This is a genomic window from Maricaulis sp., from assembly GCF_048269565.1.
Lineage (GTDB): Bacteria > Pseudomonadota > Alphaproteobacteria > Caulobacterales > Maricaulaceae > Maricaulis.
In genome coordinates, this window is the sequence record NZ_JBLXIK010000012.1 from 1 (window position 1) to 44,223 (window position 44,223).

Consider the following 44,223-nt stretch of genomic DNA (forward strand, 5'->3'; position numbering starts at 1 on the left):
ATCGCCAAGCTGCACGACCCGCCATCGAACCCGCAGGGTTCGCAAGCGCGACCGCGCGCCGGCCGGTCAGGCCGCCCCATCGGAGGCGCGAGCGCAGCGAGCTGCCGTGAGATCAGGGAAATGGTAGGCCCGGAGGGACTCGAACCCCCAACCAAGCGGTTATGAGCCGCCGGCTCTAACCAGTTGAGCTACAGGCCCGCTCGACAAGCGAGGACGCCATCGATACTGCGTCTTGAAGCGCAGGCCAAGGCATTGCGGCAGGCTTTATCAGCCCGCCCGGGCGCGGCGGTGTTTCGGGCCGAGACTGAACACCACCAAATGGGCCAGCAGGACCAGCGCCAGGATGATGAGTTCGATCTGGTCGCGCAGCCAGAAAGCCGGGCTGCCGACCTCGGTCCAATAGGCCCGCGATGCGCGGGTCGTCTCGGAAGACCCGCCCAGCGGCGATCGCGCCGGGATGACCGCGGCGGCCACCTGCGGCGAGACAAACTCATAGCCCATCGCCTGCAGCGAACGCGTCAGTTCGGTCAGCCGCGCCGGGTCGAGATACCAGTGGAAGAAGAAGCTGGCATAGCTGTCGCGCAGCACCAGATTGCGCCGGGCCGTCTCGAGCATGGCCTCCATCGAGCGGCCATGGACACTGCCCTCCGGCGCCCAGTTGCCGAGCGTTTCGGGCAGGATGATATCGCCGCGGATATCGCGCACCGGATAGGGAAAGAATTGCTCGCTGAACAGGGTTGGATCGGCATCGCGGTCACCCGATGCTTCGCCACCGAAATACAGCACCCGCTCCAGCCGCGCCGGGAAGCGCTCGCCCATCGAGCGATAGGCCGATGGCGATGCCGCATAATGCGGTGAGGTGAAGAGCCAGGGCCGGGGCAGGCCCGCCATGTCCCAGTTGGCAAAGGCGAGGTCGAGACGCTCATCCCACATCGCGCCATCATCATCCGCCAGCGGGCCGAGCAGGTCGAAGCCACCGGTGGCATCCAGGCCAACGCGGAAGAATTCGTAATCACTGCCGCTGACACCGAAATTCGGATTGGGAATATCGCCATGCTGGTGCGTCTGACCATGCATGACCAGGGTGCCGCCGGCGCGGGCCATGTCGCGCAGGGCGCTGGCGAGATAGGGACGTTCATTGAGACTGAAGCGGCGCTCGCGGCCATTGGAATAGTGCCCGGCCGGATCGGCGAATGTATCATAGACGGTTGCGGCAAAGGGCACATCCAGCGCCTCGATGGCCGCCAGCAGTGTCCGGATCTGTTCCGGGTCGGCATTGGGGCCGATATCCTCGATCCGCATCAGGGCCTGGTGGACCTCCGGTGCGTCCGGCGCCAGGGTGCGCGACAGGATGTCGGCAAACACCAGATAGCGGTCATCCTCGCTGGCATAGGCCATCGGGCTTTCGCTGATCCAGGTCAGGGCGCCGGAGCGCAGCGCCCAGGGCGCCGTTTCGCCATCGGCGGCCTGCATCTGCGCCAGGACCTCGACGCGGTCCGGATCGGTAATGCGCACTTCGGCAACACGGTCGGTACTCAGCGGATTGCGCGTGAAATGTTCGCCGCGATAGACGACATCGTCAAAGACCTTGGTGGTCGCCGCCTCGGCGAGCCAGCCGACCTGCGCGGCGAGGCCCGGCGCTGCCGCCTGCAGGCTCGCCGGATCCGGCTGGATCCACATCGTGGTGCCTTCACCATTGATGGCATCGTCGATCAGGGCTGCGGGCAGGCTCTGGCCATAGGTCGAATTGACCACGATCAGGGCATCATGGCCGTCACGGTCATTGGGTTGATAGTCGGAGATCGCCGCCAGCGCCGCCTCGGCATGACGCCCGGCGAGATTGGCAATATTGACCGCATGCAACTCGCCCAGCGCGCGATCCTCGCCCTCATCGGGATAGAGCACCAGGACGCTGGAGCGCTGTGGCGCCGCAAGGGTTTCTGATTCGGCATTGATCTCCCCGTGCAGCGGGTAAACCAGTGCGCCCCAGAGCGCGGTCAGCAATATGGTCAGGCGAATAAGCATTCTCGGGCGTGCTCCCCAGCATCAGAAGCCCCCTTTCTCGCGGGCCGGTGCGTCGAAAGCTGGGTCCAATTACGCCGAGAATGCGGCAGGCAGCGGTCATTCCGCGGCGGGTTCGTTCAGGTTTCAGACAGCTTGGCTATGCCCCACTCGACTCGAAATGCTTACGGCCCGTGCGATATCGGCGTAACCTGCTGATGCTGCATGCCCACCCATCAACCAGGAGCCTGCCCATGATCCGCGCCCTTCTCGCCTCAACCGCGTTGCTCGCCATCGCCGCACCGGCCATGGCAGAGGATATCAATCCGACCCTGACGCTGTCGGCCTCCGCCGATGTCCAGATCGCCCCCGACCATGCCACCGTCCAGTCCGGCGTCGTCACCCGGGCCGCCACTGCGCAGCAGGCCGTGCAGGACAATGCCCGCGCCATGACCGCCGTGTTCGACGCGCTGCGCCGGGCCGGGGTTGGCGGCAATGATGTCCAGACCTCGCAATTGAGCGTCACCCCGGTCTATGCCGATCGCACCCAGGCCAATCAGAACCAGTATGAGATCATCGCCTATGAGACCCGCAATACGGTCTCGGCGAAGGTGCGCGACACCACCCGTGTCGGCAATGTGATCGACGCGATGGTCTCGGCCGGAGCCAATAATATCCAGAGTGTCAGTTTCGGCGCCGAGGACACATCCGCCGCCATGGACGAGGCGCGCCGCGAGGCGATTGCCAGCCTGCTGGCGCGCGCCGAGCTGTTCGCCGATGCGGCCGGGTTTGAATTGTGCGGCATCACCCGCATGAGCGAGGATTTCGCGCGGCCGGCTGCACCGATAATGATGGCACGGATGGAATCGAGCTCGACGCCGGTGGCCGCCGGTCAGCTCTCGGTGACGGCAACCGTCAATGCCGACTTCTGCATCGCCGACTGATCAACGGGGCCGATTGGTCTGTTGAAAGGATCAGGCGGCGTCCGGCTTGGCCATGACCCGGTTTTGCTCATCGAGCAGGATGACGACCGGGTCATAGGCTTCCGCCTCGGCGGCTTCCATGCCGGCATAGGCGACCACGATGATGCGGTCGCCGACCTGGGCCAGACGGGCTGCGGCGCCATTAATGCCGAACATGCGGCTGCCGCGCGGGGCCTCGATGGCATAGGTGGTGAAACGCTCGCCATTATTGATGTTGAGCACATCGACCTGCTCGAACGGCAAAATACCCGCCGCCTCGAGATAGTCGCGATCAATCGAGATCGAGCCTTCATAATGCAGGTCCGCCTGGGTCACGGTGGCCCGGTGCAGTTTGCATTTCATCATGGTGAGGCGCATCGCGCTCAACTCCGTACCAGATATTGCTGCACTGCACATACGTGTCCCGGCGCCCGATTTCAACGCCCGTGCACGGCATTTCTCACGCCGGGGCGGCCGGAAGATGAATGCGGGCCAACTCCCGGTTTCAATCAAGGTTCATGCAGGCGCCGGCAAAATAGTGTATCCTGAAGTCATCGAAAACGCGGAGTGTCCGGCATGCGCAAGTTTTTGACCCCCATGGCTCTGGCCCTGCTCGCCAGCAGCGGCACGCAGGCACAGACCTCTGCGCCGCCGCGCGACACCACACTCAGGCCGGTCGCCCAGCTCAGCCAGCCGGCCCTGCAGCGCCAGCCTGCCGCCGAGCCGGCCTCGCCGGAATCGCCGCGCACGGTGGCGATCGACTGGGACCAGGCCCGGGCCGATGCCCGGCGCCAGGCCAATATCAATGCCGAGATCGTTGCGGCTGCCCGTCTGGCACCGGAACTGCCGCGGCCGAGCAATCGCGATGCCGGCCAGGTCGCCAATACCCGCCTGCCGGTGCTGGTGCCCAATATGGCAAGCCTGAACGCAACACAGCCGCCCACCGTCCTGCTCTTCCCGCGCCCGGATTTCTACACGCTTTCCATCACGGGCGACGGGCTGTTGATCGAGGTCTTCGGCACACGCCTGGCCCACGCCGTCGCTCCTGACGCCATCACCGCCCGGCAATTGCGCGCCACCGATCCCGATGACCTGCGGGTCTCGGCGACGGAATACGGCCAGGTGGCCGACTTCAATCGCTATGGCGCCGCCTATACCGTGACGCTTGAGTGTGACAATCCGCAGGGCGATCCGCGCTGCGCCGATGACGTTCTGGTCCGCCATATCACCCGCTCGCTGGTGATCGCCGCCGGCTCGCCCGGCGAGGGAGGCTGACCATGTCGACCCGCGAGATAGAACGCGCCCTGGCTGCCGCCGTCGCTGCTGCGGGCATCGCCGCCATGATCTGGTGGCCCGCCGACAGCGAAAGCCCGGCTGAACCGGAGCCGGACGTTGAAGAAGCCGTGATCGAGGAAGTTGCCGACCCTGAGCCGGCTATCGAGGACGAGCCGGACCCCGAGCCGGTCATCGAGGAGGAGCCAGCCCCGCCGGTTCTGGACGATGCCGGTGTCGAATTCACCTGGATGCCGGCTGGCGACCTGATCGAGGAGTCCGGCACCGGCCAGACGCTGCAGATCAATTACGCGCCGGACATGCGCTTTCCGATCGAGGCCGGCCAGGCCTATGCCAACAGCCAGGTCTATAATTATGGCGGCTATCTCGGCCCCGCCGGCGGCCAGTGCAATGCCGCCAATTACGCCTATTCCTGGCGCGACAATTTCTGCGAGACGCGCGGCTACGGCACCCCCATGTGCCCGACCGGCCACGGTCACCAGGGCCAGGATATCCGCCCGGCGACATGCACCGACGGCGTCCACCAGGCCGTCGCCGCCGTTGACGGCACCATCACCTCGATCGGCAGCTATTCCGTGCGGCTGATGAGCGATGACGGTGTACGCTACACCTATCTGCATCTCGACAAGCCGAGCCTGCTGGTCGCAGCCGGCGACCATGTCACGCGCGGCCAGGTGATCGGCATGGTCTCGAACGAGTTCGGCGACACCGCGACCACCATCCACCTGCATTTCGAGATCCGCATGGCGGTCGATACCGGCAGCGGTATCGAGAACACCAATGTCCCGCCCTATCTGGCGCTGGTCGACAGCTATGAACGCCTGCTCGAGGGCGAGGACAGCTAGCTCTCTGCGCTTGCGTGCAAGCCATTAAACCGCAACAGTTTTTCACAACGCGCCGGCTGGCGGTGTGCTGCCTGAGGAGATGACTGGAATGACGATACGGATCTGGCTGGCCACCGGCCTGGCGGCCCTGGCGTTGAGCGCCTGCGAGGATGGCCCGCGCAATGAAAGTGAATATGGCGCAAGCACCGGCGGCTTCGCTGTCATGGACGAGGACCAGGCCATCGGCCGCGCCATGGCGCCGTCGCCGGCCCCGCCGCCTCCACCCTCCATCGATGCAGCGGCGCCCGAGAGTATCGAGCGGTTGATTGCCTATCGTTATGACTACCGGTTCGAGACCCCCGCCGCCGCCACTGCCGATCTGGTCGCAAGCCACCAGGCTGCCTGCACCGACGCCGGCGCCGACCAGTGCCAGATCGTCTCCGCGAATATCTATGATGACGGCCGCGGCGCCGTTTCCGCCAATGTGCAATTGCGCGCCAGCCCGGCCTGGGTTGGAAGTTTCCGGGGCGGCCTTGAAGCCGAACTGGAAACAGCCGGCGGCCGTATCCAGAACCAGTCACAATCGGCCGATGACCTCACCTCGGCCATCTATGACATGGAGGCCCGCCTGGAAGCCAAACGGGTGCTTCGCACGCGTCTGATCGCGCTGCTGGAGCGCGAGAATGCCAGTGTCGAGGAGCTGGTCCAGGTCGAGCGCGAGCTGGCCAATGTCCAGGGCGAGATCGAGGGCGCCGAAGCCCAGGTCCGCGTCATGCGCGGCCGCGTCTCGATGTCGACCCTGGCCCTGAACTACGCCTCGCGCGTCGAGGCCGTCAGTCCGGGCGCGTTCGATCCGCTGATATCGGCCCTGACCAATGTCTTCCGCGAACTCGCCACCGGCCTGGCCAATGTGATCACTTTTGCCGCCGGCTTCGCACCCTGGCTGCTGATCATCGTGCCACTGTTCTGGGCCCTGAGCCGCTGGCTGCGCGGCCTGTTGAAGGCACGGCGCGAAGCGAAAGCGACCAAGGCGGAATAGCAAGACCGAAGGCGTTGAGCCCTGGCCGGCACTGCGGTGCCGGTCAGCCTCACCCGCCCAGATGCAGCACGACTTCGCGCCGTTGCGGCCGGTCCCGGTGCTCGAACAGATAGAGCCCCTGCCAGGTCCCGAGCAGGAGCTCGCCATGCGCCACCGGAATCCCGATCGAGGTCTGGGTCAGCGCCGCCTTGATATGCGCCGGCATATCGTCCGGCCCCTCCGCCGTATGCGCCAGCCACGCCATCGACGGATCATCCCCATCGGGCACCAGCCGACGGAAAAACGCATTGAGGTCGCGCTGGACGTCCGGATCGGCGTTTTCCTGGATGGTGAGGGAGCAGGAGGTATGGCGGACAAAGACGGTGAGCAGGGCTTCCGCCGGATTATGTTCGGCAACGAAGCTTTGCGCCGCGCGGGTGAAGTCATAGAGGCCGGGGCCGGTGGTTGGGAGGGTGAGTGTGGTGAGGGGCATGTTCAGATACGGGTCTCACGACTGTGCCAGATGCGGAGGATGAGAAGTTCGTCGCTCTCGTCGACGATCGCATAGCGCATCACATACGCACCGGACCCGAATGGAACCAGCAACTCTCGGGCACCATGCGCCTGGGACGGCGCGCCGCGCCGAGGAAAATCCCGAAGCGTCTCGACAGCATGGATAATAGCTTGGGCGGCGCGGATCGAAGCATGAGGATTGTGAACGGCCAGAAAGACCCGCAGGCGCTCAAAATCCCCAAGCGCCTCGGATGAAAGAACAAGCTTCAAAGCTTCCTGACTGGGGGCGGCCCCTCATCGACCTTGCCCCAGCCTTCCAGCCAGGCCCGCGCTTCATCCCACGGCACGCCGAGGCGATTTTCACGGAACCCGGCAAGCCGTCTCTGATCCTCCTCGAGCACTTCGGGAGCCCACGCCCCGGTGCCGAGCGCCCGCTGTGCAGCGAGTTCGGCCGGCAGACCGGCCTCGTTGGCGGCGAGATCGGCAAGCAGTTCCGCAACCGTCATCTCTCGAGCAGTCGCCCGGGCCTCCAGCAAATCTGCTGTGGCCACGTCAATTTCAATCGATCTGAATTTGGCGTTCATAACCGCATTTTACGCCGTGAACCAAGGGCTGTCGACCGCGCAGCCGTTTCTAAGCAGGAGCCTGTAATCGTAGTTCGAAATTACAGAAACCCAATCACTGTCGATCATAGTCGCGTTGCAGTGATCTCGCGATGGAACTGTTAGGCCTCCCTTTCGGGCCGGACTCACTTGTGGCGCATATGCACCGGAAAAATGCTTCCAATCAATTCCTGCATTTTCGTGACAGGTCGAAATGAATATCCACCCAAATCCACCAACACCGAAAAGCAAATGAAATCTTCGAACTCGGAATATCCTGCGACTTCCCGCATTCCGTTCGGCAACTTTGTGTCCCTCACTGAGATCCGTTGCCCGCATGCCCCCAGATCGTAAGCGATCTCCGCATCGCAATCCGCTCCGTAGTGCTGGGTCAAACGTGTTGTTTGAAAATCGATAAGTTCCTCGATCGACTTTGCGGTGTCATCTTTCTTCCAGAACTGCAAATAGGCAACCACGCCGCTCGTACTTGCTTCTTCCAAGGTCTGGCCCCGGCGATACAAATAGCAGGGCGGTTGCCCCCGACCATAATTGCGGCCATCGACAACCCACCCGATCGGAGCCAAGACCACCACACCGCGGTCACCGTGATAAGGAATGGCACACTCAGCCTGAAACGGTGCGTATTCAAATAGCGGATATATATCCACTTCTATTCGCGGGGAGGCCGCTTCCGCGCGACGCTTGGCAGCATCGCTGAAGCCGACATTTGTGTAGAGAACGCCCTGATCTGCGCCTACGTCATCCAAGAAGCCCACAAAACTATCAACGTCTTTGACGTCGACCTTCTTAGAATAGAACTTGGCCTCAAACACGGTCACGATTTCGCGTCCGAATTTTTTTCGGCGCAGAACGATGTCCGCTTGCCGCTTAACGCCGGATAGACGCCCCTCTAGCTTCACGTCATGAAGGACTTTGGCGCCTTTGTATCGGACCTTTAGTTCCCCAAAGATGTCCTGCTCAAAAGATCGCCAAGCCTTCATCAGTTATCCAAAAAGCTCCGCAGCTTGCGGCTGCGGCTCGGGTGCTTCAGCTTGCGCAGCGCTTTCGCTTCGATCTGGCGGATCCGTTCGCGGGTGACCGAGAATTGCTGGCCGACTTCTTCCAGGGTGTGATCGGTATTCATGCCGATGCCGAAGCGCATGCGCAGGACGCGTTCTTCACGCGGGGTCAGGCTGGCGAGCACCCGTGTGGTGGTCTCTCGCAGATTGGCCTGGATGGCGGCGTCGATCGGCAGGATGGCATTCTTGTCTTCGATGAAATCGCCGAGATGGCTGTCTTCCTCGTCGCCGATTGGCGTTTCCAGGGAGATCGGCTCTTTCGCGATCTTCATTACCTTGCGCACTTTTTCCAGCGGCATGGCGAGCTTTTCCGACAGCTCTTCCGGGGTCGGCTCGCGGCCGATCTCGTGCAGCATCTGGCGCGAGGTGCGGACGATCTTGTTGATGGTCTCGATCATGTGCACCGGAATACGGATGGTGCGGGCCTGGTCGGCGATCGAACGCGTGATCGCCTGACGGATCCACCAGGTGGCATAGGTCGAGAACTTGTAGCCGCGGCGATATTCGAATTTATCGACCGCCTTCATCAGGCCGATATTGCCTTCCTGGATCAGATCGAGGAATTGCAGGCCACGATTGGTGTATTTCTTGGCGATCGAAATAACGAGGCGCAGATTGGCCTCGACCATTTCCTTCTTGGCGACGCGCGCTTCGCGCTCACCCTTCTGGACGGTGCGGACAATGCGGCGCAGGTCTTCGATCGGCACGCCGGCGCGCTGGGTCAGCTCGGCCAGATCGTCGCGGATCTTGGAGGCATCCACGCCTTCACGCTCGATAAAGCGCGTCCAGGCCTTCGATGTCTTGGCCATGGAGTTCGGCCAGTCCGGATTCAGTTCATTGCCGAAATAGCTGTCCATGAACTGGGCCCGCGGCACGCCATGGGCGTCGGCCATGCGCAGCAGCTTGCCTTCGAGCGACATGCGCTCCTTGTTGATGGCGTAGAGCTGTTCGACCAGAGCCTCGATGCGGGCATTGTTCAGGTGCATCGTGTTGAGATTGGTGACGATCGAATTCTGCAGTGCCTCGTATTTCTCGCGGCTCTGCTTGGTCAGGTCCTTGCCTTCGATACGCGCGGCAACGAGCTTGTCCTGCAGTTTGCGGAAGGCGATAAAGTCGGTCGAGATCAGGTCCAGCGTCTCCATGACGCCTTCGCGCAATTCCGCTTCCATCGCCGAGAGCGAGAGCGAAACGCCTTCGTCATCATCGTCGTCATCATCGTCATCAGACTTGGACGTGCCTTCGCCGTCCTCATCGTCTTCATCGTCATCCTTGCCCTTGGCAGCGTCTTCGGACTCATCATCCTCGTCGGCATCGGCGGACTTGGCATCGCCTTCAGCCGGCTTGGCCGCGCCCGGCGCATGCGGGGTTGGCGTCTCGCCCTCCTCGGCCGAGTCGTTCTCGTCGTCCTCGTCCTGGTTGGCCTCGGCCTGCTGGCTGCCATAGGTGGCGTCGAGATCGATAATGTCGCGCAGGAGGACTTCACCTTCGTGCAATTCCTCGCGCCAGACCATGATGGCCTCAAAGGTCAGCGGGCTTTCGCACAGGCCGCGGATCATCGCATTGCGGCCGGCCTCGATACGCTTGGCGATGGCGATTTCGCCTTCGCGGGACAGGAGTTCGACCGAACCCATTTCACGCAGATACATCCGCACCGGATCATCGGTACGGTCGGCAGAGGTCGGTGTGTTGAGGCCAGTGATGGCGCTCTTGGAGGCACCGGCGACCGCACGGGTCTCGCCTTCTTCCTCTTCGCCATCATCGTCATCATCGGACTCCGCGTCGCTGCCCTTGGCAGCGCCGGCGGTTTCCTTGTCGTCGTCGGCCTCGCTGTCATTGTCCACGACATTGATGCCCATTTCGGACAGCTGACCCAGCACGTCCTCGATCTGCTCGGACGAGAATTCCTCGCTCGGCAGCACCGCATTCAACTCGTCATGAGTGACATAGCCGCGCTTTTTGGCGACCTTGATCATGTTCTTGACGGACTGATCCGTCAGGTCCAGGAGAGGGCCGTCATGGTTTTCTGATGCGTCACCGGCTTCGGCGGGTTTGGTCATGTATTCGTCCCTGGTCGCGCCGCTGACAGGCGCCAATCGACAATATCCGTATCAGGAAGGCTCAGAACGGCTGGTTTCGCGTCGATAGGCTTCCACCAGCCGACGCACCCCTTCTGAATCATCCCTGCCAATTTCCTCGACCAGCCGCGCGCGAATTTCTTCACGACGATCAGTCGCTTCATTTCTTTCCATATAGGCAGCCGCGAGCTTAATCCAAGCTTCACTGCGCTGTTCGCTGGAAGCTTGCGCCCCGCCAATTGCCGCCCGCATCGGTCCCCGTTCACCGTCCAACCGCCTGAGCTCCGCCGCAAAGCCCGCTTCGACAAGCTTCGCGCGTAGCCAATCCGATTGCACAGACTGCCCAGAAGAGCAGGCGTCTAGAACGGTGTCGCGTAGAGAGTCAAGCGAACCGACGTTCAGATGCGCCAGGGTTTCGACCTGTTCCATCGCCAGTTCGGGCCATTCGATCACGGCCAGCAACAGTATTCGGGCATCGGCGGCGCCTGGATTGCCCCTGGCTGCGCGACGCAGTTCGGCACTCGGCCCGAGCCGCGGCAGGCCCTTTGCACCGCGCGGAACCCAGGGCGTGCGCTTCGGGGCGCTGCCGAATGCGGCCTCGATGCGGTTGTCGAATTCACGCTTGTATTCGGCACGGATATCCGGCTCGGCGATCTGGGCCAGCAGGGCGCGGATCCGGCGGCGGAAACTGGCGCGGCGATCGGGGTCATCGAGCGGTTCGACACCGATCTCGCGCTCCCACAGCAGATCGGCCAGCGAGCGGGTCTTCGTCAATACCTCGCGCAGGGCGCCGGCACCTTGCTCGCGCAGGATATCATCCGGGTCCTTGCCATCGGGCATGAAGGCAAAGCGCAGCGTGTGGCCGGCCTGCAGCAGCGGCAGGGCGCGATCGGCGGCCTTGAGTGCGGCCGCACGCCCGGCGCTGTCGCCGTCGAGACACATCACCGGCTCGCCACCGGCGCGCCAGAGCAATTGCAATTGTTCTTCCGTGATCGCCGTGCCCAGCGGGGCGACGCCATGCTCGAGCCCGGCCCGCGCCAAGGCGATGACATCAAGATAGCCCTCTGCCACGATCAGACCGCGAATATCGGCTTTCGGATCCGCGGCCGCCTTGCGCGCCTCGGGGAAGCGATAGAGCATCGAGCCCTTGTGAAAGATCGGCGTCTCCGGCGAGTTGAGATATTTCGCCTTCGCCTCGCTCGACAGCGCCCGGCCGCCAAAGGCGACCAGCCGGCCGCGCGGATCCCGGATCGGAAACATGATGCGGTGGCGGAAGCGGTCATAGGGCGAGCCATTGTCGGGCTCGATCAGCAGGCCGCACTCGACCAGATCACCGACCGGTGCCCCGGCCGTGACCAGCTCGTCCTTGAGCGCCGTGCGGCTTTCCGGGGCGTAGCCAATGCCGAAACGGACGCAATCCTCGCCGGAAAGCCCGCGCGATTTGAGGTAGCGGCGCGCATCCTCGGCCGCTGGCGTGCGCAGGGCGCGCAGATAGAAGGCCTGGGCGGCCTCCATCCATTCGACCAGGGATTTGCGATGCTGGGTGTTCTGTTGCGCCTGGGGATCGGGGGCCGGCAGGGAGAGCCCCGCCTCGCCAGCAAGCCGTTCGGCCGCCTCCATGAAGGAAAGGCCTTCCATCTCCTCCAGCCAGGTGAAGACGTCGCCATGCTTGCCCGAGGCAAAGCAGTGGTAAAAGCGTTTTTCGTCATTGACGAAGAAGGAGGGGGACCGCTCTTTCTTGAACGGCGACAGGCCGACGAATTCGCGTCCCTGGCGCTTCAGGCTCACCGTGCGGCCGATGAGGTCCGACGGGCGCACACGCGCCTTGATTTCGTCGATGAAGTCCTCGCCCAGACGCATGACAGTTCGGCAATCCTTCAAGGGCGCGGACAGGGACGCAAACGCCCGGCCGGGCTGCCCGCGATCCCGGTCGGCGTCATCATCATATATCGAAAGCCATGTTGCGCCGGAATAGCGCGCGCGTCACGCTTCAATAGCAAGCCACCCGGTCCATGACCGGTCCGGCTCAGACCGCGCCGGAGAGCAGGTCCTTGACCTTGGCACCGGCCTTGCCGAAATCCATCCGGCCGGCATAGCGGGTCTTCAGCTCGCCCATGCAACGGCCCATATCCTTGAGACCGGCCGCATCGAGTTCGGTGACGACGTCAGCCGCGGCGTCGGCAATCTCGGCCTCATCCATCGGAGTGGGCAGATATTCGCGCACGATTTCGGCCTCGGCCCGCTCGGCTTCAGCGAGATCGAGACGGCCGGCCTTTTCATAGGTGTCGGCGCTTTCCTCACGCTGCTTCAACAGCTTCTGCACGATGGTGAGGATTTCTGTGTCTTCGCAGCCGCAGCAACGATCTTCGGCGCGGGCCGCAATATCGCGGTCCTTCACGGCAGCAGAGATCAGCCGCAGCGTCGACAAGCGCAGCTTGTCCTGTGCTTTCAGGGCCGATTTCATATCGGTGGCGATTCGATCACGAAGGGACATGGTTCAGGCTACCGTTTCTGGCGCAGCAAAGCGCCCATTTTGTCAAAGATTTGATTTTGAAGTGGATTTTCTCAACGCCGCGGGTCTCTCGCCCCGGCTCGGGTCCATTGTCTTCCAGGCTCATCCTCGGAGCCGATTCTTGCGGTGCGAATATACGCCCGTTCCAAGCTGGGCGGAAATATGCTGTCTTTGCGAAAGAATCAAGACCAAACAGATATCGGCGTTTCGGGATTGACCCGGCCTGTCCGTCTGACTACCTACGCGACCGTTTGGCCGCCCGCGCGCCACGGCGCGTTTTCCCGCACGGCAGACCGGCTTCAGGAGCACAGCCATGTCCCAGACCACACAGCCCAACCCGACCGGAGCCCTCGCGCTCGCGGATGGCAGCGTCTTCGTCGGACAGGGGTGTGGCGCCTCGGGGATCGCCATCGGCGAGTTATGTTTTAATACCGCGATGACCGGACACCAGGAAATCCTCTCCGATCCCTCCTATTCCGGCCAGGTCGTCTGCTTCACCTTTCCCCATGTCGGCAATGTCGGCGCCAATAGCGAGGACGATGAAGCCGCCAGCGCCCCGGCCCGTCACGCCGCTGTCGGCATGGTCAGCCGCGCTCCGATCACGCCACCCGCCAATTACCGCGCCACGGAAAGCTTCGGCGAATGGCTGCGCACGCGCGGCATCATCTCGCTGACCGGCGTCGACACCCGCGCGCTGACCCGCCGTATCCGCGATCACGGCATGCCGATGTGCGCCGTCGCCCATGACCCGTCCGGCAATATCGATATCGAAGACCTCAAGGCCAGCGCCCGCGCCGCCGCCTCGATGGAAGGCCTCGAACTGGCCGGCGCCGTCGCGCGTGAGACCGGCGGTGAGTGGAGCGAAGGCGCCTGGGGCTGGGGTGCCGGCTTCTCCGAAGGTCCCGCCGAAGGCCCGCGCGTCGTGGTGCTCGATTACGGCGTGAAGGCGAATATCCTGCGTCTGCTGGTCTCGGCCGGCGCCCGCGTTGCGGTCCTGCCCGGCAATGCCACCGCCGAGGATGTGCTCAAGCTCTCGCCCGATGGCATCGTTGTCTCCAACGGCCCCGGCGATCCGGCTGCGACCGGCGAATATGCGCTGCCGACCCTGCGCACGCTGATCGACAGCAATATCCCCATCCTCGGCATCTGCCTGGGACACCAGATGCTGGCCCTCGCCCTGGGTGGCCGCACCGTCAAGATGCCGCAGGGCCATCACGGCGCCAATCACCCGGTCAAGAATCACGAGACCGGCCAGGTCGAGATCGTGTCGATGAATCACGGCTTCGCCGTCGATGGCGCCAGCCTGCCCGAGGACGCGGTCGAGACCCATGTCTCGCTGTTCGATGGCAGTAATTGCGGCTTCCGCCTCACCGGCAAACCGGTCCAGGCCGTCCAGCACCACCCGGAAGCCTCGCCCGGCCCGCAGGACAGTTTCGGCGTGTTTGACCGCTTTGTCGGCTCGCTCAAGGTCAGCGAACCGGCCTGAGCCCCTTCCCTCACGCCCAAATCACGGCAAGATGGCGCGATGTTGAACCGTCGCGCTCTTCTCGCTGCCTCCGCCGCTACCGGCCTCGCCGCCTGCGCCCGCATCGACAAGCCTGACGGGCTGCTACGCGTCGCGATCGAGACCCTGCCCGACAGTCTCGATCCGGCGCTGGGCGAATTTGCTTCGGCGGCGCTGGTCTACAAACAGATCCATGCCGGCCTGACCGATTATGCCAGCGACGGGAGCGTCGCGCCGGGCATTGCGACCCGCTGGCGCGTCGCGCCTGACGGGCTGAGCTGGGTCTTCACCCTGCGCGAGGATGCGCGCTGGTCGGACGGGCATCCCCTGACGGCTCAGGATGTGGTCTGGTCGGCCCGGCGCCTGGTCAATCCGCAGCAGAGCTTTGCCAATCTGGGCGATTTCTTCGCCGTCGCAAATGCCCGCGCCGTGCTGGCCGGCGAAATGCCGCCGGAAGCGATGGGCTTCACGGCGCTGGACGATCACACGGTCGAGGTCCGGCTCGACACACCGCTCGGCCTGTTGCCGACCCTGATGCGCGAATTCTACCCCTTCCCGCGCCACGCCATTGAAGCGCATGGCCGCGACTGGATCCGGCCGGAAAACATCGTCACCGCCGGCGCCTATACCGTCACCGCGACGAGCCAGATGAGCCTCGATCTGGCGAAGAACCCGCATTATGCCGGCGCGGCAGGTGTCAGCATCGGGCGCATCCGCATCGATGCCGTGCGCGATGCCGGCACGAGAACCCGCATGTTCCGGGCCGGCGAATATGATCTCGCAGAGAAACCGCCCGGCAATCAGATCGGCTATTGGCGCGAGCGGCTCGGCGACCGGTTCCGCAGTTTCGACGCGCCGATCCTGCGTTATCTCAAGGTCAATCATGCCCGTCCCGGGCTGGACACAGCGGCGGCGCGCCGGGCGCTGTCAGTGGCGATTGATCGCGGCTTCATCGCGGCGAACTTCTTCGACAACACGGCGCGTGCCACCCATCGCATCATCCCGGAGGACGGCGAAGCGCTCGATCCGGTCGATCTGCACGGCTCGCGCCTGCGCCCGACCATTGATCCGGAACTGCCGCGCCGCGTCGAGATCCGCACCGTTCCCGGCGTCAGCGAACAGATCGCCATCGCCATCGCCGATGACTGGCGCCGCGTCGGCGTCGAGGCGGAACTGCTGGTCAGCTATCCGACCGATCTCTACCAGGCGATCGATAGCGGCGATTTCGACGTCGCGGTGGCCAGCTTCAATCGCGGGCTCAAGGCCGACCCATTCTTCATGCTCGACCCGTTTGTGTCCGGCGGCTTTGCGGCGAATTTCAACTGGGACAATCCCGATTTCGCCGCCGAGATGGAGCTGGCGCGGCGCGAGAGCGATCCGGTGGTCCGCGCCATCGCCTATCGCGCCGCCGAAGCGATATTGATCGCCGACCAGGCCGTCATCCCCCTCCTGCACGAGCGCGCCCACTGGCTGGTCAGCGATCGCATTGCCGGCACGCGAGCTGATGTGCAGCCCATGCTGTGGCGCGATCTGGGGCTGGCAAACGCCTGACCGGCATCCGCCGTCAACGGATTACATGCGAAGCCTCACATAAAGTCTCGCCATGGCGGTGATTCCCGGTTAGGAACCCGCTTCAGCACTAAATCATTCCGTCCGCCCGACGCTGCCCCTCGCAGCGGCAGGTCGGACGCGCGCGCACGTGAGACTGGAACCCCATGCCCAAACGCACCGACATCAAGTCCATCCTGATCATTGGCGCCGGTCCGATCGTCATCGGCCAGGCTTGCGAATTCGATTATTCCGGGGTGCAGGCGGTCAAGGCACTCAAAGCCGAGGGCTACCGGGTGATCCTGGTCAACTCCAATCCGGCCACCATCATGACCGACCCGGAACTGGCCGATGCGACCTATATCGAGCCGATCACGCCGGAAATGGTCGCCAAGGTGATCGAGATCGAGCGGCCCGACGCCCTGCTGCCGACCATGGGCGGCCAGACGGCGCTCAACTGCGCCCTCGAGCTCGACAAGCGCGGCGTGCTGGAGCTGTTCAATGTCGAGATGATTGGCGCCAAAGCCGATGTCATCGACAAGGCCGAGAACCGCCAGCGCTTCCGCGCCGCGATGGAAGAGATCGGTCTGGAAAGCCCGCGCTCGGCTGTCGTCCACTCGATGGAGGAAGCCGAGGCGGCGATGCTCGAGATCGGCCTGCCGACCATTATCCGCCCCTCATTCACGCTCGGCGGCACCGGTGGCGGCATTGCCTATAATGTCGAGGAATACCGCCTGATCTGCCAGAGCGGGCTCGATGCCTCGCCGGTCGATGAGATCCTGGTCGAGGAAAGCATTGTCGGCTGGAAGGAATACGAGATGGAGGTCGTCCGCGACACGGCGGACAATTGCATCATCATCTGCTCGATCGAGAATATCGATCCGATGGGCGTCCATACCGGCGATTCCATCACCGTCGCCCCGGCCATGACGCTGACCGACAAGGAATACCAGATCATGCGCTCGGCCTCGATCGCCGTGCTGCGCGAGATCGGCGTTGAGACCGGTGGCTCCAATGTCCAGTTCGCCGTCAATCCGGCCGACGGGCGCATGGTCGTGATCGAGATGAATCCGCGCGTCTCGCGCTCCTCGGCCCTGGCCTCGAAAGCGACCGGCTTCCCGATTGCCAAGGTCGCCGCCAAGCTGGCCGTCGGCTACACGCTCGACGAAATCGACAATGACATCACCAAGGGCGCGACCCCGGCCAGTTTCGAGCCGACAATCGATTATGTCGTCACCAAGATCCCGCGCTTTGCCTTCGAGAAATACCCCGGCGCCGAAGCAACGCTGTCGACCTCGATGAAGTCGGTCGGCGAAGTGATGGCGATCGGCCGCACCTTCCAGGAAAGCATGCAAAAGGCGCTGCGTTCGCTGGAGACCGGCCTGTCCGGCTTCGACGATATGGACCTGCCCGGCGTCGAAGAAGCCGTTGATGAAACCGCCCGCAAACAGGCCGTGCGCGCCGCACTGGCGATCCCGAGCCCGGACCGGCTGCTGGTGATCGCCCAGGCCTTCCGCGAAGGCCTGTCACTTGATGAGGTTCGCGCGGCCTCGCTGTATGAGCCCTGGTTCCTGCGCCAGATCGAGGAGATCGTGCTGACCGAGGGCGATGTTGCCACGCTCGGCCTGCCGACCGATGCGACCGCCTTCCGCGCCCTCAAGGCGATGGGCTTCTCCGATGCCCGCCTGGCGCAGCTGACCAAGCAAGACGAGACGACCGTCCGCCGCGCCCGGCGCGCGCTGGGCGTGCGGCCCGTCTTCAAGCGCGTCGATACCTGCGCCGCCGAATTCGCCTCGCCGACGCCCTATATGTACTCCTGCTATGAAACGCCGGCCTTTGACGGCACGGCCGAATGCGAATCCGAACCGACAGCGCGCCGCAAGGCGATCATCCTCGGTGGCGGACCCAACCGGATCGGCCAGGGCATCGAATTCGATTATTGCTGCTGCCACGCCGCCTTTGCCTTCGCCGACTTGGATATCGAATCCATCATGGTGAACTGCAATCCGGAAACCGTCTCGACCGATTACGACACCGCCGACCGGCTGTATTTCGAACCGCTGACCATCGAAGACACGCTGGAACTGATCGAGACCGAGCGCTCGAACGGCACCCTGCTCGGTGTCGTCGTCCAGTATGGCGGCCAGACGCCGCTCAAGCTGGCCAGTGAACTGGAAGCGGAAGGCGTGCCCATTCTCGGCACCGCGCCGGACGCGATCGATCTGGCCGAAGACCGTGAGCGCTTCAAGGCATTGCTCAACCAGCTCGATCTGCGCCAGCCGCCCAATGTCATCGTCCATTCCGAGGACGAGGCGCGCGCCGCGGCCGAGCAGCTTGGCTTCCCGCTGGTGCTGCGCCCCTCCTATGTGCTCGGTGGCCGGGCGATGGAGATCATCCGCGAGACCGACAGCCTGGAACGCTATCTGCGCGACGCCGTCAATGTCTCGGGCAAGTCCCCGCTCCTGCTCGACCGCTATCTCACCGATGCCGACGAGGTCGATGTCGATGCGATCTGCGATGGCGAGACGGTCTGGGTTGCCGGCGTGATGCAGCATATCGAGGAAGCCGGGGTCCATTCCGGCGACAGTGCCTGTTCCCTGCCGCCCTACTCCCTGTCGAAGGAGATGATCGCCGAACTCAAGCGCCAGACCGTCGCCATGGCGATGGCGATCGGCGTGAAGGGCCTGATGAATGTCCAGTTCGCGGTCAAGGACGGCGATATCTTCGTGCTTGAGGTCAATCCGCGCGCCTCGCGCACCGTGCCCTTCGTCGCCAAGGCGATCGGCCACCCCGTCGCCAAGCTCGCGGCCAAGGTGATGGCCGGCGCCCGGCTGGCCGATTTCGGCCTCAAGGATCCGGCACCGAAACACGTCTCGGTCAAGGAAGCCGTGATGCCGTTTGCGCGCTTCCCCGGCGTCGATCCGGTGCTCGGGCCGGAAATGCGCTCGACCGGCGAAGTGATGGGCATCGACACCTCGTTCGAGGCCGCCTTCGCCAAGGCCGAACTGGGTGCCGGCATCCACCTGCCGCGCAAGGGCAGCGTATTCATCTCGCTGCGCGAAGGCGACAAGGCGGCGATGATCGAACCGGCACGCGTGCTGGCCATGCTCGGCTTCACCATCCTGGCGACCGGCGGCACAGCAAAGACCTTCGCCGATGCCGGTGTGCCGGTGACGCGGGTCAACAAGGTGTTCGAAGGCCGGCCGCATATTGTCGACCTGATGAAGAATGGCGAAGTCCAGCTGATTTTCAACACCACGGAAGGCCGGCAATCGCATCTCGACAGCTATTCGATCCGCCGCAGCGCGTTGGAGACAAAAATTCCTTGTTACACAACCGCTTCGGCTGCCCGGGCCGCCATCATGTCGATGCGCCGCATTGAAGAAGGCGCCCTTGAACCACGGGCTCTGCAAACCTACTCTTGATGGCATGCAGCTCTGGCGCTAGCCTATTTTTATTTCCCGTAGTTAAGTGGTCGCATGAACAAGATCCCCATGACCGTCGCTGGGCAAAAAGCCCTCGACGAAGAACTGAGACGTCTCAAAAGTGAAGAACGCCCGGCGGTGATCGCGGCGATCGCAGAGGCACGCGAACACGGCGATCTCTCCGAGAACGCGGAATATCATGCGGCCAAGGAGCGCCAGGGCTATATCGAAGGCCGGGTGCAGGAGCTTGAGGACAAGCTTGCGCGTGCCCAGGTGATCGATGTCACCAAGATGGGTGGCTCCACGGTCAAGTTCGGCGCCACCGTCACCGTGCTCGATGAAGACACGGAAGAAGAGGCGACCTATCAGATCGTCGGCGAAGACGAAGCCGATGTGCATGCGGGGAAGATTTCGATCTCCTCGCCGATCGCACGCTCGATGATCAACAAGGAAGTCGGCGATGTCGCCGAGGTCAATGCGCCGGGCGGGCTGAAATCCTACGAGATCATGAAAGTCGAGTGGGGCTGAGCCCTTCGCAAACCAGATAATTTCAGAACGGCCGGGGCGATGCTCCGGCCGTTTTCGTTGGCGGCAGGCTCAGTTAAGACGCCTGAGATAGTCCGCCGGATCAACGGGCTCGCCTTCATGGCGCAATTCGACATGGACATGCGGGCCGGTCGCATTGCCGCTGGTGCCGATCCGGCCGATTTCCTCACCGCGGCGAACCCGCTCGCCGACCCGGGCCTCGGCCTCGGAGAGGTGGGCATACAGGCTGAGCCAGCCATCGCCATGGTCGATTGCGACCAGCAATCCCCAAAGCGATGAGCCGCGATATCCGCGGCCGGCATACACAATCTCGCCGCCGCTGGCCGCCCGCACGGGCGTGCCATAGGGCGCTGCGAGATCGATACCGCGATGCCTCGCGATCCGGCCGTCACCGCGCAGGCGATCATCGCCATAGACGCTGTAGACAACCGCATCGGCAACCGGAATCGCGAAGCGTGGTGTATCGGGGTGACCGGGCGCGTTCGGAGGGTTCGTCGCGGCCGCATAGACCCTGCCACAGGCTTGTAGCAACACGACCAGCGCGAGGCTGACCAGCAAGGCGGTAACAAGGACACGCACGGTCCGCACCCGGATGCGATCCCCGCCGGGGCCGGGCTGGACCTCCGAATAGACCAGTGTGAGCAGACGCCGCCATTCCATGCTTGGCAATATGGCAGATTTTTATGACCAGAACATGCCTGCGGCCCGCGCCCGTTGGCCAAAGCCGGGTGCGGGCCGCAATCAGGGGCGAATCAAGCTCAGCGCAGCCCCGGCACGATGCCCGCCGGATCAACCCGTTCGCCATCATGATGCAGTTCGACATGCACATGCGGGCCGGTCGAGGCGCCGGTGGTGCCGACGGTGCCGATCTGATCGCCAGCAGCAACAGCCTGGCCCGGCTCGACATTGATCGTGTCCAGATGCGCATAAACAGTCGACCAGCCATCGCCATGGGCGATCTCGATCGTATTGCCCCAGCGCTCCGAGCCCTGATAGCCCATCTCGGCATGGATCACCGTGCCAGCGCCGGGCGCAGAAATGGCGGCCCCGGTCGACGCCGCGATATCGGTGCCGCCATGAAAGACCGGCGAGCCAGCAGGCCGGGCCGGACGGGGGCCGTAGACGCTGGTGACGCGGCCATCGAGAACCGGCCGCGGCAAATCCGGGGCGCCTGACGGGACGGTTGGAGCAGCGGGCGTCGACAGCGGGGCAGCAGCGGTCGCCATCACCGGCGCGACGGCGGACACGGGCGCCAGGGCCGGCCCCGCGGCAGGTGCGGTCGCTGGGTTGGCAGGTTGCGCCACGACGACCGGCGCCAGCTGGTCAACCGGAGCGCTGGCCAGTCGCCGTGGTGTGATAACGCTCTGGGCACCGGCCACGGGGATGGCGAGCAGCAACAGCGCCACCGCGGTCAGCACGGAATGGCGACCGGGATGGCCGCCGGAAAGAATAGCCTTGATACGCATTTCCCGATGTCTCCTGTCATGAGGGCCAAAGGCGGAGACCGGCTGGGCCGTGCTCCGCATCGTTTCAATCAATGCCGCGGCATAGGCTTTGCGCTCGGTTTGGCCTAGCGCCTCTATCGCATCCCGGTCGCAGGCGAGTTCCCGGGCCGCGTCGAGCTCGCGTTCGATCTGCCGCAGCGGCCAGTTGAACCAGAGCAGGATGGTCAGCGCCGAGCCCAACAACCGGTCGCGCTCATCACCGCGCCGCAAATGGCAGAGCTCATGCACCAGAGCATGGCGCGCCAGATCGGGCGTACGCAACAGGCTTTCCGGGGCGACAATCACGCCGCGCCAGCCAGTCAGGAAGGGCGAAGTGGCGCGCGGGCAGAGGCGCATGTCCGGTGAGCGAACTCCCAGCTTCCCGGCTTCGCGGTCCAGCAGCAGACGTTCGTGGCGATCTGCTGGCCGGCCATGTGCCAGCACGGTGCGGCGGAGGTGATGACGGCGCAGGGCCAGCAGCAGCGCCACCGCCAAACCGAGCATATAGGCAACCACCAGCCAGAGCTCCAGCGTCGGCAAGGCGCGTGAGCTGGTCGCGAGCGGCCGGAGATGCTGCACCGCGCCGGTTGTCGGCAAGCTCAAATCCGGCTCATCAAGAAATTCCAGGACTGGCGGCACGGGCCGGGGCTGCGGTACTGCATACAGTACCGGTGCCAGGACCAGCGGCAGGATCGCGACCAGACGCGCGCTGCGCCAGAGCTTCGGCGCGGCCTGACAGGCGCGGCGCGCCAGGATGGACGCCGCCAGCCAGGCCAGACCGGCTGCGGGCAAGCTCAACGCGGCGCCGAGCATGACAGCTGTGAGGAGACCGTTCATCCCTGATCCTCCCCGTTTTCATCTGTGGCTGCCTCCTCCTCCAGCAAACGCGTCAGTGCCGCCGCCTCGTCCTCGGAAAACAGGCGGCTATTGGCGAAGGCCGTGGCCGGGAGCGGGCCGTCGAGATCGAGGACATTGGCGGCGAAGTCGCGGATCATCTGCCCCATCAGTGCCACCTTGCCGACCTTGGCCCTGAACACCGACAGCCCGTGCACATCGGCGCGTTCGACCAAGCCCTTCTCGGTCATTCGCGTAATCAGCGTGCGCGTCGTCGAATAGGACCAACCGGTCTCGCTCTCGATCCGGGTATGGACCTCGCGGGCGCTCTGCTGACCGGCCGCCCACAAATGCTTGAGAACGGCCAGCTCAGCCGGTGATGGCGCGGATTGGGTGGCGGATCGGGTCATGGCATCTCTCGTCACAGCTTCGCTACACTTGTAACTAATATGACAGCTGTAGCGCGCGTCTGTCAAGGGGCTTGCCGCGCTTGACCCGGACCGGGGGGCGCCGTTTAACTTCCGCATGGTTGAAACGCTGGCCCAATCCCCTGCCCCGATCTGCTGGGTCGTCTCCGATGGCCGCCGCGGCATCGAGAACCAGGCCCTCGGGCTGGCCGAAGCCGTACAGGCACAACTCGCCGCTCGCGAGTCGGCCATGCGGATCGGCCGCGCCGTCGTGCACAAGGACGGCTCCGTCGCCCTGCCCGATTGCGGGCCGCCGGATCTGTGGATCGGCTGCGGCCGCGCCGCGATCCCGCTCGCGGCCCGGCACCGGCGCACCTTCGCCAACTGCTTCTTCGCCTATGTGCAGGACCCACGCAGCCACTACGGCGATTTCGACCTGATCCTCGCCCCTGCGCATGACCGGCTGACCAGGCCCAATGCCGTCAGCATGATCGGCTCGCCCAACCGAATCTCTGACGCCCTGCTGGATGAAGGCCGCGCCGCATTTTCCGCACAGATCGACGCGCTGCCCGGACCACGCGCGGCCGTGTTGATCGGCGGCGACTCCAAGCGCTTCCGGTTGACGCCGCGGATCGCGGACTACCTCATTGCCCGCCTGCAGGACCTGTTGGCCCGGGATATCAGCCTGATGATCACCGCCTCCCGGCGCACCCCGAAAGCACTGCGCGACCGCCTGACTGAAGCCTTCGCCTCACATGACCGGGTCTGGCTGTTCGATGGCGAGGGCGAGAATCCCTATTTTGCCTTCCTCGCCGGCGCGGACTGGATTTTTGTCACCGAGGAATCAACCAATATGCTGGTCGAGGCCAGCGCCACCGGCAAACCGGTCTACGCCCTGCCGATGGAGGGATCGGCCGGCAAGTTTGCCCGGCTACATGCTGCGCTGGAGGGATATGGTGCCATGCGTCCCTGGCTCGGCAAGCTGGCGAGATGGACCTATACCCCACTGGCGGAGACGCAACGTGCCGCCAGCGTCCTGATTGATCGCTGGTACGCGGAAGCAGCGCCCACCGCCCTCGATGGAGAAGCCGCCTGACCAATCTGCTCGTATCCTTCCTGTCCCTGTTCGGAGTCGCCATGTCGGAGCCCAATCCAGATTCAATCGTCAGCCGTCATGGCGATATCGCACTTGCGAGCCAGCCCAGCGAGGCCGATCTTGACGCCTGGGCTGCGGCCGGGACCGTGCTTGTGGTCAATTCGCGCACACCGGAGGAGACAGCCGGCCTGCCCTTCGACCTGCGCAGCGCCGTCGAGAGCCGCGGCATGCGCTATGCTGAACTGCCGATCGGCGGGGCCTCCGGCGCCAGCCCGGAATTGACCGGCGAACTCGCTGCCCTGCTGGCGGCCTCGGACGGGCCCGTGGTGATGCATTGCCGCTCAGGCACACGCTCGGCGCATCTCTATGCCGCCTATCTGATCAGCCAGGATCCGGCCATATCGGCGCCGTTCGACACCATGAACTGGCCCGGCGGGCGCGATATGGGCATGGTCCGCGCCATGACGCCGGCGCCGGTCAACCGCTAGCGCTGCCAAACGCGGCGGCAAGGCGCAAAAGAATCCCTATATAGAGGCCGCCCCCTGAAGCGGCGGCTGCGCCCCTGTCTGCAAGATTGAGGATTTCCCATGCCCGAGACGCGCCATTCTCGCCTGATCATCATCGGTTCCGGTGCTGCCGGCTATACCGCCGCCATCTATGCCGCCCGTGCCATGCTCGAGCCGGTCCTGATTTCCGGCCTGCAGCCGGGCGGCCAGCTCACCATCACCTCCGATGTCGAGAACTATCCCGGCTTCGCCGATGTGATCCAGGGCCCGTGGCTGATGGAGCAGATGCGCGAGCAAGCCGAGAAAATGGGAACGGAAATGGTCTCCGACCTCATCGTCGAGGCCGATCTGAAGACGCGCCCCTTCGTGCTCAAAGGTGATAGCGGCACCCTCTACACCGCCGACGCCGTTATCATCGCCACCGGTGCCCAGGCCAAATGGCTGGGTCTGGAGAGCGAGCAGAAATTCCAGGGCTTCGGCGTTTCGGCCTGTGCGACCTGCGACGGGTTTTTCTACCGCGGCAAGGAAATCGTCGTGGTCGGCGGCGGCAATACGGCAGTCGAGGAAGCGCTCTTCCTGACCAATTTCGCCTCCAAGGTGACACTGGTGCATCGCCGCGACAGCCTGCGCGCCGAGAAGATCATGCAGGACCGTCTGTTCAAACATCCCAAGATCGAGGTGATCTGGGATTCCGAAGTCCAGGAAGTGCTGGGCGACATGGACCCGCCGGGCGTCACCGGGGTCCGCATCCGCAACGTCAAGACCGGCGAGGTCAGCGAAATCCCGGCGCACGGCTTCTTCGTTGCCATCGGCCATGCCCCGGCGACCGAGCTCTTCATCGACCAGCTGGAAACCAAGCAGGGCGGCTATCTCGTCACCGAGCCGGGCACCCCGAAAACCTCCATCCCCGGCGTGTTCGCCGCGGGCGATGTCACCGATGATGTCTACCGGCAGGCGGTCACCGCTGCCGGAATGGGCTGCATGGCCGCGCTCGAAGCCGAACGCTACCTCGCCAGTCAGGAGTAGGTTTCGGGCTCGCAACCCACAATATGTCCAATTTGACATTGGAGTTTGCGGTTGCTTGCTGCTAGGAGCCTATCTTGTCCAGACAATCGCCACGGGTTTGATCCATCATGTTGCGTTTCCTCTCCTGCCTTCTTGTGCCGGCCATGCTGTTCGGTGCAGCCTCCGCCCAGGAGATGCAAGCCTCCGACGGTCTCGAGCGCTTCCGCGCCCACAATCCCGACTCAACCCAGACCATCGATTTCGAAGCCTGGTCCGAGATTCTCAATGATATTATCCTGCGGGTTCCACGCTCGCGCCGCGTGCCGGCCATCGGGCGTCCCGAGACCACTGGATCGCTGATCTATCGGGGCAATAGCACCCGCTACCGGAACGAAGCCAATCGGGTGATTTATCACCTGATCGACGATGAGTATGAAGCCGCTATCCGCGAGTTCCGGATCGCGATGGAAAACCTGCCTTCGCGGCTCGATTTCGGCAATCTCAGCAGCGATGAGCAGCTCGCCTACTGGTTCAATCTTCACAATGTCGCCGTGATCGAACACATCATGGGCCGCTACCCGGAGACCCGCATCAACCGCACCCGTGCCCTCGGGTCTGGCGAATCTCTGTTTGAAGCCAAGATCCTGAACGTTGCCGGCGTCCCGCTCAGCCTCGACGATATCCGCCTGCGCATCGTCTACCCGCAATGGGATGATCCACGCGTCATGTACGGATTCCACAACGGTTCGATCGGCGGTCCAAACATCCGCCGCGAGGCCTATAGCGGTGCCGAGGTCTGGCGCCAGCTCGACAGCAATGCCGGCGAATTCATCAACTCGCTGCGCGGTGTCGAGATCAATGACAGCCGGCTGCGTGTGTCGCACCAATATGAAGACGCCCGGGTCCTCTTCCCCGATTTCGAAACTGATTTGCGCGCCCACCTGGCGCATTATGCCAACGAATCGACCACACAGCAGCTTGAAGGCGACCGTCCGCTCGCGACCGATGTTGTCGAGTGGCATATCGCTGACATGACCAATGGTGTGATCGGTTGCACCGGAAGCGGCAGCCCGATGACGACGTCCGGCAGCAACAATCCCAATGTGGTCAATCTATCGACGCTCAATTGCAATGTGATCCCCCAGACCGGACTCTTCCTCATGCAATACCTGTTTGAGGAACGCATGCGCCTGATCCGCGAAAATCGCCTCGGCACGGTCGACACGATTGATATCGAGACACCATCTGACGAGCCCGTGATCAATCTGACGCCAAGCTTTGCCGGCAACCGGCAGGACAATCCTGAAGGCTGATGCCGCATCCTTCGCTGTCCGACTCGCCCCTTCATCAACGCCATCAGCCCTGGCTGTCTGGCGTTGATGAAAGTGCGTGACCGGCCCGGCGATGCGCCCTCCCATCCCTGCCACAGACACGCTCGAACACACCGGCTTCTGCTATTCCCGCCCTGCCTGTAGAGTGGCAAAAACCTGATAGCCAGCTGGGAGGCTGCAGCGCATGGACTGGGACAAGCTGAAGACTTTTCATGCCGCGGCGCAAGCCGGCTCGCTGACCCGCGCCGCCGAAATGCTCGGCATGTCGCAATCGGCCGTCAGCCGCCAGATCGCTGCGCTGGAAGAGGACCTCGGCGCCTCCCTCTTCCACCGCCATGCGCGCGGGCTGATCCGCACCGAGCCGGGCAATCTCCTGTTCGAGGCCGCCCACGAGATCGCAGCCAAGGCCGCCATCGCCGAGGCCCGGGTGCAGGATGCGCGCGACGAGCCCTGCGGCGAGCTCAAGGTCACGGCACCGACAGCGCTCGGCGCCATCTGGCTGGCGCCACGTCTGGCGGAATTCCATGACGCGTTCCCGCAGATCCGGATTCGCCTGATGCTCAACGACTTTGAGCTCGACCTGGCAGGGCTCGAGGCGGAGGTCGGTATCCGCCCCTGGCCCTCGACACAGAATGACCTGGTCCAGCGCAAGTTGCTGAGTGTTCACCAGCATCTCTATGCCAGCCATGACTATGCCGAGCGTAAGGGCATCCCCGAGACGGCGGCCGATCTCGATGAACATCCGATCATTCACTACGGTCCGCCGCAGCTGGCGCCCATTCCCGGCCTGGACTGGGCCGCCAAGGTTGGCCGCGAGGCCGGCCAGCCACCACGGCCGGCCGTGATCGAGGTCAATACGATCTATGGCGTGATGAAGGCAGTGGAAGCAGGCATGGGGATCGGCGCCTTGCCGGACTATGTTGCGCGGGAGAACAAGAAACTCCGGCGAATCCTGCCAGAGCTGGACGGCCCGGATTTTGAGGTCTTCTTCGTCTACCCCAGCGAGTTGAGGGGATCGCGACGCATCGTGGCCTTCCGCGACTTCCTGATCGAGCAGGCCCGGCGCTGGGAAAGCTGAATCGGGCGGCCAACGTCCAAATGCATGGCTAAAATGTGGCGTCGTCCCGTTTATGCATGGGAATTATGTTGAATCGTCTCTGGTGCTGCACCGCAGCATGGCGCATATACCCCCCACAGACGCGGTGGCGACACCGCCTCCTTCCCTTCGATGGGATTCGCATACCCCTCCTCCCCGTGAGGTATGCAAATTGCGCCGGGCCCTCCCCCTCCCCTTGGGTCCGGCGCCCTCATTTCAGGCTTCCCCAAGCCCATACACGAAACTGCCCCGGCCAACAGGCCGGGGCTTCTTCGTTTTCAGGCCTGGTCGGCGGGGGAAATCAGCCGAGCGTCGAGCGCAGCATCCAGGCGTATTTCTCGTGTGCGGTGAGCCGCGGGCTCAGCACGTCCGCAGTCGCGTCATCGCCATTGGCATCCGCGAGTTCAAGCGCCTTGCGAATGGTTGCCACAACGGCCTCGTGCCCACGCAGCAGATCGGCGATCATCACGTCAGCCTTCTGGGCCTTGCCCTCGGCGGAGACCGTCGCCGCGTCACCCATCTCGGCATAAGACGCCGGCGCCTTGAAATCGAGGGCGCGGACACGCTCGGCGATCTCGTCGGTGGCGAGCCACAGCTCGTTATATTGCTGCTCGAACAGCAGGTGCAGATCGTGGAAACGCGGACCGGTGACATTCCAGTGATAGACATGCGTCTTGAAATACAGCGCATAGGTATCTGCCAGCACGGCGGTCACGGCTTTGGCCATGGCGGTGCGTTGCTCGTCTGTCAGGCCCATATTGATGCTCATGGTCGATCTCCTCTTGCCCGGTGCGGCGACCGCCGCAACTCCTGACACCTATATGGGAGTGCCCGCCCGATAATTCCAATCAGGATTTATTGGCCCAGCCATAGATTTCTCTTATCGCGCCACCAAAGAGGCACAAAAACGCTGAATACGCACGCCAGCCTCCCTGAGCAACTCGTCCGAGGTCGCGTAAGAGATGCGGAAGCCGGGCTCGAGCCCGAACGCAATCCCCGGCACGACAGCGACCGCTTCGGCATCCAGCAGGGCGGAACAGAAATCATTGTCATTCCGGATCACAGTCCCGTCCGGTGCCGTCTTGCCGATCGTCCCGGCGCAATCGGCAAAGACATAGAACGCGCCCTCGGGCGTCGGCGCCACCAGGCCCTGTGATTGATTGACCCAGTCGAGCACCATGTCGCGCCGGCGCAGGAAGGCCGCATTGCGCGCCTCCAGGAATGAGTGGTCGCCATTGAGGGCGGCGACGGCGGCCCACTGGCTGATCGAGCAGGGATTGGAGGTCGTCTGCGAGATCACCTTGCGCATGCCGTTGATCAGCTCGACCGGACCGGCAGCATAGCCGATGCGCCAGCCGGTCATCGAATAGGCCTTGGAGACGCCATTCATCGTCAGCGTCCGGTCCAGCAGTCTGGGCTCGACCTCGGCAATGGTGGCGAATTTGAAATCGCCATAGACGATGTGCTCATACATGTCGTCGGTCATGATCCAGACCTGCGGATGCTTCAGCAGCACCTCGGCCAGACCGCGCAGATCCTCGGCGCTATAGCCCATGCCCGTCGGATTGGAGGGTGAGTTGAGGATCAGCCAGCGGGTCTTCGGCGTGATCGCGGCAGCCAGCTCGTCGGCGGTGATCTTGTAGCCATTGGCGATATCGGTTTTCACGCAGACCGCCTCGCCGCCGAGCAGGCGCACGACTTCCGGATAGGTGACCCAATAGGGCGCCGGGATTATAACTTCATCTCCGGCATTGAGCGTCGCGGCGAAGGCGTTGAAGATCACCGGCTTGCCGCCGGGCGCAACATGAACCTGGGCTGCGGTGTATTCGAGCGAATTGTCGCGGCGGAATTTCTTGACGATGGCATCCTTGAGCTCGGGGATACCGTCTACTGCCGTATAGCGCGTCTCATTGCGGCGGATCGCATCAATGGCCGCGTCCTTGATGTGGTCGGGCGTGTCGAAATCGGGTTCGCCGGCACCAAGCGAAATGACATCAATCCCCTTGGCCTTGAGATCGCGTGCCTTCTGGGTCACGGCGAGGGTCGCAGACGGTTTGACGCGCTGAAGCGCGGCTGAAGGCACGAATGTCATCGGGGATGTCCTGAATCGAGCGATTGATGTTGCGCAAACCTAGTCCCCACAGGCGCATCCGCCAATCCCTGCGACACAAGGAAATGCGCGAATATCAGCTTCTGCCGCAAAAGCTTGCGCGGCATTGCCGCGATGCAACATCCGGTAGCGCGCCCAGACATCGCCCCAATTCTCCCCGCAATGGCCGCAAACCCGCCCCGCGACGCGCCAAATCCCGGCCCAGCCTGAACATGGACAGGGAGATCGGCCGCCAGCGTCAAACACGCGTCGCGGGTGGCCGATCGGAACACAGGGGTAGACAGACATGGCTTCTGCACGCACACGCAAACCAGCCGGCGGACAGGCCTGGCTAGGGCTCATCACCGCCATCGCCGTTTTCGGCGCCAGCGTCTTTTTTTGGTCGGAGGCGCATGCCGACACACCGTCGGCGGAAGAACAGATCGCGCCCGCCGGTCTGGTCCGGCTCAGCGAGATCAATGAAGGCGCGCTGCTGCTCAAGACCGTTGAAGGCGGGCTCTATGTGCCCGCTCCGCTGGTCGCGACCGATATCGAGCTCGACATTGCCGGCCCGATCGTGCGCGCCACCATCACCCAGCGCTTCGAGAACCCGTCTGAGGCCTGGGTCGAGGGCACCTATGTCTTCCCGATGCCGGAAGACAGCGGGGTCGACCGGCTGCGCATGCAGATCGGTGATCGTTTCATCGAGGGCGAAATCCATGAGCGCCAGCAGGCGCGCCGTATCTACGAGGCCGCCCGCGCCAATGGCCAGCGCGCCAGCCTGGTCGAGCAGGAACGCCCCAACATGTTCACCACCTCGGTCGCCAATATCGGGCCCGGGGAAACCATCATCGTCCAGATCGAATACCAGGATGTCGCGCGCCTGATCGACGGCACATTCGAACTGCGCGTACCGCTGACAATCACGCCGCGCTATATCCCGCAGCCTGAAGGCTTTGTCTTCGCCTCCGATGGCGGCGAGCCAATGGCGACGCTCGCCGATGCGATGCGGATCACACCGCCGCTGATGCATCCCTCGGCCGAACCGGGCGACCAGCTGCGCCTGCCGGTAACCATCCATGCCGATCTCCAGCCCGGCTTCGCACTCGGCGCCGTCGCCAGCCGCTATCATGCCACCCTCGTCGAGCGCTCCGAGCCCGGCCACGCCGTGATCACACTCGCCGACGGTCCCATACCCGCCAATCGCGACTTCGTCCTCACCTGGCGCCCCGCCACCGAGAACGCCCCCAGTGCCGCCCTGTTCACCGAAGAGCTCGACGGCGAGACCTATCTCCTCGCCCAGATCCTGCCGCCCGCCACCCTCGGCGCCGATACGCCGCGCCGTCCGCGCGAGACCATCTTCGTGATCGATAATTCCGGCTCCATGGCCGGCGCCTCGATGCGTCAGGCCCGCCAGGCCCTGGTCGCAGCCCTCGACCGGCTTCAGCCCGGCGACCGCTTCAACCTGATCCGCTTCGACAATACGATGGAGCGCGTCTTCCCCGCTGCCGTCGATGCGACACCAGCCAATATCGCCCGCGCCCGCAGCTTCGCCTCCCGGCTTCAAGCGGAAGGCGGCACGGTGATGCTGCCGGCGCTGCGTGCCGCCCTCACCGACGACACACCCAGCGACACGGCGCGGGTGCGCCAGGTCGTCTTCCTTACCGATGGGGCGATCGGCAATGAGGCGGAGCTGTTTGACGCCATCGATCAGGGTCTGGGCCGCTCGCGTCTCTTCCCTGTCGGGATCGGCTCAGCGCCGAACACCTATTTCATGAGCCGCGCCGCCCGGCTCGGCCGCGGCACCTTCACCCATATCGGAGATGTCAACGAGGTCGCCGGCGCGATGGAGCGCCTGTTCACGGCGCTGGAACGCCCGGTCATGACCCAGCTCGATGCGCTGTTTCCGGCCGGCGCCCTGAGCGAAATCTGGCCGGCGCCACTGCCCGACCTCTATTATGGTGAACCCGTGCTGCTGACCGCACGTCTGGCCGGCCCCGATGGCATGATGCGGCTCGAAGGCGAGCTGGCCGGCTCGGCCTGGCAGCAGGACATCGCCCTCGCCGAGGCGCGCCCCGCCCATGGCGTCGCCACACTCTGGGCCCGCAACCGGATCCGGGCGCTTGAAGAGATGCGCTTCCAGGGCGCAACGCCAGCTTCGATCGATGCCTCGGTGCTGGAAACCGCACTCGATTTCCACCTCGTCACCCGCCTGACCAGCCTCGTGGCTGTCGATGCCACCCCGGCGCGGCCGGTCGGAGATCCGCTGGTGCAGCGCGATATACCGCTGATGGTCCCGGATGGCTGGGACTTCCAGGCCGTCATGGATGAACGCATCCACCCGGTCCGGCACGCCGCCCTCGATCCCGGGATGATCGCCCGCCTGCGCCCCGGCCAGGCCCCCGAGGCCGAGCCGGTTGATGCCGATGGTGTGCCGCTGCCCGCCACCGCCACACCGCGCCAACTGATGATGGGGCTGGGCGGTCTGATGATGCTGATCGCCCTGGTCTGGCTAATCACCAATCGCGAGCGGCGCCTGTGGTAAGGGCGAAAACCTTCATCGCGGCGCTGGTGCTGATCGCCGGTGCCGCGATCTTCGGTCAGGGCCTTTTCCTGACCGCGAAGGCGGAGTTCGCACAAATCCTGCTCGCAAGGGCCTGGACGCGTGCGATCGACGGAGAGACCGCGGCCACCCCATGGCCCTGGGCCGATACCTGGCCCGTGGCCCGGCTCTCCGTCCCTGCCCTCGGCCAGCACGCCATCGTTCTGGCCGAGGCCGGCGGCGAGGCCCTCGCCTTCGGCCCCGCCCTGCTCAACGTCTCGGCGCAACCCGGCGAGCCGGGCACCACCATCATCGCCGCCCATCGCGACACCCATTTCGAATTCCTCAAGGACCTGGCCGTCGGCGACAGCGTGATGCTGGAAACGCCCACAGGCGAACAAATCGCCTACCGCGTCACCAACATGGAAATCGTCGACGCCGCCCGCTCCGGCATCGAGCCGGAAGGCGGCCCGTCGCGGCTCGCCTTGGTGACGTGCTGGCCATTTGGCGCCCTGATGCCGGGACCGCAGCGCTATGTGGTGTGGGCCGAACCTGTCACCGCGCCTGAGCCGCTTTCCTGACGCCAGACTCGCATCCCGGCCCACATCGGCTGGGCGCAACATAAGCCGGATTCAGAAACGACGGATCATGCGCCGGCTGCCTGCCCGCCCCGGGACAGCAATGCCTCGACCTTCGCGGTCACGGCCTCACGCGCCTTGGCGGAGAGGAAAGCCTTGGGCAGACGCATCAGCCGGGCCGCATGAATGCTGGCCTGACGCACCCTGTCGCGGTCGACTCCGGCATTGAGATAGGCCAGCACATCCATCAACATCGCGCGGTCGAAGGCCCATAGCGTCTCCCCGCGATACTCGATCTGGTAGAAGGCCTCGCGCGGCCAGTCGACCTCGTGCGTGCGGTTGAGACCGCAGGCGAGGCAGCTCAAGCGCCCGGCCCAGGAGAGCCTGGTGCCGGTCTTGCCATCGGCGAGCATGACCGGCAACGGCAGATCGCCACTCAGGCTCTCGAACCTGGCTTCCGCACCGCATTGCGGACAGGCCAGGGCCAGTTTCGGAGCGATACCCCTACGGTCATAAAGTCCTGTCATGGCAGCTCCCGTTGAGCGATGATGTGGCAGCCCGGCCCGGCAACAATCAGCCGTTCAGGACAAAAACTTACGACATTGTTATCATTCCGGACTCGCCTGATCGAGCCGCCTCGTTTACCGAAGGAGCGCGGCGGGGGCTGTTGGGAGTGAATCTTTGGGCCAGGCCGCCGTCAGCCCCGATATGTTGCCTGTTCGCCGCGTCCTTGCCTGGGCGCTGGCGCTATTGGCCAATGGCTCATTGGTCGCGCTGATCCTGCTCTCACCACGCCCGCCCACTGGACCGCCCCCACTCCAGACCATCGACCTTGTTCTCGTCGCGTCCCCCGAACCCGAAACGGAGTTTGAGACCGAACCGGAACCACCGGCCGAGCCCGAGCCGGAGGTGCAGCCTGAAGCCGAGCTTCCGCCCCCCCCGCAGCCACAGCAGCGCGACGCTGTTGATGAAGCCGTGATAGCCAGCGGCGAGCAAGAGGAGGATGACGCAACAACAAGCGATGCTTCACAGCCCCTCGCCGCCGCCGGCATTCCCGATTATGGCATCACCACCCTTGAGGACAGCGCCGCCCTGAGCGGAACGGCTTTTGTAGTCCGGGAAATATTCTGCCTGACCTCGTCGGAAGCCACACGCGAAGCCGGACATTGTCCCGACACGCCCGACCCGGACGGGCTCTCCATGCTGCGCTACGCCAGCGACTCGAATCGCTTGGCCGGTCTGCGCGCCGCGATCGGCCACGGGATGAGTCCTGAGGAAATCCGGGCCCTGTTCGAGGCCGAGGGCCTGCCCCTGGCCGACCTTTCAGGCCAGTCGACGCTCGCTGATACCAGCGCCCGTTCAACCTCGTCGTCCGATGACATGCGCGACAGCCTGCCGGCACGTCATCCCGACCCCGCTTTTGGCGATTGACGACCGGGCGCCAGACGGTTTCTTCTGCGCGCCATGAACTTCCTCTCTGACACCACCGCACCCGCCCATCCGAAACTGATCGACGCCATCGCTGCCGCCAATACCGGCTTCGCGGCTAGTTATGGCAATGACGCCATCTCCGCGCGTGTCGAGGCGCGCTTGCGCGAGATTTTCGAATGCGACCTCAAGGTCTTGTTCGCGGTCTCCGGCACGGCTTCGAACGCGCTGGCCCTGTCCGTCCTGTGCCCGCCCGATGGCGCAATCCTGTGCCATGACGAAGCGCATATCCATCGTGACGAGCGTGGCGCGCCGGAGTTTTACACCGGCGGCGGCAAGCTCGTGCCGCTGCGGGGCGAGCATGCGAAGATCGAACTGGCCGAGCTCGATCGCGCTCTGGAGGAAATCCCGGAGGGTTTTGTCCATGCCAGCCCGGCACGGGTGTTGTCCCTGTCCAACCTCACCGAGAGCGGCACGGCCTATACCGTCGCCGAGGTGAGAGAGCGGACGGTCCGCCTCGAGAACCGGCCGGCCTTCGTCCACATGGATGGCGCGCGCTTCGCCAATGCCCTGGTGTCACTGGGCTGCACGCCGGCAGAGCTGACCTGGAAGGCCGGTGTTGACGTGCTGTGCTTCGGTGCGACCAAGAACGGCGCTCTCGGAGCCGAGGCGGTGGTGTTGTTCCCCTCGGTCGCGGACCGGTTTGAAATGCTGCAGGCGCGCCAGAAGCGCGGTGGCCACATGGCACCCAAAATGCGTTTCATGGCGGCCCAGTTCGAAGCCTGGCTCGCCGATGAGCTCTGGCTCGAGCTGGCCCGGGCAGCCAATAACCGCGCCGCCGCGCTGGCAGCCGGACTGGCGGCCCTGGCCGGTATTGAAATCCTGCATCCTGTGGAAGGTAATGAAATCTTCGCGCGACTGCCGGAGGCGGTGGCGACCCGCCTGCGTGCAGCCGGTGCCGAATTCTATCAATGGCCCGACGGCTCGGCCCGCCTCGTCACCAGCTGGTGCACGCAAGCCAGCGAGATTGAGTCCCTGCTCGCGGCGGCGCGCCAGATTTCGCCTTGAGCGAGCGGAACAAAAAGAGTACAACCACATCCTGTCTGAAAGGAGGGTGTGATGGCGAAGGGACGCGGAGTCTTGTTTCACCTCAATTCGGTCGGCTTCGACCCCTATGGGCGGGTCTTCATCGGCGACCGCGAGGCATCACGAGCCTTGGCCGAATTGCTTGGCAAGGCCGATGCAATCAGTTGCCGTTCAGGATGCGGCGCGCCGCTCAGCTGTGACACGGCCCTGATCACGCGTGAAGAGCTGGTACGTATCGGACCGGAGCTGATTGTGAATAATCCCGATTTTGGAGCGATCATTCGCAAGCGCAAAGCCGTCGGAGCTGAAGAGGCGGTGATCGTGTTCAATGTCTACCGGGAATTGGCCGACTGACTGAACTCGCCGTTGCCGGATACGGACCGGCGCAGCCTCAGGAGGCTTCGGCCTCGTCATCATCGGTTGAACGCCGCCAGGGGCCCGCAAAGCGCGGATCCTGACGCCGACGGCGGTCGGGTCCGAAATAGGTGGGGGCCTTCACGAAGCGGCGTGGTCTCTCGATCAGGGCCGAGATGCGTCGAAACAAGTCGACTGGCCGGACCGGCTTCGCCAGATACTCATTGACGCCGGCATTGATCGCCTCGATCACCTTGGAGCGGTCGGTATGGCCGGTGACCATGATGATCGGCAGGTATTTATTGGCACTGTCCGAAGCAGTGCGAACGAGGCGGGTGAATTCCAGCCCGTTCAGATCGCCGAGCATGTAGTCAACCAGGGCGAAATCCGGATTGACGTCGCGCATGGTCTCGAATGCATCGGCGGCATCACGCACCTCGATAATCGTGCGGACACCAAACCCTTGCAGGATGGTGCGCAAGATCGTCGACATATGCGCATTGTCCTCAACGATCAGGACACGGATGCGGTCGAAGCTGCCGGACATGGGCTCTCACTGAGCAAAGGTTGAACTCTGGGCCTGCCGAGTCTGCCCGGTCGACCTTAACCAAGTCTTGCTTGCGCCTGTCCCAGCAAGCTCTGACCGCGCTTTTTCGCAGCGCGCTGCCGCTTTACAATAGGTTGGGAGAAATTGCCGAGACACGTCACAGGGTCGGTCAATGGCTCACTTTCCGGCGCGATTATGCTAGCCTCTACCCGCTAGCGGCCTGCCAACGCAGCCCCGGGAAGGACCTGAACATGAATATGGCCGAGAAATCAGTGCGCAGTCTGATCTTGCGTGCGCGCGCCTATGACAGCAAGGAACAGATAGACGACTTCCAGCCGGATCCGGACACATCCGAGGTTGATTTCGTCGAGTCGATGCTGACGGGCGATCACGATCCGATCCGCGACGAGATCAGGGACTGGATCGATTGTCTGGATGAGGAGGGCCAGGTTGAACTTGTGGCGCTGTACTGGATCGGACGTGGCGATTTTGAGGGGCGCGAGTTCAGAGCCGCTGTCACCGAGGCCCGGGCCCGCCGCAGCTCGCCAACGTCAGGCTATCTTCTCGGCGCTCCGATGCTGGGCGATTATCTGGAGACCGGGCTTGATGCCGTGATCGAGGCCGGAGCGCTGGACGACGCCTGAGCCCGTCGGCGTGGCAATGGCGTCAGATCCACTGAACCTCGGTTTTTGGCCCCCGGCCAGCTGCCCGGACGATATCGCTCTTGCGACTGGACAGAACGTCAATGATCCGCCGGCCGAGCTTGTTGGGCGTTACGGGCTTCACCAGGAAACCGTCGGCGCCGGCGCAGATGGCATCCTCGACCACCGCAGCCTCGGAATGCCCGGTCAGCATGATGGTCGGAACCGATTGATTGGGTGAGGCGGTGTTGGCACGCAATTCGCGGATCAGCTTCACGCCAGTGCCGTCGAGGAGTTCATAGTCGAGCAGCATCAGGTCGATGCGCTGACGATTGAGATGCCCCCAGGCCGCTTCAACGCCGTCTGCCTCCAGCAATTCATGGCACCCCAGCCCGCCCAGCAATCGGGCGATCAAGCGGCGGGTGGCGGCAACGTCTTCGACGATCAGGATGCGGCATCCCAGCAGGATTTGACTTGGCATGACGGCCCTCAATGACTTCAATATGGTTAGTAGCGTGGAAAAACTGAACTACTGATTAAGCGGAGCGGGAAAATGCCGGAGCGTCGCAGCGCGAACCGGTCCGCATCAGATGATCGATCCGTTGTCCAAGCGTGGCGGCATTGACCGGTTTCGGCAGGATCGCATCGGCCCCGGCACTCTCCGCCGCCCGCGCCAGATGCGGCAGGCTCGGCGGCGCCAGGAAGATGATGGGCAAGCCGGCATCCGGGCTATGGACCGGGTCACGGAACCGCCGGATCGCCTCCAGCCCGCTGGACATCCCGAGGTCATGATCCAGCAGCACCAGATCCGGCCGGCAGAGACGGGCAGTCACGAGCGCCTCCTCACTGTCGCGGCTCTCATAGATCCGGCTCACACCGAGGCCGCGCAACAGGGTCTTGAGCACCACGCGAATGGAATGGCTGTCATCGAGCAGCAGAATATTGAGGCGGGACAGGTCGAAGGCGCGCATCTTGATCTCCGGATTCAGCATTCCAGACTAGCCGGTCCGGCTTAACACCCGGCTACCGGCCATGAATTTGATATGAGCGCCTGCTGACAGCGGTGAGTCAGCATCACACCCCCGCCCTCTGGTCGCGGTGGCCGCGGATGCGTATATCCGGGGCATGGCCAAATTGACCCTCGACGACGTGCTCGCGGCACCGGAAGAATTCATCCTCGACACGGTGCCGGAAACCGCACCGGCGCATCCGCTCGAAAACTGGGCCCCGCACCGCCCCGACCGGCCGGAAAAGTCCGAGGGCGGTCAACGCTTTCGCTGTGTCGCCGAATTCGAACCCACCGGCGATCAACCCCAGGCGATTGCCGAACTGGTCGAGGCGATCCAGGGCGGCGAGCGCGATCAGGTTCTGCTGGGCGCGACCGGGACCGGCAAGACCTTCACCATGGCCAAGGTGATCGAGGCGGTGCAGCGCCCGGCCCTGATCCTGGCCCCCAACAAGACCCTGGCAGCCCAGCTCTACGGCGAGTTCAAGTCATTTTTTCCCGATAATGCGGTGGAGTATTTCGTCTCCTATTACGACTACTACATGCCCGAAGCCTATGTGCCGCGCACCGATACCTATATCGAGAAGGAGAGCTCGATCAACGAGGCGATCGACCGGATGCGCCATGCCGCGACGCGCTCCATCCTCGAACGCGATGATGTTATCATTGTTGCCTCGGTGTCGTGTATCTATGGCATCGGCTCGGTCGAAACCTATACCGCGATGACGTTCGAGCTGAAGCCCGGCGACGTGGCCGATCCGCGTGCTGTGATGCGCCAACTCGTCGATCTGCAATACACAAGAAACGACGCCGCCTTCGGGCGCGGCACCTTCCGCGTGCGCGGGGATAGTCTCGAGGTTTTCCCGGCTCACTATGACGACCGCGCCTGGCGCCTCTCTTTCTTCGGCGACGAGCTCGAGACCGTCACCGAATTCGACCCGCTCACCGGCCGCGCCATCACCGATCTGAAAAGCGTCAAATTCTACGCCAATTCCCACTATGTCACCCCGAAACCGACCCTCAACCAGGCGATCCAGTCGATCAAGGCCGAGCTCAAGACCCGCCTCGCCTGGATGGAAAGCCAGGGCCAGCTGCTCGAGGCCCAGCGCCTGTCCCAGCGCACCGAATTCGACCTGGAAATGCTGCAGGCGACCGGCTCCTGCGCCGGCATCGAGAATTATTCACGCTATCTGACGGGCCGCAAACCGGGCGAGCCGCCGCCGACCATGTTCGAATACATCCCGGAAAACGCGATCGTTTTCGCCGATGAAAGCCATGTCTCCATCCCCCAGCTCGGGGCGATGTTCAAGGGCGATTTCTCGCGCAAGAAAACCCTCGCCGATCACGGCTTCCGCCTGCCCTCCTGCCTCGATAACCGCCCGCTCAAATTCGAGGAATGGGACGCGATGCGGCCCCAGACCATCTCGGTCTCGGCGACGCCGGGCAATTGGGAACTCAACCAGACCGGCGGCGTCTTCGTCGAACAGGTCATCCGCCCGACCGGCCTGATCGACCCGCCGGTCGAGATCCGCCCGGTCTCCCTCGACGGCGCCAGCCAGGTCGATGACGTCATCGACGAGGCGCGCAAAACCGCCGAAGCCGGCCTGCGCACCCTCGTCACCGTGCTGACCAAGCGCATGGCCGAGGATCTGACCGAATACATGCATGAGCAGGGCCTCAAGGTCCGCTATATGCACTCCGATGTCGACACGGTGGAGCGGATCGAACTGATCCGCGATCTGCGCCTGGGAACCTATGACGTGCTGGTCGGCATCAACCTCTTGCGCGAAGGCCTCGACATCCCCGAATGCGGCCTCGTCGCCATTCTCGACGCCGACAAGGAAGGCTTCCTCAGATCAGAAACCAGCCTGATCCAGACCATCGGCCGCGCCGCCCGCAACTCGGAATCCAAAGTCATCCTCTATGCCGACCGCCGCACCGGCTCCATGGACCGCGCCATCGGCGAAACCGACCGCAGACGCGCCAAACAGGTGGCATACAACGAAGAACACAACATCACCCCGCTGACCATCAAACGCGGCGTCTCCGACATCCTCGAACAAGTGATGGAAAAACAGGCCGCCGCCCGCTCCCCCAACGCCCGCGGCCGCGGCAAGGGCAGCGGCAAACCCAAGGGCATGCGCGACCAGGACCAGGCCGGCTATGGCGGCAATGTTGTCGCCGTGATCGCCGATCTGGAGAAGCGGATGCGCGAGGCTGCGGCGAATCTGGAGTTTGAGGAGGCGGCGCGGCTGCGGGATGAGATCAAGAAGTTGGAGGGTTAGAGCGAAGCGGTTCGGATATGGCGACTGCGCAGCGGGCCGCAAAGCCGGGGCTCGTGAGAGCGAGGCTGGCGATGTGGGTGGGGGATGAGATCAAGAAGCTGGAAGGGTAGAGGGGAGGGGCCGGGTTTAGTCTAACTCGGAGGGCCACCACCTCGCCGATGCGTCAGAGCAGGCTCAACGCGCACCGCCTAGTCTCAAACGCCTATTCCTCGTCATCCCAGCGAAGGCTGGGACCCAGTTCGCAAAGCTCGGCACTTGATGAGGCTGGGTCCCAGCCTTCGCTGGGATGACGATTTTGGGCGGAGCTGAGGCTCGATTTGCCGCGGCAATACGCCAGAGAACTTTCTAGCCCATCGCGGGGCCATCCCTGACTGCCGCTTGACCTGCGCCAACCCAATCTGCCTATTGCCTCAATGAGAGATATTGAACCGCAAATGGAACAGTCCGGGTTTTTAGTGCGCCGAGAACCGCCCGAGACACGCCGAAAAGCTTGCGACGCCCCTTGGGAAGCGCACTTCACTGAAGCCGCAGTCCTAATCGCCTTTGCACAACACCTCCTGCAATCGGAGGACACCGTTACAATCCATCCCGATGGCGAGCATGCGAAGCGCTTTGATATTCCTCTGGCACTGCAGTCGCTCGGCTACACCAAGACCGCGCCATTAGGAACGACCACGTATGGCGGGATATATCGGAGCGGGAACAAAACCCTCCGCGTGCACCCCAAATCGGGTCAGGGGGATATTCTCTCAACCCAAGTGTTCGCGGAAGCGAAGGGCGGGGTCATCAACACACGCCACGCCGGTCAAGTTTCTCGCTTGCGCAAAGGGCTCAGTGAAGCTGTCGGCCAATTGATGGCGGCGCCCGACACCGGACAGCGCATGGTGGCTGTCGTCCCAGCAACCGTTGATACACGGCGCCTGGGCGCCAGTCTTTTACCGCGGTGCCTACGGGCCGAGATAGAGATTGCCTTGGTCGATGCAGACGGTAGCGTTGAGTTTCTGTAGCGCAGGGCACCGAGCCCCTACTACTCACCCAATCTCAAACCGCTTTTGTATCGTCATCCCAGCGTAGGCTGGGACCCAGTTCGTAGAGCTCGGCGCTTGATGAGCCTGGGCCCCAGCTTTCGCTGGGATGACGGTTAGCGTCGAGATCAATCAATCGGAGCCCACATGGCGATGGTTTCGAACCAGTCTTGCCAGTCGGGATTTGTCTCTTCGATCAGCCGCAGCTTCCACGCTCGCCTCCAGGCTTTGATGTTCTTTTCCCGGGCGATGGCGTAGCCGAAATCCTGGTGGAATTCATACCAGACGAGCCGGGTGAGCCCATATTTGGCAGCGAATTTCGAGCCGCGGCCTTCGCGATGCAGGATCATTCGTGCGCCGATATTGCCCGTCACGCCGGTGTAGAGCGTGCCATTGCGTTGATTGGTCAGGATGTAGACGCAGGGGTGTTTTGGCATTGAGTGAAGGCATATTGTAGTGGTTTGATTATACACTCGCCATGAGTGTATTTCAAATTCTTCGCCGACTTAACCGTCACCTCAGCGGAGGCTGGGGTCCAGATCCTAGAGCGCGGCGTTTTATGAGCTGGGTCCCAGCCTGCGCTGGGATGACGATGTTTAAAGGCGTGGATGAATAAGCTCGCCGGGGCTCAACCCAGACCACCCCAAAACACACCACTCAACCTTTCCCTCGCCAAAGCGCAATTTTCCGTTCAGGTTGAAAAACTTAAGCGTTTGGGGGCGGGCTATGCGTGATGAATTTCAGGAATGGGTTTCGACCTATCCGAGGGATCGAGCGGCGAAGCCGAAGAAGAAGTTGGGGACGCGGTCTTATCAGGCCGTGATGAAGGCAGTGCCGGCGGCGCTGACCGAGCATATCGTCCATCGGACGCGCTTTAAGCCTGAGGGCTCTACCGGCTCGGGCAATTGGACCGATATTTCCTGGGTCGCGGTGGTGGATCATTTGATCAGCCCGACGACGCAGGAAGGCTATTACATCACCTATCTGCTTAGCCGCGATGGCCAGCGGCTGGTTTTGTCGATGCAGCAGGGGTGCAAGACCCTTAGCGATGAGATCGGCAAGGGCCCGGCGATGGCGGAGTTGCAGCGCCGGGCCGCTTTGATGCGTTCGCGGGCGCCAAAGGATTTGCAGCGCCTCTCCACCACAGCGCCCATCGATTTGGGCACGCCGAAAGGCCACCGTCTTGGGCCGCTGTATGAGGCCGGGCATGTTTTGGGGCGCAGCTATGATGCCAGCAATTTGCCGTCCGAGGCCGAGCTCGTCGCCGATTTCCGCGAAGCGATCCGAGCACAAAAACATATCGCCGCCAATGGCGGCGCGGCGACGATTGAAAGCATGGTTGGCGAGGTCGTCGAGGACGGCCTCAATGAGACCAATCTCAGCTATGTGAAACGCTATGCGCTACACCGCGTCGCCGAGCGCAGCGCCGCCCACGCTAAGGCCGTGAAGGATCACTATCCCGATATCTGCATGGGCTGCGACACGGATCTAGGCGCCGTCTATGGCGAAGATGCCCGGCGCATGCTCGACGCGCACCACCTGATCTCGATCGGCAGCCTGGCTGAGAATGAACACGCCGCCTTCACCGTCAAAGACTTCGCCCTGCTCTGCCCGAATTGCCACCGCATGATCCATCGCTTGGTGGATTCGTCGGATTTGAAGGCATTGCGGGATTTGTTGGCGAAATAGGGTTTTGGGGAATGGGGCACACCCACATCTCCCCTTAATCCCCATGCCAGCCAGGGGGCCGTATCAAGCCCGCGCCGTCAAGGCCGCCTTCGGCGCCGCGTAGCGGGCATGCGCCTTGACGGCGCGGGCTTGATACGGCGGACTTCCCGGCGAGGGGTTTATAGGTGGGTCTGGGCTGGGGCCCTACTCCAACATAACTCCACCCTCAAAAACCAAACCCTTGTCATCCCCGACGGATGTCCCGCGAAAGCGGGACGCAGATCGGGGACCTACCCGCTCTTCCAGCTGGTCTGGCGGGTAGGTCCCGGCGCTGCGCCCGGATCAAGTCCGGGCGTCCGGCCGGGATGACAAAAAATTGGGTGTTGTGGGGTTAGATTCGGCGGTACCCGCAGCCACCCCCCCCAACTTATCCGCCCCCACCCCGCCCGCGACTATACTCGCGCCCATGAAACCGAACACACGACACCCGGCCCAGCGCGAAGCGCTGGAGGCGCGGGCCCGGACCTTGCGGGAGCAGGGCCTGGGGATGGCGGAGATTGCGGCGGAGGTGGGGGTTCCGGCGTCCACCCTGTATCAATGGGCGGCGCGGGGGCGCTGGCGGTTGTGCGATCTGGCGGCGGACGCGGCGGCGGTGGTGGTGCCGGGCGGGCCGGAGGCCCTGGCCAACACACCCGCCGGGGACGCGCAGGACACGGCGCCGGATGCCCCCAGCCCGCCCCCTGAGGAGGCGGCGCGGTTTCTGATGGCGCAGGCGAGCCGTTATGGCGTCGCCGGTCAGACCGCCCGGGCGGCGGCGACGGCGCGGCTGGCGCGGCAATTTCTCGATCTGTCGGTGCGTGAGGCCGAAGCCGCGGCGCTGAAGGCGCAGGCGGACCAGGCCTCCCGGCGTCAATTGCCACCGGAGCTGGTCGGGGTGCCGCTGGATGCGCACTGTTTCCCGCTGGAGTTTCCGCCCGGCTGGACCCTGAAGCGCGCCCGGGCCGAGGGGCGCGATGACCTGGTCCCGGTCGAGGTGCTGCGCGAGGATTTGATCCAGAGACTGGCTCTGCGCGAACCGGCCAGGCCACAGCTTCATGCGCCGCCGGCCAGCGCAGAATCCCAACCCGGACCCGACCCGCAAGCCCAAACCCCGCGCCGGCGCCAGGCGCCGCATGTCGGCATTCGCCGGCTCTAGGTCCTGTACCCATAAACAGGATTCCCAGCCTTACCGAAGCGTGATTCAAGATCTCTTTCAGGGAGGTTTTGATGGCGCGCTTTGATTTGAGTGATGTGGAATGGGCGATCATCTCGCC

42 protein-coding genes and 1 tRNA gene are annotated in these 44,223 nt (G+C 63.8%); 23 read left to right on the plus strand and 20 right to left on the minus strand.

Translation table 11 applies throughout. The features are described from left to right. Positions 1–121: 121 nt before the first annotated feature. Both ACN0YL_RS14275 and ACN0YL_RS14280 read right to left on the minus strand, forming a co-directional pair. Positions 122–198: transfer RNA gene (locus ACN0YL_RS14275), tRNA-Ile, on the minus strand. A gap of 69 nt (positions 199–267) precedes the next feature. Then, entirely contained in the window at positions 268–2,025 is a 1,758-nt protein-coding gene (locus tag ACN0YL_RS14280) for a DUF2334 domain-containing protein (RefSeq protein ID WP_417498428.1), read from the minus strand. A 230-nt stretch (positions 2,026–2,255) separates the two neighbouring features. Here ACN0YL_RS14280 and ACN0YL_RS14285 point away from each other — a divergent pair, with 230 nt between their 5' ends. Then, positions 2,256–2,945 (plus strand): SIMPL domain-containing protein, encoded by a 690-nt coding sequence (locus tag ACN0YL_RS14285; RefSeq protein ID WP_417491177.1) that lies wholly within the window; start codon positions 2,256–2,258, stop codon positions 2,943–2,945. Positions 2,946–2,975: 30 nt separating this feature from the next. Here ACN0YL_RS14285 and panD read toward each other — a convergent pair whose 3' ends face one another. Next, entirely contained in the window at positions 2,976–3,341 is a 366-nt protein-coding gene (panD, locus tag ACN0YL_RS14290) for an aspartate 1-decarboxylase (protein WP_417491176.1), read from the minus strand. A 198-nt stretch (positions 3,342–3,539) separates the two neighbouring features. On the opposite strand from panD, the gene ACN0YL_RS14295 reads away from it, so the two are divergent. The 3 genes from ACN0YL_RS14295 to ACN0YL_RS14305 all read left to right on the plus strand — a co-directional run bounded on the left by ACN0YL_RS14295 (position 3,540) and on the right by ACN0YL_RS14305 (position 6,119). Next, positions 3,540–4,238, plus strand: a complete 699-nt coding sequence (locus tag ACN0YL_RS14295) for a hypothetical protein (RefSeq protein WP_417498429.1) — start codon at positions 3,540–3,542, stop codon at positions 4,236–4,238. Positions 4,239–4,240: 2 nt separating this feature from the next. Beyond that, positions 4,241–5,101 (plus strand): peptidoglycan DD-metalloendopeptidase family protein, encoded by an 861-nt coding sequence (locus tag ACN0YL_RS14300; RefSeq protein WP_417498430.1) that lies wholly within the window; start codon positions 4,241–4,243, stop codon positions 5,099–5,101. A gap of 88 nt (positions 5,102–5,189) precedes the next feature. Next, a complete protein-coding gene (locus ACN0YL_RS14305; RefSeq protein ID WP_417498431.1) occupies positions 5,190–6,119 on the plus strand; it encodes a DUF4349 domain-containing protein in 930 nt (309 codons plus the stop codon). Between the two features lie 49 nt (positions 6,120–6,168). Here the strand turns inward: ACN0YL_RS14305 and ACN0YL_RS14310 are convergent, their stop codons facing one another. The 7 genes from ACN0YL_RS14310 to ACN0YL_RS14340 form a co-directional block, all read right to left on the minus strand. Then, on the minus strand, positions 6,169–6,591 hold the full coding sequence (locus ACN0YL_RS14310; RefSeq protein ID WP_417498432.1) for a secondary thiamine-phosphate synthase enzyme YjbQ: 423 nt from the start codon (positions 6,589–6,591) through the stop codon (positions 6,169–6,171). A 2-nt stretch (positions 6,592–6,593) separates the two neighbouring features. Next, on the minus strand, positions 6,594–6,881 hold the full coding sequence (locus ACN0YL_RS14315) for a type II toxin-antitoxin system RelE/ParE family toxin (protein ID WP_417491171.1): 288 nt from the start codon (positions 6,879–6,881) through the stop codon (positions 6,594–6,596). Beyond that, a complete protein-coding gene (locus tag ACN0YL_RS14320; RefSeq protein WP_417491170.1) occupies positions 6,878–7,195 on the minus strand; it encodes a hypothetical protein in 318 nt (105 codons plus the stop codon). The genes ACN0YL_RS14315 and ACN0YL_RS14320 overlap by 4 nt, the downstream gene beginning before the upstream one ends. Before the next feature lie 164 nt (positions 7,196–7,359). Then, positions 7,360–8,214 (minus strand): restriction endonuclease, encoded by an 855-nt coding sequence (locus ACN0YL_RS14325; protein ID WP_417498433.1) that lies wholly within the window; start codon positions 8,212–8,214, stop codon positions 7,360–7,362. Continuing rightward, positions 8,214–10,349: an RNA polymerase sigma factor RpoD gene (gene rpoD / locus ACN0YL_RS14330; protein ID WP_417491169.1), complete on the minus strand. Its 2,136-nt coding sequence runs from the start codon at positions 10,347–10,349 to the stop codon at positions 8,214–8,216. Before rpoD ends, ACN0YL_RS14325 begins: the two co-directional genes overlap by 1 nt. A 51-nt stretch (positions 10,350–10,400) precedes the next feature. Next, positions 10,401–12,227, minus strand: coding sequence for a DNA primase (dnaG, locus tag ACN0YL_RS14335; RefSeq protein ID WP_417491168.1), 1,827 nt, complete (start codon positions 12,225–12,227; stop codon positions 10,401–10,403). A gap of 166 nt (positions 12,228–12,393) precedes the next feature. Then, positions 12,394–12,861, minus strand: a complete 468-nt coding sequence (locus tag ACN0YL_RS14340; protein ID WP_417469749.1) for a GatB/YqeY domain-containing protein — start codon at positions 12,859–12,861, stop codon at positions 12,394–12,396. A gap of 331 nt (positions 12,862–13,192) precedes the next feature. On the opposite strand from ACN0YL_RS14340, the gene carA reads away from it, so the two are divergent. The 4 genes from carA (at position 13,193) to greA (ending at position 19,884) form a co-directional block, all read left to right on the plus strand. Then, positions 13,193–14,365, plus strand: coding sequence for a glutamine-hydrolyzing carbamoyl-phosphate synthase small subunit (gene carA / locus ACN0YL_RS14345; protein WP_417498434.1), 1,173 nt, complete (start codon positions 13,193–13,195; stop codon positions 14,363–14,365). A 39-nt stretch (positions 14,366–14,404) separates the two neighbouring features. Continuing rightward, entirely contained in the window at positions 14,405–15,934 is a 1,530-nt protein-coding gene (locus ACN0YL_RS14350) for a peptide ABC transporter substrate-binding protein (RefSeq protein WP_417498435.1), read from the plus strand. Between the two features lie 164 nt (positions 15,935–16,098). Further along, on the plus strand, positions 16,099–19,356 hold the full coding sequence (gene carB / locus ACN0YL_RS14355) for a carbamoyl-phosphate synthase large subunit (protein ID WP_417498436.1): 3,258 nt from the start codon (positions 16,099–16,101) through the stop codon (positions 19,354–19,356). A gap of 54 nt (positions 19,357–19,410) precedes the next feature. Beyond that, on the plus strand, positions 19,411–19,884 hold the full coding sequence (gene greA / locus ACN0YL_RS14360) for a transcription elongation factor GreA (protein WP_417469741.1): 474 nt from the start codon (positions 19,411–19,413) through the stop codon (positions 19,882–19,884). 69 nt (positions 19,885–19,953) lie between these two features. On the opposite strand, the gene ACN0YL_RS14365 is transcribed toward greA, so the two are convergent. The 3 genes from ACN0YL_RS14365 to ACN0YL_RS14375 form a co-directional block, all read right to left on the minus strand. Then, a complete protein-coding gene (locus ACN0YL_RS14365; protein WP_417491164.1) occupies positions 19,954–20,562 on the minus strand; it encodes a M23 family metallopeptidase in 609 nt (202 codons plus the stop codon). Positions 20,563–20,660: 98 nt separating this feature from the next. Then, positions 20,661–22,223 (minus strand): M23/M56 family metallopeptidase, encoded by a 1,563-nt coding sequence (locus tag ACN0YL_RS14370; protein ID WP_417498437.1) that lies wholly within the window; start codon positions 22,221–22,223, stop codon positions 20,661–20,663. After that, on the minus strand, positions 22,220–22,630 hold the full coding sequence (locus ACN0YL_RS14375) for a BlaI/MecI/CopY family transcriptional regulator (RefSeq protein ID WP_417491162.1): 411 nt from the start codon (positions 22,628–22,630) through the stop codon (positions 22,220–22,222). The genes ACN0YL_RS14370 and ACN0YL_RS14375 overlap by 4 nt, the downstream gene beginning before the upstream one ends. Positions 22,631–22,745: 115 nt before the next feature. Here ACN0YL_RS14375 and ACN0YL_RS14380 point away from each other — a divergent pair, with 115 nt between their 5' ends. The 5 genes from ACN0YL_RS14380 (at position 22,746) to ACN0YL_RS14400 (ending at position 27,643) form a co-directional block, all read left to right on the plus strand. Continuing rightward, on the plus strand, positions 22,746–23,723 hold the full coding sequence (locus ACN0YL_RS14380; RefSeq protein ID WP_417498438.1) for a mitochondrial fission ELM1 family protein: 978 nt from the start codon (positions 22,746–22,748) through the stop codon (positions 23,721–23,723). A gap of 41 nt (positions 23,724–23,764) precedes the next feature. After that, positions 23,765–24,211 carry a beta-lactamase hydrolase domain-containing protein gene (locus ACN0YL_RS14385; protein ID WP_417498439.1) on the plus strand — a complete coding sequence of 149 codons (447 nt, stop codon included), beginning with the start codon at positions 23,765–23,767 and terminating at the stop codon, positions 24,209–24,211. Between the two features lie 99 nt (positions 24,212–24,310). Beyond that, on the plus strand, positions 24,311–25,255 hold the full coding sequence (trxB, locus tag ACN0YL_RS14390; RefSeq protein ID WP_417491159.1) for a thioredoxin-disulfide reductase: 945 nt from the start codon (positions 24,311–24,313) through the stop codon (positions 25,253–25,255). A gap of 107 nt (positions 25,256–25,362) precedes the next feature. Then, on the plus strand, positions 25,363–26,547 hold the full coding sequence (locus ACN0YL_RS14395) for a DUF547 domain-containing protein (protein WP_417491158.1): 1,185 nt from the start codon (positions 25,363–25,365) through the stop codon (positions 26,545–26,547). Between the two features lie 202 nt (positions 26,548–26,749). After that, positions 26,750–27,643, plus strand: coding sequence for a LysR family transcriptional regulator (locus tag ACN0YL_RS14400; protein ID WP_417491157.1), 894 nt, complete (start codon positions 26,750–26,752; stop codon positions 27,641–27,643). A 319-nt stretch (positions 27,644–27,962) separates the two neighbouring features. Here the strand turns inward: ACN0YL_RS14400 and ACN0YL_RS14405 are convergent, their stop codons facing one another. Together ACN0YL_RS14405 and ACN0YL_RS14410 are read right to left on the minus strand one after the other, a co-directional pair. After that, the gene (locus ACN0YL_RS14405; RefSeq protein WP_417498440.1) at positions 27,963–28,430 is read right to left on the minus strand and encodes a Dps family protein; all 468 of its coding nucleotides are present in this window, start codon (positions 28,428–28,430) and stop codon (positions 27,963–27,965) included. A gap of 111 nt (positions 28,431–28,541) precedes the next feature. Beyond that, positions 28,542–29,753 carry a pyridoxal phosphate-dependent aminotransferase gene (locus ACN0YL_RS14410; RefSeq protein WP_417498441.1) on the minus strand — a complete coding sequence of 404 codons (1,212 nt, stop codon included), beginning with the start codon at positions 29,751–29,753 and terminating at the stop codon, positions 28,542–28,544. A 304-nt stretch (positions 29,754–30,057) separates the two neighbouring features. Between ACN0YL_RS14410 and ACN0YL_RS14415 the strand changes: the two genes are divergently transcribed. Both ACN0YL_RS14415 and ACN0YL_RS14420 read left to right on the plus strand, forming a co-directional pair. Beyond that, positions 30,058–32,295, plus strand: coding sequence for a marine proteobacterial sortase target protein (locus ACN0YL_RS14415; protein WP_417498442.1), 2,238 nt, complete (start codon positions 30,058–30,060; stop codon positions 32,293–32,295). After that, positions 32,289–32,873, plus strand: coding sequence for a class GN sortase (locus ACN0YL_RS14420; protein ID WP_417498443.1), 585 nt, complete (start codon positions 32,289–32,291; stop codon positions 32,871–32,873). The genes ACN0YL_RS14415 and ACN0YL_RS14420 overlap by 7 nt, the downstream gene beginning before the upstream one ends. A gap of 65 nt (positions 32,874–32,938) precedes the next feature. Here ACN0YL_RS14420 and ACN0YL_RS14425 read toward each other — a convergent pair whose 3' ends face one another. Then, positions 32,939–33,397: a hypothetical protein gene (locus tag ACN0YL_RS14425; RefSeq protein ID WP_417498444.1), complete on the minus strand. Its 459-nt coding sequence runs from the start codon at positions 33,395–33,397 to the stop codon at positions 32,939–32,941. 181 nt (positions 33,398–33,578) lie between these two features. Here ACN0YL_RS14425 and ACN0YL_RS14430 point away from each other — a divergent pair, with 181 nt between their 5' ends. From ACN0YL_RS14430 to ACN0YL_RS14440, 3 genes are read left to right on the plus strand one after another with little or no spacing between them, the layout of a single operon-like run. After that, a complete protein-coding gene (locus tag ACN0YL_RS14430) occupies positions 33,579–34,301 on the plus strand; it encodes a hypothetical protein (protein WP_417498445.1) in 723 nt (240 codons plus the stop codon). Between the two features lie 33 nt (positions 34,302–34,334). Next, positions 34,335–35,366 (plus strand): threonine aldolase family protein, encoded by a 1,032-nt coding sequence (locus ACN0YL_RS14435; protein ID WP_417498446.1) that lies wholly within the window; start codon positions 34,335–34,337, stop codon positions 35,364–35,366. Between the two features lie 51 nt (positions 35,367–35,417). Continuing rightward, positions 35,418–35,738, plus strand: coding sequence for a hypothetical protein (locus tag ACN0YL_RS14440; protein ID WP_417491149.1), 321 nt, complete (start codon positions 35,418–35,420; stop codon positions 35,736–35,738). Positions 35,739–35,775: 37 nt separating this feature from the next. On the opposite strand, the gene ACN0YL_RS14445 is transcribed toward ACN0YL_RS14440, so the two are convergent. After that, the gene (locus ACN0YL_RS14445) at positions 35,776–36,285 is read right to left on the minus strand and encodes a response regulator (RefSeq protein ID WP_417469713.1); all 510 of its coding nucleotides are present in this window, start codon (positions 36,283–36,285) and stop codon (positions 35,776–35,778) included. A gap of 257 nt (positions 36,286–36,542) precedes the next feature. On the opposite strand from ACN0YL_RS14445, the gene ACN0YL_RS14450 reads away from it, so the two are divergent. Beyond that, the gene (locus ACN0YL_RS14450; RefSeq protein WP_417469711.1) at positions 36,543–36,929 is read left to right on the plus strand and encodes a DUF3775 domain-containing protein; all 387 of its coding nucleotides are present in this window, start codon (positions 36,543–36,545) and stop codon (positions 36,927–36,929) included. A 22-nt stretch (positions 36,930–36,951) separates the two neighbouring features. Here the strand turns inward: ACN0YL_RS14450 and ACN0YL_RS14455 are convergent, their stop codons facing one another. Further along, a complete protein-coding gene (locus ACN0YL_RS14455; RefSeq protein WP_417491148.1) occupies positions 36,952–37,407 on the minus strand; it encodes a response regulator in 456 nt (151 codons plus the stop codon). Between the two features lie 55 nt (positions 37,408–37,462). Continuing rightward, positions 37,463–37,897 (minus strand): response regulator, encoded by a 435-nt coding sequence (locus ACN0YL_RS14460; protein WP_417491147.1) that lies wholly within the window; start codon positions 37,895–37,897, stop codon positions 37,463–37,465. Positions 37,898–38,051: 154 nt separating this feature from the next. Between ACN0YL_RS14460 and uvrB the strand changes: the two genes are divergently transcribed. Together uvrB and ACN0YL_RS14470 are read left to right on the plus strand one after the other, a co-directional pair. Then, a complete protein-coding gene (gene uvrB / locus ACN0YL_RS14465; RefSeq protein WP_417498447.1) occupies positions 38,052–40,217 on the plus strand; it encodes an excinuclease ABC subunit UvrB in 2,166 nt (721 codons plus the stop codon). A 413-nt stretch (positions 40,218–40,630) separates the two neighbouring features. After that, on the plus strand, positions 40,631–41,224 hold the full coding sequence (locus tag ACN0YL_RS14470) for a hypothetical protein (RefSeq protein WP_417498448.1): 594 nt from the start codon (positions 40,631–40,633) through the stop codon (positions 41,222–41,224). A gap of 146 nt (positions 41,225–41,370) precedes the next feature. On the opposite strand, the gene ACN0YL_RS14475 is transcribed toward ACN0YL_RS14470, so the two are convergent. Continuing rightward, positions 41,371–41,679, minus strand: a complete 309-nt coding sequence (locus ACN0YL_RS14475) for a GIY-YIG nuclease family protein (RefSeq protein ID WP_417491144.1) — start codon at positions 41,677–41,679, stop codon at positions 41,371–41,373. Between the two features lie 289 nt (positions 41,680–41,968). Between ACN0YL_RS14475 and ACN0YL_RS14480 the strand changes: the two genes are divergently transcribed. After that, a complete protein-coding gene (locus ACN0YL_RS14480; RefSeq protein ID WP_417498449.1) occupies positions 41,969–42,931 on the plus strand; it encodes an MrcB family domain-containing protein in 963 nt (320 codons plus the stop codon). 445 nt (positions 42,932–43,376) lie between these two features. Then, complete coding sequence (locus ACN0YL_RS14485) at positions 43,377–44,105, plus strand: hypothetical protein (protein WP_417498450.1); 729 nt, start codon at positions 43,377–43,379, stop codon at positions 44,103–44,105. The last annotated feature ends 118 nt before the right edge of the window (positions 44,106–44,223 follow it).

Bases quoted from the DNA above. Each gene is read 5' to 3' on its own strand.
- ACN0YL_RS14280 (WP_417498428.1), bottom strand. From the start codon at position 2,025: ATGCTTATTCGCCTGACCATATTGCTGACCGCGCTCTGGGGCGCACTG.
- ACN0YL_RS14285 (WP_417491177.1), top strand. From the start codon at position 2,256: ATGATCCGCGCCCTTCTCGCCTCAACCGCGTTGCTCGCCATCGCCGCA.
- panD (WP_417491176.1), bottom strand. From the start codon at position 3,341: ATGCGCCTCACCATGATGAAATGCAAACTGCACCGGGCCACCGTGACC.
- ACN0YL_RS14295 (WP_417498429.1), top strand. From the start codon at position 3,540: ATGCGCAAGTTTTTGACCCCCATGGCTCTGGCCCTGCTCGCCAGCAGC.
- ACN0YL_RS14300 (WP_417498430.1), top strand. From the start codon at position 4,241: ATGTCGACCCGCGAGATAGAACGCGCCCTGGCTGCCGCCGTCGCTGCT.
- ACN0YL_RS14305 (WP_417498431.1), top strand. From the start codon at position 5,190: ATGACGATACGGATCTGGCTGGCCACCGGCCTGGCGGCCCTGGCGTTG.
- ACN0YL_RS14310 (WP_417498432.1), bottom strand. From the start codon at position 6,591: ATGCCCCTCACCACACTCACCCTCCCAACCACCGGCCCCGGCCTCTAT.
- ACN0YL_RS14320 (WP_417491170.1), bottom strand. From the start codon at position 7,195: ATGAACGCCAAATTCAGATCGATTGAAATTGACGTGGCCACAGCAGAT.
- ACN0YL_RS14325 (WP_417498433.1), bottom strand. From the start codon at position 8,214: ATGAAGGCTTGGCGATCTTTTGAGCAGGACATCTTTGGGGAACTAAAG.
- rpoD (WP_417491169.1), bottom strand. From the start codon at position 10,349: ATGACCAAACCCGCCGAAGCCGGTGACGCATCAGAAAACCATGACGGC.
- dnaG (WP_417491168.1), bottom strand. From the start codon at position 12,227: ATGCGTCTGGGCGAGGACTTCATCGACGAAATCAAGGCGCGTGTGCGC.
- ACN0YL_RS14340 (WP_417469749.1), bottom strand. From the start codon at position 12,861: ATGTCCCTTCGTGATCGAATCGCCACCGATATGAAATCGGCCCTGAAA.
- carA (WP_417498434.1), top strand. From the start codon at position 13,193: ATGTCCCAGACCACACAGCCCAACCCGACCGGAGCCCTCGCGCTCGCG.
- ACN0YL_RS14350 (WP_417498435.1), top strand. From the start codon at position 14,405: ATGTTGAACCGTCGCGCTCTTCTCGCTGCCTCCGCCGCTACCGGCCTC.
- carB (WP_417498436.1), top strand. From the start codon at position 16,099: ATGCCCAAACGCACCGACATCAAGTCCATCCTGATCATTGGCGCCGGT.
- greA (WP_417469741.1), top strand. From the start codon at position 19,411: ATGAACAAGATCCCCATGACCGTCGCTGGGCAAAAAGCCCTCGACGAA.
- ACN0YL_RS14365 (WP_417491164.1), bottom strand. From the start codon at position 20,562: ATGGAATGGCGGCGTCTGCTCACACTGGTCTATTCGGAGGTCCAGCCC.
- ACN0YL_RS14370 (WP_417498437.1), bottom strand. From the start codon at position 22,223: ATGAACGGTCTCCTCACAGCTGTCATGCTCGGCGCCGCGTTGAGCTTG.
- ACN0YL_RS14375 (WP_417491162.1), bottom strand. From the start codon at position 22,630: ATGACCCGATCCGCCACCCAATCCGCGCCATCACCGGCTGAGCTGGCC.
- ACN0YL_RS14380 (WP_417498438.1), top strand. From the start codon at position 22,746: ATGGTTGAAACGCTGGCCCAATCCCCTGCCCCGATCTGCTGGGTCGTC.
- ACN0YL_RS14385 (WP_417498439.1), top strand. From the start codon at position 23,765: ATGTCGGAGCCCAATCCAGATTCAATCGTCAGCCGTCATGGCGATATC.
- trxB (WP_417491159.1), top strand. From the start codon at position 24,311: ATGCCCGAGACGCGCCATTCTCGCCTGATCATCATCGGTTCCGGTGCT.
- ACN0YL_RS14395 (WP_417491158.1), top strand. From the start codon at position 25,363: ATGTTGCGTTTCCTCTCCTGCCTTCTTGTGCCGGCCATGCTGTTCGGT.
- ACN0YL_RS14400 (WP_417491157.1), top strand. From the start codon at position 26,750: ATGGACTGGGACAAGCTGAAGACTTTTCATGCCGCGGCGCAAGCCGGC.
- ACN0YL_RS14405 (WP_417498440.1), bottom strand. From the start codon at position 28,430: ATGAGCATCAATATGGGCCTGACAGACGAGCAACGCACCGCCATGGCC.
- ACN0YL_RS14410 (WP_417498441.1), bottom strand. From the start codon at position 29,753: ATGACATTCGTGCCTTCAGCCGCGCTTCAGCGCGTCAAACCGTCTGCG.
- ACN0YL_RS14415 (WP_417498442.1), top strand. From the start codon at position 30,058: ATGGCTTCTGCACGCACACGCAAACCAGCCGGCGGACAGGCCTGGCTA.
- ACN0YL_RS14425 (WP_417498444.1), bottom strand. From the start codon at position 33,397: ATGACAGGACTTTATGACCGTAGGGGTATCGCTCCGAAACTGGCCCTG.
- ACN0YL_RS14430 (WP_417498445.1), top strand. From the start codon at position 33,579: ATGTTGCCTGTTCGCCGCGTCCTTGCCTGGGCGCTGGCGCTATTGGCC.
- ACN0YL_RS14435 (WP_417498446.1), top strand. From the start codon at position 34,335: ATGAACTTCCTCTCTGACACCACCGCACCCGCCCATCCGAAACTGATC.
- ACN0YL_RS14440 (WP_417491149.1), top strand. From the start codon at position 35,418: ATGGCGAAGGGACGCGGAGTCTTGTTTCACCTCAATTCGGTCGGCTTC.
- ACN0YL_RS14445 (WP_417469713.1), bottom strand. From the start codon at position 36,285: ATGTCCGGCAGCTTCGACCGCATCCGTGTCCTGATCGTTGAGGACAAT.
- ACN0YL_RS14450 (WP_417469711.1), top strand. From the start codon at position 36,543: ATGGCCGAGAAATCAGTGCGCAGTCTGATCTTGCGTGCGCGCGCCTAT.
- ACN0YL_RS14455 (WP_417491148.1), bottom strand. From the start codon at position 37,407: ATGCCAAGTCAAATCCTGCTGGGATGCCGCATCCTGATCGTCGAAGAC.
- ACN0YL_RS14460 (WP_417491147.1), bottom strand. From the start codon at position 37,897: ATGCGCGCCTTCGACCTGTCCCGCCTCAATATTCTGCTGCTCGATGAC.
- uvrB (WP_417498447.1), top strand. From the start codon at position 38,052: ATGGCCAAATTGACCCTCGACGACGTGCTCGCGGCACCGGAAGAATTC.
- ACN0YL_RS14470 (WP_417498448.1), top strand. From the start codon at position 40,631: ATGAGAGATATTGAACCGCAAATGGAACAGTCCGGGTTTTTAGTGCGC.
- ACN0YL_RS14475 (WP_417491144.1), bottom strand. From the start codon at position 41,679: ATGCCAAAACACCCCTGCGTCTACATCCTGACCAATCAACGCAATGGC.
- ACN0YL_RS14480 (WP_417498449.1), top strand. From the start codon at position 41,969: ATGCGTGATGAATTTCAGGAATGGGTTTCGACCTATCCGAGGGATCGA.
- ACN0YL_RS14485 (WP_417498450.1), top strand. From the start codon at position 43,377: ATGAAACCGAACACACGACACCCGGCCCAGCGCGAAGCGCTGGAGGCG.